We start from the raw sequence: 56,822 nt of genomic DNA on the forward strand, positions 1-56,822 counted from the left end.
ACCCCCCACCACCCCCCACCCCCCCCCCCCCTCCCCCCCCCCCTCTCCCCCCCCCCCCCCCCCCCCCCCCCCCCCCCCCCCCCCCCCCCCCCCCCCGCTCGGGCTCCGGGTCAGTCCATGAGCAGGACCAGCTTGCCGGTGGTCCGTCCGGTCTCGCCGAGGGCGTGCGCCCGCGCGGCGTCGGTCAGCGGGAAGGTCTCGGCGACGGTGGCGCGGAGCTTGCCGGACTCCACCAGTTCCGCGATCGCCCGCATACCGCTGTGCGAGGCGTCGACCAGCATCCTCAGCGCCCGGACGCCGAGCCGCTCTGCCTCCTCGTAGAACTCGTTCGAACCCACCGGCAGGATGGAGACGACCAGTCCGCCCGGACGCAGCACCCGCAGCGAGCGCGTGGAGGTGTCCCCGCCGATCGTGTCCAGGACGACGTCGACGTCCTTCACGGCCTCGGCGAAGTCCGTCGACCGGTAGTCGATCGCCTCGTCCACGCCGATCCCGCGCAGGAACTCGTGCTTGCCCGCGCTCGCCGTGCCGATCACGTACGCGCCCCGCGCCTTGGCGATCTGCGTGGCCACGTGTCCCACCCCGCCGGCCGCCGCGTGGATCAGCACCCGCTGCCCCTGCCTCAGGTCCGCCGTCTCGACCAGGGCCTGCCAGGCGGTCAGGGAGACCAGCGGCAGGGCGCCCGCCTGGACGTGGTCGACGGAGGCCGGCTTGTGCGCGAAGACGCGGGCGGGAGCGGTGACGTACTCGGCGTGCGATCCGTGTCCGAAGGGGTAGGACAGCATGCCGAAGACCTCGTCGCCGGGCCGGAAGCGGGCGACGCCGATGCCGACCGCCTCGACCACGCCGCACACGTCCCAGCCCAGCACGAAGGGCGGCTCGCCGAGGAAGCCGCCGGTCGCGCGGTGCTTCCAGTCGGTCGGGTTGACGCCGGCGGCGCGGACCCGGACCAGCACCTCGTTGGTGCGTGGCTCGGGCCGGGGCAGCCGCACCTCCTTCAGGACCTCGGGACCGCCGAGGACGTCCTGGCTGATGGCTCGCATCGTGTTCTCAGTGCTCACAGTGCTCATGGTGGACCAGCCTGGTGCGGTCCGCCCGTCAGGAAAATGGCACGATGGTCAATGTTCGATAGGATCGTGCCATGCGACGTGTGGAGCGGGTCGTGGTCCTGGCCCTCGACGGTGTCTACCCCTTCGAACTCGGCATCCCCAGCCGCATCTTCGGCGCCGCCGACGGCCGGTACGAGGTGCTGACCTGCTCCGTGGACGGCCGTCCGGTGCGCACCGCCTCCGACTTCGCCATCACCGTCGAGCACGGTCCGGAGGCCCTGGCGACGGCGGACACCGTGGTGATCGCCTCCGTCGTGCCCTCGGGCATCCCGGCCGAACTGCCCGCCGAGGTCGCCGCCGCGCTCGCGCGGATCCGCCCCGACGCCCGGATCGTCTCGATCTGCACGGCCGCCTTCCTGCTCGCCGCGGCAGGGCTCCTCGACGGCCGGAAGGCCACCACGCACTGGAAGTTGGCCGGCCTGTTCCGGCGCCGGTACCCGCACATCGACCTCGACCCGGACGTCCTCTTCGTCCACGACGGCCGCATCCTCACCTCCGCCGGGGCCGCCTCCGGCGTCGACGTGTGCCTGCACGTGGTGCGCGGCGACCACGGCAGCGATCTGGCCAACTCGGTGGCCCGCAACTGCGTGGTGCCGCCGTTCCGGGACGGCGGCCAGGCCCAGTACATCGAGCAGCCGGTCCCCGCCGGCGACGCCACCGGCACGGCCGCCACCCGGGCGTGGGCGCTGGAGAACCTGGACCGGCCGCTCACCCTGACCGAGCTGGCCGGCCACGCCCGGATGAGCCTGCGCACCTTCGCCCGCCGCTTCCACGGCGAGGTCGGCCTCAGCCCCGGCCGCTGGCTCATCCAGCAGCGCGTCGCCCGCGCCCGCCACCTGCTGGAGTCCAGCGACCTGTCCGTCGACCAGATCGCCGGCCGCGTCGGCTTCGCCACCGGCGCATCCCTGCGTCAGCACCTGCACGCCGCGATCGGGGTCTCCCCGCAGGCCTACCGGCGGACCTTCCAGGCGACCCCGCGATAGCCGCCCCGCCCCGCCCCGCCCCGCCCGTGTCCCGCTCCGCTCCGCCGTGGACGTTCCGGCCCGCCGCGAACGTTCCGTCCGGCCGCCGCGTCGTAGGAGCAGGCAGCGGCGAAAGGACACCGGGGTGGAGATACGCGCGGGGCTCGTGACGGTGGTGGTGCTGGTCGCGTCGGCGGCCGTGGCGTGCGGCGACGGCCGGCCGGATCTGGTCGTCGACGGCACACCGCCGCCGACGCCGTACGACGGCCCGCTGCACCTGCCCGCCCAGCGGGCGGACGAGGCGGGCGGCGTGCGCGGCCTGCCCGGCCTGGCGGGCGCCGCCGGCCGGGCGTTGGAGTGCGACGGGGAGATCTACTCGGGCGGCGCCGCGGAGCCGTGGGGACGGGGCGACGGAGGAACGACGCCGGAGGAGGGCCTGCGGGCCTACTTCGACATGGACCAGCCCGGCGTCCCCCGCCACGGTTACCGCGTGGAGCGCCGGGAGAAGGGCCGCGTGCTGTACTCGTTCGACGTGCACGGCAGGACCAAGGTCGCCGTCGTGGTCGCCGAGGACCGGCCCGGCAGGCCGGGCTGGGGACCGGAGACCAGCGCCTCCTGCGATCCGGCCGAACTGCCGGCGAGCTTCACCGACACCCAGGAGTACGAGGTCTGGACCGACGGGCACGGCGAGCGGGTGCCGGTCGCCCGGATCGGCAGCTTCGCCGGCGCCGCCCACTGCGACTGGCGGAAGGCCCACTTCCTGTCGCTGGGACGGGGCGAGGACGCCAGGACGTACGCCCGGGACCCGGACCGGGTGCTGCCGCGGGGGATGCTCACCTCCCCGTACGACGGTGACGCAACCCTGCCCGCCGGCGCCCGCGACACCGGATACCGCCTGGGGCAGCGGCAGTTGTGGCTGACGGACGACCCGTCCCGGGTGTACGTGCGCACCTCCCGGGGCGTCGAGGCCTGGCCCCGCGTCGAGCCGGGCATGGGCTGCAAATGAGCCGTCAGCGACTGGAGTGCAGCGCGACGAGCAACTGCCACACCTGGTCGGCGATCTCTCCGGCGTCGGCCGCCAGCAGCCCGTGCAGCCAGTCGGCCAGCACCCCGGCGAAGGTGGCGGCCACCGCGGAGGCGACCAGCGGGGCGTCCGCCGCGCCCGCCAACTCCCGTTCGCGCAGACTGTAGGCCCGCAGGTCCCGGTGCAGCACGTGGCCGAGCGGGCCGCCGCCGCCCGGGCTGAGCAGCGCCCGGTACAGGCCGGCCAGCGGGGCGAGCGAGGCGAAGAACTCGCCCAGCGCGGGCGGCGCGTGCACCGGGTCGGGCCTGCCCCGCCAGGAGTGCAGCGCCTCCACCGCCTCCCGTACGACATCCGCGCAGGCGTCCACGGCCAGCGCCTCCAGGTCGGCGTAGTGCAGGTAGAACGTGGCCCGTCCGACGCCCGCCCGGCGCACCAGCGCGGCCACGCCCACGTCCGCCAGCGGCCGCTCGGCGCATTCCGCGAGCAGGGCCGCCCGCAGCCGCGCCCGGGTACGCGCCGCGCGCGGGTCCTGGGGCGCGGCGCGGGTCATCGCGCGACGAGCACGGCGGCCAGGGCCAGAGCTCCGGGCAGCGCCTGGACGACCAGGATGCGCCGATTGGCCGTGGCGGCGCCGAAGACGCCGGCGACCACGACACAGCACAGGAAGAAGACCTGGGCGCGGAATCCGGTCGGATCCGCGGCGATCAGCCCCCAGACCAGCCCGGCGGCGAGGAAACCGTTGTAAAGCCCCTGGTTGGCGGCGAGCGGGGCGGTCGCCCGCGCCATCTCGGGGCCGAACCCGTGCAGCGCCCGGCCGGGCTTGCGCTGCCACAGGAACATCTCCATCACCAGGATGTATGCGTGCAGCGCGGCCACCAGACCGACCAGCACGTGCGCGAGCGTCTCCACGGCGGACTCCTTTTCTTGGACAGGTGTCCATTCTAGCTGGGCAGGTGTCCAGGAAAGCGCCGGGGGGCGGATCGATGTCATGAGTGCCCGCCGACCGCGCTGACCGGCGCATATGCCTCCGCCAACCGCCACGCGCGACCGCCCCGGCGGCGGCGGTCAGGACCCGTCAACGACGGTCAGAGGCGGCCGCGCTCATGGTTACTCTCCGGCAAGGACGCAGGTCGCAATGGGTATTTGTCGACCGCCGGAGCCTGTCCGAGAGTGACGGAACCCTCACTTCCGTCGGGCCGTCAGTTTGATCCTTTCGGGTTCTTACCCGATAAGCTCCCCTCCGTCACTACGAGTTGATGCGACCACCTGTCGCCCTTCTCGTGGTGCGTACTCATGAGTGCGGCCCCCCACGCCTTGCACGCCCCCCGTTCGATCGTGTTGCTTTCGAAGGATGCAGATGGAACTCGCCACTCCGCCGCCGGCGGCGCGGGCCCCTGTCGCCTGGTACAGCTGGTGGCTCATGCCACTGGCTTTAGGCGGCGGGACGGTTGCCGCAACGTTCATGAGCTCCGAGCAGATCGGTGCGGCCGTCGCCGGAGCCGCGGCGACCACCGCCAGCGCCGTGTGCGTACGGCTGCTGCTGCGCACCCGGAGCCAACTCGGCCGTGCGGAGAGCTCCTTCCGCGCCGCCCAGGCCGAGCACTCGCAGCAGTGGCAGCAGCACGTGGCGGGCCTGGAGCGGAAGTTCGCCGCCGAACGCGCCGCCCAGGAGGCGCAGATCGCCGACGGCGCCGGCGCCTACCAGGCGCGACTCGACGGACAGGCCGAGGAATTCGAGGCACGTCTCACCGAGCAGGCCCAGTCCTACGAGGCGCAGCTCGCCGAGCAGGCCGAGGCATGGAAGGAGCGGCTGACCGACCAGCGGGCCGCCGTCTCCCGGCTCGCCGCCGAGCAACTGCCCGAGGCACTCCGGCGACTGCGCGCCGGCGATGCCGTCGAGGACCTGCTGCCGGCCCGTGACCCGCACGCCAAGATCGATGTCGAGCTCCAGGCCGACCTGCGCAAGGTGCTGCGCACCGCGCTCATCGGCGTGGAGGAGGAGTTCAACCGCTCCACCGCCGCCGAGCAGGCCGTCATCAGCATCGGCAACCGCATCCACGTGCTGACCAGCAAGCTGCGTGGCCGGCTGCACGAGATGCAGGGCGAGCACGGCCGGCTGCCCTCGGTGGCCCGTGGTCTGATGCAGCTCGACCAGGAGATCGGCCCCGCCGACTGTCTCGCCGCCAGCATCGGCGTGCTGGGCGGATCCGACCGTCCGGGCCGGCAGTGGCAGGAGCCGCAGCGGCTGCTGAGCGTGGTGCGCGGCGGCATCGGCCGGATCAAGGACTTCCACCGGGTCGACGTGCGTCATCTGCCCGAACTCGGCGTCGACGGCGGTCTGGTGGACCACCTCACCCTGATCTTCGCCCACCTCCTGGACAACGCGGCCCGCTACTCGCCGCCCACCGAGCCGGTCGTCGTCTCCGGCAAGGAGGTGCCGAACGGTGTCGGCATCGAGATCCAGGACTCGGGCAAGGGGCTGAGCGAGGAGAAGAAGCGCGAGGCCGAACAGGCCCTCGCCGGCACCGGGGAGGGGCCGGGACTCGGCGGCGTCTCCGAGGACGCCACCATCGGTCTGCGTGTCGTCGGCGCCCTCGCCCGCCGCTACGGCGTCCGCGTCACCTTCGCGGACTCGCCCTGGCTCGGCACGTCGGTAGTGGTCGTGGTCCCGCACAAGTACTTCAGCCCGCTGCCGGCGGCCGTCACGGCCACCCCCGCTCCGGCCGTCCAGGCCACGCAGTCCGCCACGGCCGCGCCGTCCCAGGAGGCGGCCGTCCCCACGATCGTGGCGGCGCCCGCCGAGGCCGTGGACACCACGCCCGGCGGACTGCCCCGTCGCCGCAGCAGGCGGGACGCACAGGCGCAGTCGGTCCAGCGCACCGAACGGACCGACGACACGACTGTCGCCGCCGTTCCGCCGGACGCGTCCTTCGCCGGCCTCGCCGCCTTCGCCACCGCCGGACGCGAGTCCGTCGAGGCCGGAGAAAGGCCGACCGCCGGACGCGAGTCCACCGAGCACCGCACTGAAGAGAGCGACTAGTCCACATGACGCAACAGGGAACCGACGTGAGCTGGGCGCTCCGTGATCTCGTGGAGTCCATCCCGGAGATCCGCTTCGCCCTCGTGGCCTCCAGCGACGGCAAGGCCATCACCTCTTTTGGCGCCGAAGACCCCGACGACGTCGACCGCTTCGCCGCCGTCGTGGCCGGCCTGCAGGCACTGGCCCAGCCGGTCGCCGAGCAGTTCCCCAAGTACGCGGGGCAACTGCGGCTGGCCATGATCGAGGTCGACGGCGGGCACCTCTTCGTCGTACGCGCCGGTGTGGAGACGTATCTGGGCGTCCTTGCCAGGGAGGGCCTCGACCAGGGCCTCCTGGGACACCAGATGCGGGACCTGGCCCGCAGGATGGGTGAGCTCCTCGGCACCACTCCGCGCCTGGAGGAGCACTCTGGATGAGTGCTCCCCGCCGGCCCACGGACCCGTCCGGTCTCGAGCGCTACTACGTCCTCACCCGAGGACGTAGCGGACCGGGCGGTTCGGCGTCGAGCCTCGACGTGGCGACCCTCATCGTCTCCCTCACCGCCCCCGTACCGGGCATGCAGCACGAGCACGAGGAGATACTCCGGCGCTGCCGCGATCCGCTGTCGGTGGCCGAACTCGGCGCCCACCTCGGATTGCCCTTCAACATTCTCGCGGTGCTGCTGGCCGATCTGCTCGAGGCAGGCCGCGTCGAAGCCCGCGACCCCATCCCGGCGCACGCCGTCGGCCGCGGGCCCGACCTCGCGCTCCTTGAGGAGGTACTCAGTGGACTTCAAAGGCTTTGACCACCCCGGCCGGCCGGACGCCGGAGGCACCCGCTCGGTGAAGGTGATGATCGCCGGCGGCTTCGGCACCGGGAAGACCACGATGGTCCGCTCGGTCAGCGACATCAAGCCGCTGACCACCGAGGAGACCCTCACCCAGGCGAGCGCCGACGTCGATCACCTCATCGGTGTCACCGACAAGACGCAGACCACCGTCAGCCTGGACTTCGGCAAGATCAGCCTCAACGACAGCCTGATGCTGTACCTGTTCGGCACCCCCGGGCAGGAGCGCTTCTGGTTCCTGTGGAACGGCCTGTTCAAGGGCGCGCTCGGCGCGGTCGTCCTGGTCGACACCCGGCGTCTGGCCTCCAGCTTCAGGGCGATCGAGGAGATGGAGCGCCAGAACGTCCCCTTCGTGGTGGCCCTGAACGTCTTCCCGGACTCCAAGGACTACCCGGTCGACGAGATACGGGACGCCCTGGACATCCCCCCGCACACCCCGGTCGTGTCCTGCGACGCCCGTGACCGGGCCTCCAGCCGTGACGTGCTCGTCGCGCTGATCCGTCATCTGAAGGACCGCTCCGCCGTCGCCCTGGAGCCGCGATGAACGACCAGACCTTAAACGGCCCCGACACCCCACGCGGCTGCCCCGTCGCACACGGCGGGGCCGAACTCATGCGGCTGTACGGCCCGGAAGCGGCCACCGACCCGCAGGCCATCTACGAGCGGCTGCGCAAGGAGCACGGCCCGGTCGCGCCGGTGCTGCTGGAGGGCGACGTGCCGGCCTGGCTGGTGCTCGGCTACCGCGACAACCGGCGGGTGCTGGACAACCCCCGTCAGTTCAGCCGGGACGCCCGCATCTGGCGGGACTGGCGGGAGGGCCGTGTCCCGGAGACCTCGCCGCTGGTGCCGATGGTGGGCTGGCGGCCCGACTGTGTCTCCCAGGACGGGGAGCCGCACCGCAGGCTGCGCGGGGCGGTCACCGACGGACTCCTGGCCGCCTCCGGCCGCGGTATCCGGCGGCACGCCACGTACTTCGCGAACAAGCAGATCGACGCGTTCGCCGACGCGGGGCGCGCCGACCTGGTGGCGGACTACGCCGACTACCTGCCGATGCTCGTGCTCACCCGGATCCTGGGCCTTCCCGCGGCGGACGGCCGGCTCCTGGTCGAGTCCTGCGCCCAGGTCTTCAAGGGCGGCGAGGACGCCCTGGTGCACAACGACCGCATCATGCAGATCCTGGGCGAACTCGCCCAGCGCAAGCGGTCCGAACCGGGTGCGGACTTCACCACCGCCCTGCTGGAGCACCCGGCGGCCCTGGACGAGGACGAGATCGTCAGCCATCTGCGCCTGGTGCTGATCGCCGCGCACACCACGACCAGCAACCTGCTGGCCCGGGTGCTGGAACTGCTCCTCACCGACACGGCGCGGCTGTCCGGGGTGATCGGCGGTCAGCTGAACGTGTCGGCCGTGGTGGAGGAGGTCATGTGGGACACCCCGCCGCTGGCCGTCCTGCCGGGGCGGTTCGCCGCCAGCGACCTGGAGCTCGGCGGGCACCACATCGAGGAGGGCGACCTGCTCCTCCTCGGCCTCGCCCCCGGCAACGTCGACCCGGAGATCCGGCCCGCCGACGGAGTCGCGCTCCAGGGCAACCAGTCGCACCTGGCCTTCAGTTCCGGTCCGCACGAGTGCCCCGGGCAGAGCATCGGCCAGTCCATCATCGAGATCGCGGTGGAGGTCCTGCTGCACCGGCTGACGGGGCTGCGACTGGCCGTGCCGCCGGAGGAGCTCAACTCGACCGCCTCCACCTGGGAGTCCCGACTGGACAGTCTGCCGGTCGAGTTCGCCGTCTAGGGCCACCTCGGGGGACCGCTGCCCGGCCGGGTGACCGGCTGGGCAGCGCCGTACGCCGGCTCACCCGCGCGGCGTCCGGGCGTCCGGAACGGGATCGGGGCGTCAGCCGTCGAGCCAGTCGCCCGTCACGCCCGTGGGGTGGTATCCCGTGGCGTTCCAGAGGAAATGCGGGTGGGCGCAGGCGAACATGTAGGCCAGCAGCGTGGTGTCCTCCCGCCCGGTCTGCGGGTCGTGCAGGGCGTGGAATCGTTCGGCGCCCACCGCGCCGGCGTCTTCCTGGACCTGACGGGCGCGCTCCTTGGTCGGGGCGGCGATGGATGCCTCCACGCCGGCGATGTAGGTGCGGCGCAGGATCTCCCAGGTGCTGTCGATGTTGCCGTACCAGGGGCCGTGCAGTGCTTCGAAGGCGTGAAGTTCGGCGTCGAACAGGGCCCATGCCTGCGGGTGTCGGTCTCTGCAGCGTGCGGACAGCTCGGCGGTCCGGGGGCTCAGCGCCGCCGCGGTGGGCCGCGGGCCGATGGTGAGGGTGGTGCCGTCGGTGAGGATGCCGGCGCAGGAGTTGGGCTGCAGGTCGCACAGCGGGCAGGCCTCGGCCGCGGGGAGACCCTGGGTGATGCCGTCGAACCACAGGGCGTGGCGGCCGGTGAGCCCCATCCAGACGATGGTGGTGGTCATCAGCCAGGTGTTCCACATCGAGGGATGCGCCTCGGGCGTGCAGCCGTACTTGACGAGGGCTATCGCGCAGGCGGCGTAGAGGGCCTTGGTGTGGGTGGGCATGTCGGCGAGCCAGAAGTTGCTTATCTCGCCGGTGAGGGCGTCGGCTCGTACGTCGGCCATGTCGTCGATGACGCGGCACAGCAGCAGCGAGGCGAGGTGCTCCTCCTGCCAGAGTTCCGTGTCGGGCGAGACGTGCCAGAACAGGCAGTCCAGCATCTGCAGGATCGAGTAGGTGTTCTGGTCGAGCGGGTTGGACTGGGGGAGCGTGACGCTGCCCGTGTGGTGCTGCTGGAGCCAGTACTCGTCGACGGACCGCTTGTGGGCCGCGAAGAGTCCGCAGACCAGGGCCCGTGCGCTGTTGGTGCTGAAACTCTCGGTCAGGCGGCCTTCGACGAGTCGGGTGAGGCTCGCGGTGTCGATGGTGTCTATCACGCGTTTGTACTCGTGGAAGACGAGGATGTCGTCCTCGAAGCGGTGGCGGTGGCCGAGGTCTCGTTCCAGGTCGTTCATCTGCCGGGTCCAGGACCATCCACCGGTCAGGACGCTGTCGAGTTCCCGGCGGTAGGGCCAGGTCTTGACGGTGAGGGGACGACCGGCGCTCTGCCGCCAGTCGTAGTCCTCCAGCGTGCGTGCCGGGGGCGACGGCAGCCGACTGCACAGAGGGCAGGCGCAGGCGGTTTCCCGCTCCTGCTCGCGCGGCGGCACGAGTGCCCGGCTCCGCCAGGCCCCTTCCAGCATCATGCAGGTCAGCCGGCAGAGCTCGACATCGGTGGCGACCTGGGGGAAGGCCGTCTCGATCAGGCGCAGGCCGGCCTCCAGCCGCTCCAGCCTGGCGTAGCCCTCCTCATCGGGCGGGAGGAACGCGCGCGGCGCCAGACGCAGGGCTCCCTCCACCCACAGCGTGGTGCCGGACCCGGGGGCCCCGAGCGCCCCGAGTGCGTCCAGCCGCTGCTGAAGGGCGTTCTGCCAGCTTCGGTACTGCTCCGTGCTCCCGTTGACGCGGTTCACCAAGAGTCGGGCCAGGGCGGTCCCCGCCTCCGCGGGCTGGAGCGGGGCGCTCGGCTGCGCGGGCTGGAGCGGGGCGCTCGGCTGCGCCGGAAGCAGGCTGTCGGCGGGCGCCTTCGGAACTGCGCCTACGACTCGAGGTTTCACACCGGTTTCCCTTCGAACTGTGTTCCTGGCAACGGAGTCGGTCGGCCGATGTCGGTCGGCCGGTCGAGTCCGGGAAGTTCCCCCGGCCGTACGCGCGGACGGTCCCGGGACCGCCCGCACGCTCGAACTGGGCTTCGCAATAGGAAAGTTGAATCGACAAACGGTACGAGGCTGCCCAGCGCGTAAATGATCAACACGTTACCTGGCGGTGATGTTCGTTACTGCCCGAGCCTCCTGAGTTGCGTAAACTCCCGCCCTTCCCGCCGGTCGACGGGCGCGCGTCCGTCCTTCCCGCAGTTCGACGAGCGGGCGTCCGGCCGCGCCGGATCCAGGCCCGGCGTGCGGCCGGCGAACTGGAGGGGGTGAACCGGCGTGTGAGGGACGGCCGTTGGCCGCCGACTGAATCAACCGCGCCGGGATATCCGCAAGGTACCGGCGGCGGGATGGCGAACGCCCGCGCCCCGAACCCTTTCGGAGGAGACATGGCACTGGTGAAAGCGGGCGTCGTGGTGCTCGACTGCGCAGAACCCGAGCGGCTCGCCGTGTTCTACCAGGAGCTTCTGGCGGGCGAGCAGACCGACGCGACCGCCAACCGCGTGGAGATCAGGAGCGCCGACGGCTTCCGGCTCGCGTTCCGTCGCGACGTCAACGCGACACCGCCGAGCTGGCCGCGCCCGGAGAACTCCCTCCAGGCCCATCTGGACTTCGTGGTGGAGGACCTGGACACGGTCGAGCGCAAGGTGGTCGAGCTCGGCGGCCGCCCACTGGAGACGCGGGACGCGTCGGGCCCGTTCGAGGAGCGCGGCTACGCCGATCCGGCCGGCCACACCTTCACCCTGCGGCGCGTCCCGTCGACCGCGCCGAAGCAGGGCTGAGGCCTGTCGCGGAGGCGGCGCCGTCGCGGCGGGCGCCACTTTCGCGGCAGGCCCCGAGCCGCGGGCACGTCCGGCCCGCGGCGCCGGGGAGACTCCGCTCAGTCGCGGCCGTCAGTCCCGGCCGCCCTTGTCGGTGGCCGGCCATACGCCGGTCGAGCGTTCGACGGCCTTGGCGCCCGCGCGGTCGGCGGCGCTGCGCACCACGGCGAAGAGGGCGCCCTGGACCGCGGCGGCGAGCAGCACCTCTCCCCAGCCCCGGTCGCGGTCCAGCGCGTCGGGCGCGTCCTCCTCGTGCCGGACCGCCATCCACACCTTGCGGAAGGCGACCCCCGCGAGGGCGCCGCTCGCCCAGCCCAGGGCGAAGCCGAGCGGCTTGTAGGCGAGGGGCAGTTTGAGCTTCTTCTTCTTCTTCACGTGTCTCTCCTTCAGTGGATCAGGGCCTTGTCGTGGGTCAGGGCCGTCCCCGTGCCGGAACCTCCTCGTCGGCCGGCACGGGGCCCGGCGGGGTGCCGTCGCCGAACGGGCGGCCGCCGAGTTCCTCCCGGTGGTGCGGGGCGAGCCAGCCGGACAGATCCGGCCCCAGGGGCACGATCCTGGTCGGGTTGATGCCGGTGTGCACCTGGTGGTAATGCCGCTTGATGTGGTCGAAGTCGACGGTGTCGCCGAAACCGGGGGTCTGGTAGAGGTCGCGGGCGTACGCCCACAGCACCGGGTTCTCCGACAGCTTCCAGCGGTTGCACTTGAAGTGACCGTGGTAGACGGCGTCGAAACGGACCAGCGTGGTGAACAGCCGGATGTCCGCCTCGGTGATCGTGTCGCCGACGAGGTAGCGCTGCCGGGCCAGCCGGTCCGCCAGCGCCTCCAGCCGCCTGAAGACGCCGGCGCACGCCGCCTCGTACTCCTCCTGGCCGGTCGCGAAGCCCGCCCGGTACACGCCGTTGTTGACGTCCTCGTAGACGTCCGCCATCACCGCGTCGATCTCGTCGCGCCGGCCCCGCGGGTACAGGTCGGGAGCGCCCTCGCGGTGCAGAGCCGTCCACTCGGTGGCGAAGTCCAGGGTGATCCGCTGGTAGTCGTTGGTCACCAGCATCCCGCCGGTCACCTCCACGATCGCGGGCACGCTCACCCCGCCCGGGTAGTCCGTCTCCCGCCGGTCGTAGGCCTCGCTCAGGTAGCGGATGCCGAGGACGGGGTCGCGCCCGTCCGGGTCCAGGGTGAAACGCCAGCTGCGGTCGTCCTGCACGGGATCGGCGACGGCGAGCGAGAGCGCCTCCTCCAGGCCGAGCAGGCGCCGCGAGACCAGCGCCCGGCTCGCCCACGGGCAGGCCCGGCTGACCACCAGCCGGTAGCGTCCCGCCTCCACCGGCCAGCCGTCGCGGCCGTCGGCGGTGATCCGGTCGGCGAAGTGGCTCCTGGACCGTTTGAACGGCTTGCTGCCGTAGGCGCTGTTGCCGCCACCTGCCATGGATGCCTCCTCCTGACGCACCTGCTCCTGACGAACGTGTTTCCCGTCGTTCCCCGTGATTCCCCTCAGTTCCCCGGAGTTCCCCCGAGTACTGGGGGTTCCCGTGGTTTCCCGAATCGTGCCTCCCACACGGTATGCGCGGCGCGGAGCGGGGCAGTCGGCGAAGGTGAGCGGGACATCATCGGAAAACAAGGCAGACCGTCGGACACGCGTCACCGTGCTGGTGGCGCTGATGGCGAACCTGGTGATCGCCGTCGCCAAAGCCGTGGGGGGACTGCTCGCCGGATCACCGGCCCTGCTGTCGGAGGCGGCGCACTCGGTGGCCGACAGCCTGAACGAGGTCTTCCTGCTGGCCGCGCTGCGGCGCAGCCGCCGCCCGGCCGACGAGCGACACCCCTTCGGCTACGGCAAGGAGCGGTTCTTCTGGTCGCTCCTCGCCGCCGTCGGCATCTTCGTGATGGGCGGCTGCTTCTCCGTCTTCCAGGGCTTCGAGGCGCTGCACAACGGCGCCGAGGAGAAGCTGAGCGGATACGTGGCCGGACTGATCGTGCTGGGGGTCGCCTTCCTCGCCGAGGGCGTCTCCCTGCTGCGCGCCCTGCACCAGGTGCGGCGGCAGGGCGGCAGCAGCGGTCTGCGCGACCCGGCGCTGCGCACGGTGGTCGCCGAGGACGGCACCGCGGTGCTCGGCGTGACGCTGGCCGCCGTGGGCATGGCGCTGCACATGGTGACCGGGCAGGTCGTGTGGGAGGCGTCCGCCTCGTTCGCCATCGGGGCGCTGCTCGTCTTCGTCGCCTACCACCTCGGCCGGGAGGCCCGCGACCAGCTGATCGGTGAGGCCGCCGACCCCGAGTCGGCGGACCGCATCCGGTCCCTGCTGGCGGCGGAGCCCGAAATCGACAGCGTGGAGGCGCTGTTCACAATGAAGACGGGCCTCGACACGGCCCTGGTGGCCGCCCGCGTCGACCTGATGCCCGGCCTGGACAGCGAGCGGTTGGAGGAGGTCGCGGTGCGGATCAAGCGCTCCCTCGCGCAGGCCGTGGCGGAGGCGGACCAGATCTTCCTCGACATCACCGACCGGGCGGCGCGGGAGGCACGAGAAAGCCCCGCCGCGACGGGGGAACGCGGCGGGGCCTGACACCCACGTGCCCGGTGGTGCGGGATTCATGCGGTCCCCGCGGAAGAATCTTCCGCGGGGACCGTTCACGTCAGCGGGGACCGTTCACATCACCCGTCGGCCGGTTCCAGCACGAACACCGGGATCTCGCGTTCGGTCTTCTTCTGGTAGTCGGCGTACGGCGGGAACGCCGCCACGGCCCGCTCCCACCACTCGGCCTTCTCCGCGCCGCTGACCTCACGGGCGACCATGTCGCGCTTCACCGGCCCGTCCTGGAGCTCGACGTGCCGGTCCTTCCTGACGTTGTGGTACCAGACCGGGTGCGTGGGCGCTCCGCCCATCGAGGCGACCACCGCGTAGCGCCCCTGGTGCTCGACGCGCATCAGCGGCGTCTTGCGGATCTTGCCGCTCGTGGCGCCGCGGGTGGTGAGCACGACGACGGGCAGCCCGGTGTCGCGCAGCGTCGTCCCCTCGGTGCCGCCGGAGCTCTCGTACAGCTCCACCTGCTCGCGCACCCACTGGGTCGGGCTGGGTTCGTACTCTCCCTCAAGAGGCATGGCATCCGTCCCATCGTCCGGTCGTACGGCTGACTCGCACCGGGCCTCGACACCGGTGCGTGAGGTGTCTATCCTGGTTCATTGCTGTTTATCCACCTTCGTTACCTTTCGTCCGTAATTCATCCTTCCGGTGAACCGCTGACAGGAGTGCGGAAACGGCCGGGCGACCGGCGATCCCCGGCCAGAATTCGCGCGCCGTTGATCTGGCCGAACTTCTCGTGGCCCCTTGGATGCACGGGGCATCTAATGAGGGTCTGCACGACGCGCCCATCGTCTGCGAGGTCTTCCATGACGGAAACCGAACCCGTCGTCTTCCCCCAGGACAGGACCTGTCCCTACCACCCGCCCGCCGCCTACGAGCCCCTGCGCGCCGCGCGCCCGCTGGCCCGGGTCACACTCTACGACGGCCGGCCGGCCTGGCTGGTGACAGGGCACGCGCTCGCCCGCGAACTCCTGTCCGACCAGCGCCTGTCGGCGGAACGCACCCACCCCGACTTCCCGTCCCCCACCGAGCGTTTCGAGGCCGCCAGGAAGCGGAGGATCGCGCTGCTCGGCGTCGACGACCCCGAACACCGCACCCAGCGGCGCAGGATGATCCCGGACTTCACCCTCCGGCGGGCCGCCGCACTGCGCCCACGCATCCAGCGGATCGTCGACGAACGGATCGACGCCCTGATCGCCCAGGGGCCGCCCGCCGAACTGGTGAACGCCTTCGCGCTCCCGGTACCGTCCATGACGATCTGCGCGCTGCTCGGAGTGCCCTACGCCGACCACGAGTTCTTCGAAGGGCAGTCGCGGCGGCTGCTGCGCGGCCCGACGGCCGCCGACATAGCGGACGCGCGTGACCAACTGGACGCGTACTTCGAGGAGTTGATCGACCACAAGCAGCAACAGCCGGAACCTGGAGACGGCGTGCTCGACGAACTCGTCCACCAGCGGCTGCGCGCGGGGGAGATGGACCGCGAGGAGGTCGCCTCCGTGGCGACCGTCCTGCTGGTCGCCGGTCATGAGACGACCGCCAACATGATCTCCCTCGGCATGTTCACGCTGCTGCGGCACCCGCGGCGGCTGGCCGAGCTGCGCGCGGACCCCGGGCTGCTGCCCGCCGCGGTGGAGGAGCTGCTGCGCCTGCTGTCGATCGCCGACACGCTGGCGCGCCTGGCGACGCGGGACATCGAGGTGGCCGGGACGACGATCCGGGCGGGCGACGCGGTGCTCTTCTCGACCACGATCGTCAACCGCGACGAGGACGTCTACGGCGATCCGGACGTCCTCGACTTCCACCGCCCGGCCCGCCATCACGTCGCGTTCGGCTTCGGCATCCACCAGTGCCTCGGCCAGAACCTGGCCCGCGCGGAGATGGAGATCGCCTTCGGCGCCCTGCTGGCCCGGCTGCCCGGCCTGCGCCTCGCCGCCCCGGCGGAGGAGATCCCCTTCAAGCCCGGCGACACCATCCAGGGGATGCTGGAACTCCCCGTTGCCTGGTGAGGGGTTGAAGGCCGTGCGCATCGACATCGACAAGGACGTCTGCATCGGCGCGGGCCAGTGCGCCCTGGTCGCCCCGGAGGTGTTCACCCAGGACGACGACGGCCTCAGCGCCCTGCGGCCGGGGCGCGAGGACGGCGGCGGCGACCCGATGGTGCGGGAGGCGGCGCGGGCCTGCCCGGTGGGCGCCGTCACCGTGTCCGGAGACTGAGTTCAGCGGGCCCGCAGCAGCAGGCGCGCCGTCTCGCGCGCCTCCCGCGCGGGCTGCGCGCTGCCCGTGATGCCGGCCGTCACCATGGCGCCCTCGGCCAGCAGGAACAGCTGCCCGGCGAGCGTGCCGGGCAGCCCGGCGTCCGCCACCAGCCCGGCCAGGTACCCGCGGAACGCCTCCTTGTGCGCGCGGACCTGGGCGGCCACCCGGGGTGACGTGGCGCCCAGTTCGCCGTAGGAGTTGATCCAGGCGCAGCCGCGGAAGCCGTCCTCGCCGAACCACTCCTGGAGCCAGTCGAAGACCGCCAGGATCCGCTCCCCGGGGTCCTCGCGGCGCTCGACGTACGCGGCCAGCCGCCCGCGCCAGCGCTCGTCGCGCCGCTCCAGGTACGCCTCGACCAGTTCCTCCTTCGCCGGGAAGAGCTGATAGAGCCGCTTGAGCGACAGGCCGCAGGCGCCGCGGATCTCGTCCATGCCCACGCACTGGACGCCCCGCCCGTAGAAGAGCCGCTCCGCGGCGTCCAGCGCCTGCTCCCGGGCGGCTGCGCTGTCCATGACGGCCATGTCCGTACGACCTCTCCTTGACGTGAGAACGAGCGTTCTCCTACGGTAGCAGTCAGGCGTGAGAACGAGCGTTCTCCGCTCCGTGTCCGCCGAGGAGGAGACCCATGACCGACCGGCCGCCCCTGCCCCCGTTCACCCGTGAGACCGCCGCGCAGAAGGTCCAGGCCGCCGAGGACGCCTGGAACACCCGTGACCCGCACCGGGTCGCGCTCGCCTACTCGGAGGACTCGGTGTGGCGCAACCGCGACACCTTCCTCACCGGCCGCGCCCGGATCGTCGAGTTCCTGACCCGCAAGTGGGAGCGCGAACGGGACTACGCGCTGCGCAAGGACCTGTGGGCGTTCGACGGCAACCGCATCGCCGTCCGCTTCCAGTACGAGTCCCGGGACGCCGACGGCCGCTGGTGGCGCTCCTACGGCAACGAACTGTGGGAGTTCGACGAGCACGGCTTGATGACCCGGCGCGAGGCGAGCATCGACGACGTGCCCATCTCGGAGGAGCAGCGCCGCATCCGCGGCCCGCGGCCCGAGGCCGAGCGCGGGACGTCCTTCCCGCTTCAGTAGGGTTCCGGGGTGATCGAACAGGACCCGAAGCCCTTCCTCTACGTCGTGGTCTGCGCCGCCGGGATCGCCGCCGGCGTCGGCGGGCTGATCGCCGCCGCGCGGGAACGGGGCTGGGAGGTCGGGGTGATCGCGACGCCGGTCGCGATGAACGGCTTCTTCGACACGGCGGACGTCGAGACCCGGACCGGCCGCCCCATCCGCTCCGCCTGGCGCACCCCCGGCGATCCGCGCCCGTTCCCGCCGCCGGACGCGGTCGTGGTCGCACCCGCCACCTTCAACACCGTCAACAAGTGGGCGGCGGGCCTCGCCGACACCCTCGCCGTCGCCACCCTCTGCGAGGCCTGCGGCCTGGGTGTCCCCGTCGCCGTACTGCCGTGCGTGTCCGACGCGTTGGCCGCCCACCCCGCCTATCAGGACAGCCTGATCCGGCTGCGCGCCATGGGCGTCCGGTTCGGCGAACCGTACTCCGGCGAGCCAGACGGCGTGCGGCCGGAGTTCGGCTGGGAGCGGGCCCTGGACCTGGTCGAGCGGGGGTGACGGCGGCGCCCGGGACCCGGTCTCACCGCACCTTCCGGACGTAGCCGGCGCTGCCCGGCGTGGACACCGCCACGTCCCGGCGCACGATGCTCAGCCGGTCGCCGAAGCCCGCGAGGGCCTTGCGCAGCCCGCCGTCGGTGTACTCGACGACCACCACCCGGTCGTCGAAGGCCCGCGCGTACGCGCCGCATTCGTCCTGGGCGCCGCACTCCTCCGCCACCGCGAAGTCCAGTCCGGCCTTCTTCCGCACCCCGGCCAGCTCCACCGTGTTCTTCTGCGCGACCGCCAGGCCCCTGGCGTGCGCGTGCCGTGACAGCAGGGCGATGAAGGCGGTGGCGTCGTTCGCGGTCAGCAGGCGGCGGGAGCGGGTGTAGCTGTCGTAGTTGTCCGGCTCCACCGCGTCGAAGCCCTTGTCGGCGCAGCCGTCGACGAACCGGTCGATCCGCGCGGCCACCCGCCGGCGTTTGGCCTCCGTGCGGATGTCCAGCAGTGCCTCGTCCCAGTCCTCGTCGACGACCACCCTGCCGCTGCCGTCCCGCAACAGCAGGTCGGCGGGCCAGGACCGGCGCTCGCCGGGCTGGGCCTGGAAGGCGTTGACGTAACAGATGTTGTAGAGGCCGGGCGCGGGGGACGCCGTACGGTCCCGGGTGACGATCCGCACCCCGGACGGCGGGGGATAAACGCCGCCGATCTGGTAGTCGAAACCGGCGTGGCGCGGCGGGAGGCGGATCGCCGCGTCCTCGGCCTCCCCGCCGGAACCGCACGCCGTCAGCCCGGCGAGAAGAAGGAAACAAGCGCCGACGGCCGTCCCGGCCGCTCCGACGCGCACGACACCCACGGTGGGCATGTCCGCTCCCACGATCGCGGGTACGACCCCGCCTCGGACCCGCGCGGGGCGGCGGTCCTGGCGACTCGGGCCGGACTCGGAGCTCGTCCGCTACCGGCTGGGCGCACCTCTGCGTGCCGCACCGCGGCACGCGGAAGATCAAAGCGTGGATTCCGGCGGCGGGTCAAGAAGCGCCGGGCACGGGCGGGCCGGGCCCAGGACGCGGTCGTGGCGGCCGAACTCGAAGTGAGCGGAGCCGAGTCGGCGGGACTTTCCCAGCCGTACACCCCATATCCGATCGCCGGACACCGACGCGGACGCGCTTGTCGACGCTTTGTTGAATGCCGGCCGGGGGTGCCCGGAGCGCAAAAGCATGCGCTGTCTTGTTACACATTGCTGAGCTGTGCAAAGGTGTGATCTGTCGGCGCACGGACGGCAGCCGTTCCCCTGTGCGCGCGAGGCCGCTCCCGCGTTCGCCTTCCGCTTCAAAAGAGCTTTTCCAGGCGTGCGTCGGAAGATGCCGAATCCCGTACGTGCGGAGCAGTCGCGGTGTCGGCGGCTCCCGTGCCGTGTGGTATGTACTCGATGCCGCACGCCCTTGAGAGGAATGCAGCCGTGAAAGACGCCGGCCTGTCGAATTCCCCCGCAGCCGTACGCGAGTTCGAAGCGACGGACGAACAACTGAGCACCGAGCTCAAGAAGTGGACGGGTACCACGCCCGCGCTTCAGCCCGTGGGGGAACTCCTCGACCGGCACTGGGAAGCGGCGTTCGCCTATGCCCGGTTGTGCACCGACGGCGCCCGCGACGCGGGAATGCTCACGTCCGCCGCATTCACCAGGCTCTTCGGCGAATCCCTGCGGCAGAACGGACCGACCTCCGCCTGGCGGCCCGCGGTTCTGGTCACCGTCGGCCGGATCGCCGCCGAGTGGGACGGCGACGGCAGACGCGAGATGCTCCATCCGGACCTGCGCTCCGCGGTGAACGAGGACGAACGCCTGGCGGCCCGTCTGCTGCCGCCGCCCCACCGGCGGCTGCTCGCCGAGGCGTTCCAGCGGCTGCCCCAGCCGGCGCGCTGCCTGGTGTGGCACACGGAGGTCGAGTCGGAGCCGCTCGACATACCCGCCCGGCTGCTGGGCCTGGACATCGAGCGGGCCGGCGTCGACCTGGACCGGGCGCGCGAGCGGCTGCGCGAGGAGTGCCTCCAGGTGCACCGCGAACTCGCCCCGGAGCAGGAGTGCCGGAGCTATCTGCGGATGCTCGACGTGACCTACCGGCGCGGCGGGATCCACATCGACCCCGACCTCGCCGGGCACCTGGGCCGCTGCACGCACTGCCGTGACACCGCCGACCAGTTGAGCCGGTTCGAGGAGGGCCTCGGGCTGGCGCTGGCCGAGGCGGTGCTCGGCTGGGGCGCCCGGGGCTACGTCGAGTTCTGGGCCGACCGCGACGCGCGCGCCGCCGCCGAGGAGTACCGGCCCCCGGTGTTCCCGGGCGAGTCCTTCACCTCGCCGGAGCCTGCCGTGCCCGCACAGCCCGTGGTACCGCCGGTGCCGTCCGCACCGTCCGCACCGTCCGCACCGTCCGCGCCGCCCGGGCGGCCCGGTCCGGGGACCGGCCCACGCGCGGGTACGCGGGCCGTCGCCCGCCGGGCGGCGCGCCGGGCCGCCCGGCGCGCGGCCGCCCGCCGCCGCAACCTCGCCGCCGCCGTCCTGACGGTCAGCGGGCTGGTCGTCCTGCCGCTGGTCCTGTGGTCCGTCCTCGGCTCCTGGGACGGCACGGCCCCGGCCGGCGGCGACCGGCCCTCCGAGAGCCCCGGCACCGGGGGCAAGAGCGCCACCGGAGCGCCGTCCTGGGCGGGCGCGGGCTCCTCCGCCGACGGCACCGTGCACGGCCGCCTGCACAACGTCGGCTCGGGGCTGTGCGTAGCCGTCGTCGGCGCGAAGACCGTCGCGGGCGCCGAGACGGCACTGGCCAAGTGCTCCGCGGCGCCCGGCCAGCAGTGGTCGTACTCGACCGACGGGCTGCTGCGCAGCGGCGCCGACCCCGGCCTGTGCCTCGACTCCCGCCTCGGCTACTCGGTGCAGCTGACACCGTGCACGGGCGAGTCCGCGGAGACCGGCAGGAACATCCGTTACGACTTCACCCTGCGCGGGACGCTGGTGCCGCGCTGGGACGAGGACCTGGCCCTGACCCCCGCCGCCACCGACGGGTCCGGCGCCCTGGTCGTCAAGACCCGGGACGACGGCGACGTGCAGCGCTGGGCGTTCGACACCTCCAAGACCGACCTGCAGATGGAGGCCGTCAACTGGGACGCCGAACACAGGCCCGGGCCGTCGCGCACCCCCACCCTCCGCACCGCCACGGCGCCCGCCGCCACGCCGACGCCGTCCAGCACGCCGTCGTCCACGCCGACGACCGCGCAGCCGTCGTCGTCGGCTTCCGCGCCCGACTGGCAGGGCGGCTCGGGCGGCTGGGGCGGCTGGGGCGGCTGGGGCTCCGGCGGGGGATACGGGGGCGGCGGGGGCCGTCACTGACCGGTCCGGTCAGGCCCCGGCGACCCGCAGTGACAGCCACAGTGCCGCCACCGCCGGGACGAGCGCGGCCGGCACGGTGAGCAGGCCGAGCCGGGTGAACTCGCCGAGCTCCGTCTCATGGCCGTGCCGGTGCGCGACGCGCCGCCACAGCAGTGTCGCGAGCGATCCCGCGTACGTCAGGTTCGGCCCGATGTTCACCCCGAGCAGCACCGCGAGGACCGCGCCCGGCCCGGCCGGGGCGGTCAGCGGCAGCAGGACCAGCACCGCAGGCAGGTTGTTGATCAGGTTCGCCAGTACGGCGGCCAGCGCGGCGATGCCGAGCAGCGCGGGCAGCCCCGAACCGTGCGGCAGCAGACCGCCGAGCGCCCCGGCGAGCCCGTTGTCGACCACCGCGCGCACCACGATCCCGAGCACGAGGACGAACGCCAGGAACGCCGGCGCCGCGGCCCGCACCACCGACAGCGGCGTGGCCCGCCGCCGCACCACCGCGCGGCCGGCCAGCACCAGCGCTCCCGCGAGCGCGACCCACGCCGGTTCGACGCCGACCGCCGAGGCCACCACGAACCCGGCCAGCGTGCACCCGACGGTGACCAGCGCGAACAGCGGCAGCCGGGGCGTGTCACCGGGCTCCGGCGAGTGGTCGGGCGCGATCAGGTCGGCGGCGAAGAAGCGACGCAGCACCAGGTACTCCGCGCCGATCGCGACCAGCCACGGCAGCGCCATCAGCGCCGCGAAGCGGGTGAAGCTCAGCCCGCTCGCCGCGAAGGCCAGCAGGTTGGTCAGGTTCGACACCGGCAGCAGCAGCGAGGCGGTGTTCGACAGGTGCGCGCACGCGTAGAGGTGCGGTTTGGCGCGCACGCCGGCCCGGGCCGCGGTGGCGAACACCACCGGCGTCAGCAGCACCACCGTGGCGTCCAGGCTGAGCACCGCCGTGATCACCGAGGCCAGCGCGAACACCGCGGCCAGCAGCCGCCGGGGCGAGCCGGCGGCATGGCGCGCCGTCCACGCCCCGCACGCCCGGAACAGGCCCTCCACGTCGCAGACGTGGGCCAGCACCAGTACCGCGGCGAGGAAGCCGACGACGGGCCCCAGCCGCTCGGCCTCGGCCCGGGCGTGCCCCAGCGAGATCGCTCCCGTGACGACGGCCACCCCGGCGGCGGGGACGGCCGCAGCCGCCTCGGGCAGTCCCCTGGGACGCAGGACGGCGAAGGCCAGTACGGCGACGAGCAGGGCGACGGACAGTGTCTCGGCGAGCGGGGTGTTCAGAGCGGGGTCCTTCGGGCGGTCGGTGCGGGATGTCCATGAAAACAGGCCGCGGTGACGGACCCGCCGGGACCCCGCCGCTCAGACGCCGCTGCCGGGACGGAGCACCGTCAGGTACACCGTGGAGGAGTTGCCGGACACCGGGACCTGGCCGCCCGTCCACGTCACGGTGCGCGAGTCCAGCTCGTCCGGCGGGGTGACCAGCAGGGACGCCGGGGTGGCCGACTCGGCGCCGCTCACGTCGGGGTTGGAGAAGGACAGCCCCGCCCAGGCGCTCCCGCCCGGCGCGAGCGTCACGGTCGTCGGCGTGCCCGGCGCGCGCTTCGGGTCCGGGCCCAGCTGATGGCCCGACGCGTCGACGAACGCGGCGCCCGGGTAGCCGCGGACGGTGCAGGTGCGGGTGGAGGTGTTGGTCAGGACGACCGGGAAGTTCTCCTGCCCGGCGCCGGGGTCGTTGCGGCCGACGGTCGCCCGCAGCTCGGAGGTGTGGCAGCGGCCCGAGGAGGCGGCCGCGGTCCGCGACGCGGAGGCGCCGGCCGAGACGGCGGTGGCGGTCGCGGTGCTGGCGGTCGGGTCCGGGGCGGTCGCCGTCGAGCCGCTCGTCGAGCCGGTGGCCCGGCCGCCGCCGGCCGGCGGCGCCGTGTCGGCAGGCGTTCGCGTACTGCTCGCCGCGGCGGCGCCGTCGCCGTTGCCGCCGCAGGCGGTCAGCAGGCCCAGCACGGCGACCGCGCTCGCGAGCAGGGCTGCCCGGTGGGTGGAGCGGGACGTATCAGTCATGTTCCTCAGCACTCCAGGAGATTCCTCGCACACGCCCGGCATGTGCGTAAGGGGCGCTTCGCGCGCCGTCACGAGTGTGGATGCAGACACCACCGGAAGAGTTCGCGGTCCGGTCCCGGTTCCGTCTCACTTTCCACCACCTCCGGAGCCCAGGACGCGGCCGCTCGGCGGCCTGTGCCGGAGCGGGTACCCGTCGCGGGCGGTCCGGACGCGCCGGCGGGTCGGGCCGTCGTCTCACTCCTCCTCGAGCAGCCCGATCTCCGCCCAGATCGTCTTGCCGTCCGCCGTGTGCCGGCTGCCCCAGCGCTGGGTGAGCTGGGCGACCAGGAGCAGCCCGCGGCCGCCCTCGTCCCAGGTCTTGGCGCGGCGCAGGTGCGGGGCCGTGTGGCTGGTGTCGGAGACCTCGCAGATCAGCGTGGCCGCGTCGTGGATCAGCCGGAGCCGGATGGGCCGGGCGCCGTACCGGATGGCGTTGGTGACGAGTTCGCTGACCACCAGCTCGGCGGTGAACGCCGCTTCCTGCAGTCCCCAGGTGTCGAGCTGCTCGACCACCTGCTTGCGCACCGGGGCGACCAGCGCGGGGTCGGCGGGGATGTCCCACGTCGAGACCTGGGAGGGGGGCAGCCCCCGGGTGCGGGCCAGCAGCAGGGCCACGTCGTCGGCGGCGCCGCCCGCGGGCAGCAGCGCGTGCAGGATCCGGTCGCAGGTCTCGTCCAGCGAGTCGGTGTACGTCGCCAGGGCCTCGCACAGCAGCCGGTGGCCGGACTCCGCGTCCCGTTCGCGGGACTCGATCAGCCCGTCCGTGTAGAACGACAGCACGCTGCCCTCGCTCAGGTCGAGGTCGGCGGACTCGAACGGCAGCCCGCCCAGGCCCAGCGGCGGCCCGGCCGGCAGGTGGATCTGCCGGGGCTCGCCCCCGGGCGGTACCACCAGCGGCGACGGGTGCCCGGCGCGGGCCATCGTGCAGTGCCGGGAGACCGGGTCGTACACCGCGTACAGGCAGGTCGCGCCGACCTCGCCGGGACGGGCCTCGCCGCCGGTGTCGGCGGACAGCCGTACGACGAGGTCGTCGAGGTGGGTCAGCAGTTCCTCGGGGGCCAGGTCGATGTCGGCGAGGGTGCGCACGGCGGTGCGCAGCCGGCCCATGGTGGCCGAGGCCTGGACGCCGTGGCCGACGACATCGCCGACGACCATGGCGACCCGCATCCCGGACAGCGGGATCACGTCGAACCAGTCGCCGCCGACGCCGACGCCGGCCCGCGCGGCCGGCAGATAGCGGGAGGCGGCGTCCACCGCGGGTGTCCGCGGCAGTGAGCGGGGCAGCAGGCTGCGCTGCAGGGCGAGGGCGGTCTCGCGCTCGCGGGAGAAGCGGCGGGCGTTGTCGATGCAGACGGCGGCCCGGGCCGTGATCTCCTCCGCAAGCAGGACGTCGTCGGCGGTGAAGGGCTCCGGGTTGCGGTGCCGGGTGAGCACCGCCACGCCGAGGGTCAGACCGCGGGCCCGGATCGGCACGGACATCACGGAGTGCATGCCGAGTTCGAGCACGCGCTCGCGCCGTGGCCGGTTCCAGGCCAGCCAGCGGTCCAGTCCGCCGGAGACGAGGGCGCCCACGATGGTGCGGCCAGCGGTCAGCGAGTCGGCCTGCGGGGAGGAGGCCGGGTAGACCTCGACCTGGCCGATCTGGGTCACCACCTCGGGGATGCCCTCGAGCACCGACTGGTGCGCGGCCCGCCGCAGCCTGACCGGCGCGGTGATGCGGGCCGGGGGCTCACCGCCGTAGTCCTGCGGGTCGATCAGGTCGACGGTGGCGAAGTCGGTGAGCGCGGGCACGCACATGTCCGCGAGCTCCTGCGCCGTACGGGCGACGTCGAGGGTGCTGCCGATGCGCACACTGGCCTCGTTGACCAGTTGCAGCCGCTGCCGGGAACGGTAGTTCTCGGAGAAGTCGTGGGCGGCCAGGCAGACGCCCCGCACCCGTCCGTCCGCGTCCTTGACCGGCGCCAGCCGGGCCAGCCACGCGTGCGCGCGCTCCTCGCCGCCGGCGCGCATGTACGTCTGCACGTCCTGCGGCCGCCCGGTGGCGAGCACCTCGATCATGTGGCCCTCGAGCTCCTCGCTCTGCGCCTTGCCGCCGATCTCGGTGAGGCGCAGTCCCCGGATGCGTTCCACGGGCAGCTTTATCACGCGGGCCATGGCGTCGTTGACGCTGTGCAGGCGCAGCCGGTCGTCGTAGACGGCGACGGCGCAGGGCATCTGGGTGAGGACCGCCCGGGACAGCGGGTCGTCGGGGGAGACGGGCCGCGCGCCCTCCAGCGGGGTGCACACGAGCCAGCGGTCCGGGCCGCCGCGCCGGTGCGCGAGCAGCCACACGCGGACCGTGCGCCCGTCGCGGTGACGCAGGGTGACGGCGCCGTGCCAGCGGGGTCCGGCCGGCGGGAGGGCGGTGTCCGTGGTGTCGCGGACCAGCAGCCGCCCGGTGGGACGGCCCACCACCTCGGCGGCGGACCAGCCGAGCAGTCGCTGCGCGCCGGCGTTCCACTCGAGCACGGTGCCGGAGTCGTCGATGACAGCCCGGGCCGTCGCCGCGTCGTCGAACGGGTAGACCGGACTCATCGTCGCCACTCCATTGCGCACACTCACAGTGAACAGGCGCGTCACTTGTGTTCCAGCCTAGTGCGTACCGGCCTCGCGTGGACGGTGACCCCGGGGGGTGGGCCGCCCGGCACGGTCAAGGGGGATTTTTGGCCGTTGTGGCCCCTGAGGCAGGAGAGCGCTTCCACACCCTTGACTGCCATGCGTGGCAGACCGTCAGAATCTGTTTGGTCACGATCAGTTGTGAGTATTTCTGATCCCTGATGAGGGGGAGCCGTCATGACGGTCACACGCAGATCGGTTCTGATCGCCTCCGCGGCCGCGCCCGCGGCCGGGGCCTTACCGGGTGCCGGAGCGGCGCGGGCCGCCGAAGCCCTCGCGCACCCGCCCGGCCGTCAAGCGGTCGCCCTGCGTGACGGCTGGCGCTTCGCGCTGGTCGACCCGGGCGGGATCACCGACCCCACCGGCGCGTACGCGGGGGCGGCCGACCCCGGCTACGACGACTCGGCGTGGCGCGAGGTCGCGGTGCCGCACGACTGGAGCATCGAGCAGACGCCCACCACCGACCACGGCACCAGCAGCGGCACCGGCTTCCTCCCCGGCGGCCTCGGCTGGTACCGCCTCGCCCTCACGCTGCCGCCCGCCTGGGCCGGGAAGCGGATCTCGGTGGAGTTCGACGGCGTCTACATGGACTCCACCGTGTACTGCAACGGCACGGAGGCGGGCCGCCACCCCTACGGCTACACCGGCTTCGCCTTCGACCTCACCGACCTGCTGCACACCGACGGCCGTACCGAGAACGTGATCGCGGTCAGGGTGCGCAACCGGCTCCCCAGCAGTCGCTGGTACTCCGGCAGCGGCATCTACCGCGAAGCCCGCCTCGTCGTCACCGAGCCCGTCCACGTCGAGCGCTGGGGCACCTGCGTCACCACCCCGGACGTCGGCGCGGAGCGCGCCGTGGTGCGGGTGCGGACCTCGGTGGCGAACGCGTCGAGCACCGCGCGCGAGGTCGAGATCAGGTCCGCGGTCGAGGACCCCGACGGCCGCACCGTCGCCCGCGCCACCACCACCGTCGAGGTCACCGACACGACCGCCGGGACGCAGGAACTCGTGGTCGAGAGGCCGAAGTTGTGGGACTTCTCGGCGCCGCACCGCTACACCCTCCAGACCGAACTGCGCGTCGCCGGCGAGACCGTCGACACCTTCCGCACCGTCTTCGGCATCCGCACCTTCCGCTTCGACCCCGACGAGGGCTTCTCCCTCAACGGCGCCTACACCAAGATCAAGGGCGTCGACCTGCACCACGACCTGGGCGCGCTGGGCGCGGCGGTCGGCGTCGACGCCGTGCGCCGGCAGATGACCCTGATGAAGTCGATGGGCGTCAACGCGCTGCGCACCTCGCACAACCCGCCCTCGCCGCAGATGATCGAGGTCTGCGAGGAACTGGGCATCGTGATGATGGTGGAGGCCTTCGACTGCTGGCGGACCGGCAAGACGACGTACGACTACGGGCGGTTCTTCGACGAGTGGTGCGAGAGGGACGTCACCGAGATGGTGCTCGCGGCCCGCAACTCGCCCGCCGTGGTGCTGTGGTCCATCGGCAACGAGATCCCCGACTCCACCTCCGTCGCCGGCCTCGCCATGGCCGACCGCCTCATCGCCGCCGTCAGGGCGGCCGACGACACCCGGCCCCTGGTCATCGGCTCCGACAAGTACCGCTCACTGCCGGCGAAGGGGTCCGCGGCCGACCTGATGCTCGCCAAGCTCGACGGACTCGGCCTGAACTACAACACCGCCAGGTCGGTCGACGCCCTGCACGCGGCCTACCCGCACCTGTTCCTCTTCGAGTCGGAGTCGTCCTCGGAGACCTCCACACGCGGCACGTACCAGGAACCGGAGCACCTGAACACCGGTGAGAACCACACCCCGGGCAGGCGCGCGACCTCCTCGTACGACAACAACCTCGCCTCGTGGACCATGAGCGGCGAGTACGGCCACAAGAAGGACCGCGACCGCAGGTGGTTCGCCGGGCAGTTCCTGTGGTCCGGCATCGACTACCTCGGGGAGCCGACCCCGTACGACGTCTTCCCGGTCAAGGCGTCCTTCTTCGGCGCGGTCGACACGGCCGGTTTCCCCAAGGACATGTACCACCTCTTCCGCAGTCAGTGGACCAGCGAGCCGATGGTGCACCTGCTGCCCATGACCTGGAACCACCAGGAGGGCGACACGGTGGAGGTCTGGGCGTACTCCAACGTCGCCACCGTCGAACTCTTCCTGAACGGCGAGTCCCTGGGCGTCCGAGCCTTCGACACCAAGCGGACCAGCGACGGACGCGCCTATCTGGAGACCACCGAGGCGACGGGAGACGACAAGACCTTCACCGACGGCCCCTGGCCGGGCAGTTACACCAGCCCGAACGGCAGCGCGGGCAAGCTGCACCTGACCTGGAAAGTGCCCTACCGCCCGGGCGAGTTGAAGGCGGTGGCGCGCAGGGACGGCAAGGTCGTGGCCACCGACGTGCTGCGCACGGCCGGCCGGCCGCACGCCGTGCGCCTGACCGCCGACCGTGACTCGTCGCCGGCCGACGGGCGTTCCCTGGTGTTCGTGACCGCCGAGATCGTCGACGCGCGCGGGGTGGTGGTGCCCGACGCCGAGCACCTGATCTCCTTCGACGTCGCGGGCGGGTCCCTCGCCGGGGTCGACAACGGCCGTCAGGAGAGCGCCGAGCGCTACCAGTCGAGCACCCGGACCGCGTTCCACGGCAAGGCGCTCGCCATCGTGCGCTCCGGCACCCGGCCCGGCGCGCTGCGGGTGACCGCGCGCGCCGAGGGGCTCGGGACGAGCACCGCGACCGTGCGCACCACCGCGGCCAGAGCGGTCGCGACCACCCCGCCCGCCGCCTTCCGGGCAGATCTTCCGGCACCCGCCGGCCACCCGTACGCGGACGCGAGTTACTCCGGCCGCCCGGACACCCTGCCCGCCGCGATGCTGGACGGCGACGCGGCCACCGGCTGGTCCAACGGCTTCACCAAGGCGGCCACGGCCCTGCTGCCCGCCTTCCGCGGGGCCCGGCCGCAGGACTGGGTGTCCGTGGACTTCGGGCGGGTGCGCGGCATGGACCGGGTGGAGGTGTCGTTCACCGTGGACGCCACGCACAGCCTGCCCGCGTCGGTCGAGGCCGCGGTGTGGGACGGCCGGCGGTACGTGCCGGTCACCGGGGCGGCCGTCGACTGGGCCACCGGCTCGGACACCCCGACCCTGATCACCTTCGACCCGGTGCGCGGCTCGCGGCTGCGGCTCACCCTGACCAGCGGCCGTCCCGGCGAGCCGGCCGGGGCGGTCCGGATCAGCCGGCTGGAGGTGCCGGCCGGCTGACCGGGAGCGCGGTCCGGACCTGACAACCGGTCCTGTACGGACCGTTGACGGGGCGTCACGTCACCCACAAGCATGGCCTGACCCGCCGATGGGAGCGCTCCCATTCGCGCGGGCGTCACCCGCACCCCCACGAGGAGCCCAGACGTGGCAAGACGCAGAACCGCCCTGCTCACCCTCACGGCCCTGCTGGGAACGGCCCTCACCGGCCTGCCGGCCGGCCAGGCCGCCGCCGACGAGGTCGAGCAGGTCAAGAACGGCACCTTCGACTCCACCACCGACCCGTGGTGGACCACCTCCAACGTCACCGCCGGCCTGTCCGACGGCAAGCTGTGCGCCGACGTGCCGGGCGGCACCGCGAACCGGTGGGACGCCGCGGTCGGACAGAACGACATCACCCTGGTGAAGGGGGAGACGTACCGCTTCAGCTTCACCGCGGACGGCTCGCCGGAGGGGCACGCCGTCCGCGCGCTCGTCGGCCTGGCGGCGGCGCCGTACGACACCTGGTTCGAGGTGAGCCCGCAGCTGAGCGTCTCCGGCGACACCTACTCCTACACGTTCACCTCGCCCGTCGACACCAGCCAGGGCCAGGTCGCCTTCCAGGCCGGCGGCAGCGCGGACGCCTGGCGCCTGTGTATGGACGACGTCTCGCTGCTCGGCGGCGTCCCGCCCGAGGTCTACCAGCCGGACACCGGACCGCGCGTCCGCGTCAACCAGGTCGCCTACCTGCCCGCCGGACCGAAGAACGCGACCCTGGTCACCGACGCGACGTCGAAGCTGCCCTGGCAGCTCAAGGACGGCTCCGGCGCCACCGTCGCGCACGGCTGGACCGTGCCGCGCGGCGTCGACGCCTCCTCCGGCCAGAACGTCCACTCGATCGACTTCGGCGCCTGGCGCAAGGCCGGCCAGGACTACACGCTGGTCGCCGACGGGCAGACCAGCCGCCCGTTCGACATCGGCACCGGCGCCTACGAGCAACTGCGCCTGGACTCGGTGAAGTACTACTACACGCAGCGCAGCGGCATCGCGATCCGCGACGACCTGCGGCCGGGCTACGGCCGGGCCGCGGGCCACGTCGGCGTGGCACCCAACCAGGGCGACACCGACGTGCCGTGCCAGCCGGGCGTGTGCGACTACAGCCTCGACGTCTCCGGCGGCTGGTACGACGCCGGCGACCACGGCAAGTACGTCGTCAACGGCGGCATCGCCACCTGGGAGCTGCTGAGCACCTACGAACGCGAACTGCTCGCCCGCACCGGTGAGCCGCAGAAGCTGCGCGACGGCACCCTCGCAGTCCCGGAGAGCGGCAACAAGGTGCCGGACATCCTCGACGAGGCCCGCTGGGAGCTGGAGTTCCTGCTGAAGATGCAGGTGCCCGACGGGCAGCCGCTGGCCGGCATGGCCCACCACAAGATCCACGACGAGCAGTGGACGGGCCTGCCGCTGCTGCCCGGCGACGACCCGCAGAAGCGTGAGCTGCACCCGCCGTCCACGCAGGCGACCCTGAACCTGGCGGCCACGGCGGCGCAGGCGGCCCGCCTGTACCGGCCCTACGACAAGGCGTTCGCGGCGCGGGCCCTCACGGCCGCCCGCAAGGCGTGGGCGGCGGCCCTCGCCCACCCGGACATGTACGCCTCCGACAGCGACGGCACCGGCGGCGGCACCTACGCCGACTCCGACGCCACCGACGAGTTCTACTGGGCGGCCGCCGAGCTGTACCTCACCACGGGGGAGAAGCAGTTCGCCGACCACGTCCTGGACTCCCCGGTGCACACGGCGGACATCTTCGGCAGCCTCGGCTTCGACTGGGCCAGGACCGCCGCGGCGGGCCGGCTGGACCTGGCCACCGTGCCCAGCGCCCTGCCCGGCCGGGACAAGGTGCGCCGCTCCGTCGTCCAGGGCGCCGACCGCTACCTGGCCACGCTGAAGGCGCAGCCGTACGGGATGCCGTACGCGCCGGACGGCAACCGCTACGACTGGGGCTCCAGCCACCAGGTGCTCAACAACGCGGTCGTCCTCGCCACCGCCTACGACATCACCGGCGCCGCCAAGTACCGCGACGGCGCCGTGCAGAGCATGGACTACATCCTCGGCCGCAACGCGCTGAACATCTCCTACGTCACCGGCTACGGCGAGGTCAGCTCCCACAACCAGCACAGCCGCTGGTACGCCCACGAGCTCGACCCCGCCCTGCCGAACCCGCCGAAGGGGACGCTCGCCGGAGGCGCGAACTCGGGCATCCAGGACCCGTACGCGCAGAGCAAGCTCACCGGCTGCGTCGGCCAGTTCTGCTACATCGACGACATCCAGTCCTGGTCGACGAACGAGACCGCGATCAACTGGAACGCCGCCCTCGCCCGCATGGCGTCCTTCGTGGCCGACCAGGGCTGAGGCCGCCCGGGGTGCGGGCGACGGGGCACCGCCCGCCCGCCGCCCGCACCCCGGCGGTACCGCCCCCGCACCCGGTCGGTACCGTCCCCGCACCTCGGCCGGTACCGGTCGGCATCCCGGCCGGTACCGTGAAGTACCCGCTGTGAGCAGCCAATATTTACGATCCAGTACCCCAGCGGTACCGTGAAGGCATGCCAGCTCTGAATGTGGAGTTCAGCGATCGTGAACTCGAGGACCTGCGGCAGATCGCCAAGGAACGCGGCACGTCCATGAAGGCCCTCGTCCGGGAGGCCGCCGCGGCCGACATCGCCCGGCACCGCGCGCTGCAGGAGGGAGCGGAGGCGTTCCGCCGGTTCTTCGCCTCCCACGCCGACGAGTTCGCCGCCGCCTTCCCGGACGACGAACCACCCGCCGGCGGCGAGGGACGGGCCGCCTGACCGATGGCTTCCGTCATCCACATCGACGTCCCCTGGCTGCTGCAGCGCCACGAAGAGGTCCTGCCGGACCAGCCCACGATCAACGACTTCTCCGCGCTGGTGGCCGCCGTGGCCCGGCACCGTGTCGACCCGCCGCGCCTCGGCGTGGACTCCGACCCGGCCTGGCGGGCCGCCGCGCTGCTGCACACCCTCGCCCTGCTCCGGCCGCTGCCCTCGGCCAACGCCCGCTTCGCCAGCGCGACCGCCGTGGCGTACATGTTCGTCAGCGGCGTCGGCATCGACCCGCCCTACGGCGCCCTCGTCGACCTCACCCGCGACCTGATCGACGGCAAGACCGACGTCTACGGCGCGGCGGACCGGCTGCGCTCCTGGCAGATCTGAGCCCTCCCGGGCGCGCGCCGCGCGCGCGGGCCCCTGGGCCGCCGGCCGAGGGCGGGAGGAACAAGGCCGGCGGCCCCACGAGCGCAGGAGAGCCGCCGTCCTGCGCAGGGCCTCCGAGAAGGGCCGGTGACAGTCCACTACGCGGCGGTGCGCCCCGGGAGCGTGCGCGGTGCTCCAGCGCGTGCGCGTGATTCACACGGGGCGCACAGAATCCGGAAAGGCGGTGCGTGTGAGGGGAGTTGCCGCCGTATCCGGGCTCGTTGCGATGATGTGGATGTTGCCCAAGTGCCTTGTTGGCCGTGAGTGACTGTGCCAGGGTGAAACTCCGTGCGGGGGGAATGCACCGGGTCGCGTTCGCCCTATGTCTTGTTCGGCCTGTGCGGAACCGGGCCGGCTGGACGTACCTGAATTCACGCCTCTCGCGCCCGCCGCCGGAAGGTACGCACCGAACAGGGGGCCAATTTCCGGTGGCGACCACTGCCATTCGTCCCATGCGCGTGGGAAGGAATCCGCTCAGTGCCCACCCCCCACCCCCCTCGTCCCCCTTATCCGCCGCCCGGCGCGGCTCCCGGCGCGTCCGACGAGCACCTCGCCGCCCGGCTCAGAGACCGTGCCGACGGCGAAACGGCCCGCAGCGTCGCGCTGCTCATGGCGCGGCACTGGCGGCCGGCCCGCGAGTACGCCGCCGTCTGCCTCGCCTCCCCCGCCTCCGGCCCGGCGTCCATGGTGACGGCGGCCGCCTTCCACCAGGTCCTCGACCGGCTGGCGCTGGGCGAGTCCGCCGTCGCGCTGCGTCCCCGGCTGCTGCTGGCGGTGCGGGAGACCGCCCGCACGTGGGCCGCCGAGGACGAGGTGTCCGACGTGCTGCCGGAGTTGCGGAAACCCTCCGGCGGACGCGGCATGCGTACCGCGAAGTCCATGACACCCGAGAACCGCAAGCTGGCCGAAAGGGCGTTTCACGCCCTTCCCGGACTTTCCCGCTGCCTGCTCTGGCACACCGAGGTCGAGGGCGAGCCGATATCCGTACCGGCCGGTCTGCTGGGCATGGATACCGCCGACGCGTCGGCCGCACTCGAACAGGCGCGTGAAAAATTCCGCGAGGGATGCGCGCAGGCGCACCGGGAACTCGCGCCGACCAAGGACTGCCGCTTCTACAACCGCCTCCTCGACGTTCCCATTCGCCGGGGCGGTGTGCTGCTGCCGGATGTCCGGCAGCATCTCGCGGAGTGCCGCTACTGCCGTTTCGCCGCCGAACAACTGGGTCATTTCGAGGGCGGGCTGGGGGTGCTCCTCGCGGAGGCGGTGCTCGGCTGGGGCGCCCGCGGCTATCTCGACTCGCGCCCGGGGCGGCCGGGCCAGGCGCCGCCCGCCCGGGTGGCGGGACGGCACGGCGGCGGACGCCACCGGGGCGTGCCCCGCCTTCCCCTGACCGGCCGGCGCCCGCCCGGAGCGCCGCGCCTGGCCAGGCCGCTGCTGACCGGCGTGGGCGTCGCCTCGGCCGGGCTGCTGGTGGCGATGTTCACGGCGGGCCTGTGGTCGTCCGACCGGACGGCCGACCCGGCCGCCTCCACCGGCGCGCCCGGCGGCACGACACCGGGCGTGGGCGGGCAGTCGGCGCCCGGCACCGCTCAACTTCCCACCGCGACAGGCAGGTTCACGCTCCGCAACGCCGCCGCCGGCCTGTGCCTCGCCGTCCGGGGCGAACCGCGGACCGGCGCCGGGACCCGGCTGGCGGCGTGCTCCGCCGGGCTTGCCCAGCAGTGGTCGTACGCGGACGACGGGTCGCTGCGCAGCGCCGCCGCTCCCGGCCTGTGCCTCGACTCGCGCCTGGACGCCGGCGTGGTCGTCCTCGGCGCGTGCGCCGACCGGCGGGACAAACGCGGCGACGACGTGCGCTACGACCTCACCGTGCGGGGCGAGTTGCTGCCCCGCTGGGACGAACGGCTCGCGCTGGCCCCGGTCACCGCCGAGCCGGACGCCGACATCGTCGTCAAGGCGCGCGACCGCTCCACGGCGCAGCGCTGGCTGACCGACCCGAGGGCCTCGGCCGGTCCGGGGTCACTGTCGATCACCGGGACGGGCGGCCCGTCGGCCCGGCCCGCCGGCCTGCCGGGGCGCACGGCGTAGGACGCCCGCGGTCACCCGGCGGCCTCGACGAGGTCGGCCGGGCCGACGGTGGCGGGGGAGGCGTGTCCGGACAGGGCGAGGGTGAGGTCCAACTCGGCGAGCAGGCAGCGCACGACGTGCTCCACGCCAGCCTGCCCGTCGAGGCCGAGCCCGTAGACGTACGGCCGTCCGAGGAGCACCGCCCGCGCGCCCAGCGCGAGCGCCTTGAACACGTCGTCGCCGGTGCGGACGCCGCTGTCGAACAGCACGGTCAGCCGGTCGCCGACCGCCTCGGCGACCCGGGGCAGCGCGTCCGCGGCCGCGACGGAACCGGCCACCTGGCGCCCGCCGTGGTTGGAGACGACCACGCCGTCCATCCCGGCGTCCGCGGCGAGCCGGGCGTCGTCGGGGTGCAGGACGCCCTTGAGCACGATCGGGCCGTCCCAGTTCGCCCGGAGGAACGCCAGGTCCGGCCAGGTCTTCGCGGGGTCCGCGAACATGCCGACGAAGTGCAGGACGGCCGCGTTCGGGTCCTCGTGCACCGGCTTGGCCAGGCCCGCCAGAAAGGCCGGGTCGGAGAAGTAGTTGGCGGTGCCCACACCGTGCAGGAACGGCAGGTACGCCTGGTCGAGGTCGCGCGGGCGCCATGCCAGCAGCGGGGTGTCCAGCGTCACGACCAGCGCGGTGTACCCGGCCGCCTTCGCCCGGTTCAGGAAGCTGCGGGCCACCTCGACGTCCTTCGGCCAGTACAGCTGGAACCAGCGTTCGGCGTCGCCCATGGCCTCGGCCACCTGCTCCATGGGCGTGCTGGACGCCGAGGACAGCACGAAGGGCACGCCCTGGGCCGCGGCGGCCCGCGCGGCGGCGGACTCGGCGTCCGGATGCATGATCGACAGCACGCCGACCGGCGCCAGCGCCAGCGGGGCGGGCAGCGCGCGGCCGAGCACCTCGACGGACAGATCGCGCTCGTGCACGTCCCGCAGCATCCGCGGCACGATCCGCCGCCGCTGGAGGGCGGCCCGGTTGGCCCGCGCCGTGCTGCCGTCGCCCGCGCTGCCCGCCACATATCCCACCGGGCCCGGACCGAGCCGCCGCTCGGTCAGCTCCTCCAGCCGGGTCAGGTCGGTGGGCAGCCGCGGGACGGCCCCCGACATCCCGTTGAGATAGATCTCGTACTGGAAGTCCGCCCAGTGCTTGGCCATGCCGAGGTCCCGCCTCTCGTCGCTGAGAACGCGCTGCACCCCGACGATACTGGCGAGTAGCCGCGGCCGGGAACGTACTCCGCCGGCCGCCTTCCGGTCGGCGGCCGGCGCCCGCGCCGGGCCGCGGGCGCGGGAACGCGGCCGATGGCGGCGGAACGTGGCCGACGGTGTCGATCTCCTCGCCTGCGACGGTTGAGCAGGCGACGATTACCCGCGTGACCAGGGCAAGCGCTTGTTGCGAGGGCTGCATCGGAGTGTTTCAGGCCGATTGGCCAGGCGCGGCAATCAAGCCAAATGGCCGCTTCGGTCGATCAGGAAGCGCTCAGTTGTGGGCCTTTGGCGATCCGTTTCTGTAACTTCGCGCCACTGATTCAATACGCAATGTTACTGAAACCCGTGGGGTCGAGGTGAGTTTCCGCCGCGGACTCGGCAGACTCGCGCTCGCCGGTCCGGCACCACACCGACGCGGACCGGCGTCACCCTCGTTCCAGCGGAAGGATGCACACGATGCGGAACACCGCGCGTTGGGCAGCGACCCTCGCCCTCACGGCCACCGCCGTCTGCGGGCCCCTCACCGGAGCCGCGCTCGCCGCCCCGGCGGCCGCCCCCGCCTCGCTCTACGCCCCCTCGGCCCTGGTGCTCACCGTGGGCCACGGCACCGACGCCGCGCTCGCGACGCCGCAGCGGGCGGTCACCCTCAGCTGCGCTCCGACGCCCTCCGGCACCCACCCGGCCCCTGCCCAGGCCTGCGCCGAACTGCGCGGCGCGGCGGGAGACCCCGACGCCCTCGGGGTCGGTGACGACATGCTGTGCACCCGGCAGTACGACCCGGTCGTCGTCACCGTCGACGGCGTCTGGCAGGGCAAGCGCGTCTCCTACGAGCGCGCCTTCGCGAACGAGTGCGTGAAGAACGCCTACGGGGCGAGCGTCTTCGCGTTCTGAGAGACCGGGATCGCGTGAGGTCCGCGCACACCGAGGGGGCCCGTAGCTGGGGAGTGCGGGCACCTGTCGCGGGGACGCCGTGATCTCGCACCAGGGGCCGGCCAGGCGGAGTGGGGCCGCCGGCCGGCCCCTGGCATCTCGTGTGCCGGTGCCGGTGCCGGTGCCGGTGCCGGTGTCGTGGTTCGCGGTCGTGGTCCGCGGTCGGGGCTCGTCCCGGGTCACGTCCGCTTGCGGTGGCTGGTGTCGCACCAGGGGAAGCGGCGACTGCGCCGGCATGTGCACAGGGCGACCCGGAAGCGGTCGGAGGAGACGACGGTGCCGTCCTCCAGCTCCACCTCGACCGGGCCCTCGACCAGCAGTGGTCCCCGGCGCTGGACCTTGATCCGGCGCGGGGCGTCAGACGGGTTGTTCGGCACGGACGACCACCAGTTCCTCTCCGTCGTCGTCGGCGGACAGCAGCCCCTGCCCGCGCAGCCAGGACTCCCGGCCGCGCAGCACCGGGCCGAAGGCGATCCGGCAGCGCCGTGTCACGCTCGCCTTGAGGCCCGCCGTACGCAGGTGATCCAGCGTCAGCTCCGGTCCGCTGAGGGCGGAGTGCACCAGCAGCAGCACGCCGCCGGGCCGCAGCAGGGCCGGCGCCTCCCGGCAGATGCGGTCCAGGACGAGCCGGCCGTCCCGTCCCGCGTCCCAGGCCCGGGCCACCCCGGACGGCGGCTCGTGGTGGTCCGGCGACGGCACATAGGGCGGGTTGGAGAGGATCACGTCGAAGGACCGGTCCCGCACCGGCGCGAAGAGGTTGCCGCGGCGGACCCGCACCGGCACACCGGCCAGCAGCGCGTTCGCCCGCGCCGTGCACACCGCCCGCCAGGACACGTCCACCGCGGTGACCCGGTTGCCCAGCCGCGCCGCCGCGACTGCGAGAGCCCCGCTCCCGGTGCCCACGTCCAGGACCTCCGCCCCCGGCGCGAGCGGCTCGTCGGCCAGGGCCCCGGCCAGCAGGGCGGTGTCTTCGTCCGGCGCGTAGACGCCGGGCAGGATCAGAGGAGGATTCACTGGACCCGTGTTCCCTGACATTCAGGAAATATGGGAGGTTCCGGAAAGCTCCGAGGCGCGCAGGGACGACCTTCCGGCCCGCCAGTCCCGCAGCAGCCGGTCGGCGAGCAGGTCCTCGACGTAACCGGTGGCGTCGATCCCGAAGACGACGTCGGGCGCCAGCCGCGGCTCCGCCTCCAGCAGACCGCCGATGACCTCGTGGCGGACGACCTGCTCGTGCACGGCGTCGGCCTCGACGTGCTCGTCGTAGAAGTGCTCGGCGGCGGCTCCGGCGCCGGTGCGGCGCATCGCCTCCGCCAGGCGGCGGGATCCGGGGGAGGAGGTGACCTCCACCGCGGCGAAGTGGCCCACGAGCGCGCCCCGCAGTGACCGGTGCAGGCCGAAGAGGGACATCAGGTTGACGGTGACCAGCGTCTGCGCGCAGGCCGCGTCCAGATAGCGGCCGTAGGCGGTGTCCAGGCCGAGGTCCGCCATCAGGTCGGCGAACAGACGCGCGTGCAGGCGGTCGGCCCGGCCGCCGCCGTACTCGTCGAACTCCACCGCCGCCATGGCCGACTTGGCCCGTCCGGTCAGCCGCGGCAGCACCCAGGCGTGCGGGTCCGCCTCCTTCAGGTGGTGGAGGGAGCGCTGCGCGGCGTACTCGCGCAGCTGCCACAACTCGCCCTCGTCACGCAGGTAGTGGGACAGCCCCGTGCCGTCCACGGGTTCCACCAGCAGCTCGGCGAGCGCGTCGTCGACGCTGTCGTGGACCGGGACGTCCGCCCGCAGGGACGTGAGGAACCGCCGCTCCAGTGCCGCGCGGACGCGCAACAGGCCCGGGTCCCACTCGCGGTCCGGGGACACGCCCGCGAAGCCGCGGTAGTGCAGTTCGTAGCAGAGGTAGAGGGCGAGGTGCAGGTCGTCGCCGTACGCCTCGGCGCCGGCTGCGTCCTCGGGGCGCGGCAGCGGTCCGTCACCCCGCAGATACTCCGCGACGGCTGTCGAGAGCGGACCGCGGGGGGACGGCAGCTGGGGCCCTTGGTGGTCGTGCGTCATGCGGGGCGGGTACCCGCCCGCGCCCAGGTCACCCGCCGGTGGCTGGCCCCTTGCCGGTGGCCCGGTCACCCGTCGGCGCCCGGCCGCCTGCCGGTGGCCCGGGTGTCTGCGCGCAGTCCGGTCGCCCTGCCTGTGCGGCGCTCGCCGCGACGGGTGCTGGGTCGAGCGCGTCCGCGTGTGGTCGCGGGGGCCATGGCCGCCCACCTGCCTGGGCGACGCGCGCCCTGACCGGGCGCCTCTCGCGGGCTCGGCCGGGCTTGGCGCCATGCGGCCGTCCGTCCTCGGCCGCCCGCCCTGTCAGGCTGTCCGGTGGGTCGGGAAGCGGCAGCTGGGCCTGCGGCGCCGCCGGCCTGCGGCGCCGCCAGCCTGCGGGGCCGTCGGGTGGGGCGGGCGGTTGCTGGGCCGCCGCGTCGGGCGGGGGCCGGTGTGGGGGGTCAGTCGCCCTCGGAGTCTTCCTGGGCTTGTGCGTTGGGGGTGATCGCGTCGCCGGCCTCGCCGCTGTGGCGCCGGTCGGCCGTGGCCTGGCCGCGGGGGGTGCGGGTCTCGGCGTCCTCGATCTCGCGCAGGACTTCCTCGAGCGCGGTCTCCGGGTGCTTCTCGGCGTCGGACATGGGGTGGTGCCTCCTGCTCCTTCGGTCAGTTCCTGGCGGTCGCGATGCGCAGGGGCACGGGCTCCGGGGGAGCGGGCGCCTCGTTGAGGCGGGTGATCTCCGCCCACCAGGACGCCCCGTCCTCGATGTGCCGCAGCAGCACGCCCTCGCGTATCGCCCACGGGCAGACGGTGACCGTCCTGATCCCGGTCAGCTTCATCGCCGTGTGCCCGACCACCGCGCCGGCCAGGCTCTGGGCCGCGCGCGGCGCGGAGATGCCGGGGAGCCGGGCGCGTTCGGCGGCGGGCAGGGCCGCCAGCCTGCCGACCGCTTCCCGCAGCGCCGCGCGGTCCATGCGCCGCTCCTCGAACGGGCCGTGCCGCCCGGGCGAGGCCCCGCACAGCCGCCCCAGCTGCTGGAACGTGCGCGAGGTGACCACCGCGGTGCGCGGGCCCTCCCAGCGGATCCGCGCCGCCACGTCCCGCAGCTGGTGCCGGACCCTGCGCCGCAGCGCCCGCAGCATCTCGGGTGACGGCGGGTCCTGGTCCTGGAAGAACTCGTGGGTCAGCCGCGCCGCGCCGAGCGGCAGCGAGGCCACGAAGTCGGGCAGCCGGCCGCGCCCGAAGGCCACCTCCAGCGAACCGCCGCCGATGTCCAGCAGCGCGAGCGGCCCCGACCGCCATCCCATCCAGCGCCGCGCGCCCAGGAACGTCAGCTCGGCCTCGACCTCCCCCGGCAGGGTGCACAGCGCGACGCCGGTCCGGCCGCGGACGGTGCGCAGCACCTCCTCGCGGTTGGGCGCGTTGCGCACGACCGCGGTCGCGAACGCCAGCGGGCCCGCCGCCCCCCAGCGGGCAGCGGTCCGGCTCGCGTCGGCGACGGCCTCGGCCAGACGCTCGACGGCCTCCTGCGGAATCGCCGCGCCCGGCTTCACCTGCTCGGCCAGCCGCAGGCGCCATTTGGCGGTGTGGACCGGCAGCGGTACTCCGCCCTCCGCGTCCGCCACGACCAGCCGGACCGTGTTCGACCCCACATCCACCACGCTGATTCGCATGGGCCCGCGTGTACCCAATTCCCGCCGGTCCCACGCGGGACGGTCGCCGCGCCGGGGCACCGGCCGCAGGAAACCGGCCGGGCCCCGCAGGCGGGCGGCGCGGGCCCCGGCACCCGGACGGCGGCCCGCCGTGGACACCGCCCACCCTGGGCGAACGCCCGCCCCGGTACTCCCGCGCGGCTGCCGCCACCGAAGGAGAACGGCCGCGCCCGGGCCGGTGAAAAGAGGCCGAGACGCTTCCCGGCAACGGCGAGGGGTCGCCGTCCTCCCGCGGACGGCGACCCCTCGGACCCGGGCGGGTCGTCTCGCGGACGGTCACATGTGGACGACGGGCGCCGCGTCCGCGTCCTGCCGCGGCACACCGCGGTGGAAGAGCAGGAAGGCGATCACGGCGCCGGCCGCGAACAGACCCGCCGACCACCAGAAGGCGGTGGTGTAGCTCTCGATCGTCGCCTGGGCCCGGACCAGCTTGCTGGTCGCGTCCTTGCCGGCGAGGTAGTCGGTCGCGGCGCTCGCGGCGAGCGTGTTCAGCAGCGCCGTGCCGATCGAGCCGCCCACCTGCTGCATGGCGTTGACCGTCGCGGACGCCACACCCGCGTCCTCGGGCGCCACGCCGCCGGTCGCCAGCTGCATGGCCGGCGGCATCACCAGACCGAGGCCGACGCCGGTGACGACGAGCTGCGGCAGCACGGCGCTCACATAGCTGGAGCCGATGCCGATCCCGGTCAGCCAGGCCATGCCCGCGGCGGCGACGGCGAAGCCCAGCGGGACGACGGCCTTCGGTCCGATCCGCGGCACCAGCACGGTGGTGCCCAGCTGGGCGGTCACCATCAGCGCGCCGACCATCGGCAGGAACGCCAGACCGGTCTCGGTGGGGCTGAAGCCGAGGTTGAGCTGCAGGTAGTAGGTGAGGAAGAGGAACACGCCGAACATGCCGGCGCCGGAGATCAGCACGGCCAGGAACGAGGCGGCGCGGTTGCGGTCGAGCAGGATGCGCAGCGGCAGCAGCGGGTGCGCGGCGCGCGTCTGCCACCAGGTGAAGGCGGCCAGCAGTAGCCCGCCCGCGATCAGGAACCCCCAGGTCAGCGGCGAGCCCCAGTCGTGCGTCTCGGCGTTGGAGAAGCCGTAGACGAGGCTGAACAGACCGCCGGCGACCAGCACCGTGCCCGGCACGTCCAGCTTCGATCCGGCGGCGTCCCGGTGGTTGGACAGCAGCAGCCAGCCGCCCGCGAAGGCGACGACGGCGATGGCGACGTTCACGTACAGCGTCCAGCGCCAGTCGAGCGCGTCGGTGAGCAGGCCGCCGAGCAGCAGGCCCACCGCGCCGCCGGCGCCGGCGATGGCGCCGTACACGCTGAACGCGCGGGCGCGCTCCCGGGCGTCGGTGAACGTGGTGTTCAGCAGGGACAGCGCGGCGGGCGCGAGCAGCGCGCCGAAGGCGCCCTGCAGGGCGCGCGCGGCCACCAGCATCCCGAAGCCGCCCGCCGCACCGCCCAGCGCGGAGGCGGCGGCGAAGCCGACCACACCCGCCAGGAAGGCCGTCTTGCGGCCGAACAGGTCGGCGATGCGGCCGCCGAGCAGCAGCAACGAGGCGAAGGCCAGCGCGTACGCGGTGACGACCCACTGCCGGTTGCCGTCGGAGAAGCCGAGGTCGGCCTGGGCCGAGGGCAGGGCGATGTTCACGATCGTCGCGTCCAGCACCACCATGAGCTGGGCCACGGCGACGACGGCGAGGATCCACCAGCGCCTCGCCGACGCCGCTTGCCGCGCCGGCGCGGCACCCGTACGGGGATCTTCGGCGAGTGTCTTCTGGGACATGGGAGAGCAACTCCAGGGCGAAGGAACGTAAACGAAACCGTTTCGTACACCGAGAGACTAGAGCACGGCCGATGAAACGGCAACGTTTCGCTTAGCGTGCCGCCGCCCACCAGGCGGCGTCGGCGGCCGCTCAGGCCATCTGGCGGCGCACCAGTTCGTGCAGCCGTCCGCCGGTGTCCGCGAGCAGCTCCGCGGGCGGCCCCTGCTGGGCGACCTTGCCGTCCTCCATCACGATGACCCGGTCGGCGTCCAGCACCGTCGACAGGCGGTGCGCGATGACGATCCGGGTGGCGTTGAGAGCCTTGGTGGACTCGATCACCGTGCGCTGCGTCTCGTTGTCCAGGGCGCTGGTCGCCTCGTCGAAGAACAGGATGCGCGGCCGGCGGATCAACGCCTGCGCGATCATGAGGCGTTGACGCTGGCCGCCGGAGACGGCGCCGCTGCCGGAGACGATCGTGTGCAGGCCCATCGGCATCCGCTCGATGTCCTCCGCGAGCCCCGCCAGCGCGGCCGCCGCCATCGCCTCCTCCGGCGTGTACGGCTCGGCGCCGCAGATGACGTCCAGGACGGAACCGGTGAACGGCTGCGCGTGCTGGAGCACCACACCGCACTGCCGGCGCACCGCCGACCGGTCGAGCGCCGCCAGGTCCTGGCCGTCGTACAGCACGCTGCCGGACACCGGTCTGTCGAAGCCGATCAGCAGCCTCAGCAGCGTCGACTTGCCGCAGCCGCTGGGGCCGACGATCGCCACGAACTCACCCGGACGCACCTCGAACGACACGTCGTCGAGGACCAGCGGCCCGTCGTCCGCGTACCGGAACGACAGCCGCCGGGCCTCGATCGCCCCCGACAGCGGGCCCGGGCGGGTGCTTCCCGAGCGCACCTCCGGCGTCGCCTCCAGCACCGGCCGGATCTCCTCGAACAACGGCAGCGCGCCCACCGCCGACACGAACGCGCCGGTCAGCTGTGTGACCGAGGTCAGCAGCATGGTCACCGAGGTGTTGAAGGCGAGGAACGCGGCCGCCGACATCGTCCCGCGGGCCGGTCCCGCCAGCAGCATGAACATCAGCAGGCTGCACAACGGCAGGTACACCGCGCCCAGCACGGTCGTCAGGTTCTTGATGCGGCCCACCCGCTGCTGCAGCTCGCGGCTGCGCGCGAACTGCTCGGCCCAGGCGGCGTAGGCGTAGTTCTCGGCCGCCGCCACCCGCAGCTTCGGCAGACCGCGCAGCGTCTGGAACGCCTGGTTGTTCAGCTTGTTGGTGAGCACCACCAGCCGCCGCTGCCGGCGCACCTGCCACAGCCCGAGGCCCAGGAACACACCGGCGATGACGACGAGCATGCCGATCGCCGCCAGCGCCATCGGGACGCTGTACCACAGCAGCAGCGCCAGGTTCATCGCGCCGACGGTCGCCGACTGGGCGACGACCGGACCGACGCCCGCCAGGAGACTGCGCATCGCGCTGACGCCCATGGCAGCGCTCGCCAGTTCGCCGGTCGAGCGCTCGGTGAAGAACGTCGTCGGAAGCCTCAGCAGCCGGTCCCAGACGGCTGGTTGCAAGGTGGCCTCGATCCGGCCCTCCAGGCGCAGCAGGGTCAGGTTCTCCAGCAGCGTGAAGGCCGCCGCCACCACCCCGGCCACCATCACCGCCAGGCACACCTGCCCGATCAGCTGCGTCTGCGCCTTCGGCACGAACTCGCCGAGCACCTTGCCCGTCGCGATCGGCACCAGCGCGCCGATCGCCACCGTCACCAGCCCGCCGGCCAGCAGGCCGGCCAGGTCACGGCCGGCGCCGCGGATGCCGAACCGCAGCAGCCGCAGCGGGCTCGGCGCCCGGTCGGGCAGCGGCCGGTAGAACATCACCGCGCGCGGTTCAAGATCCGACGCGTTGGCCTTCTCGACCGGCGTCTCCCGGCCGGTCGCCGGATGCACCGCCACATAGCCGCCGCGCCGCCACAGCAGTGCGACCGGCGCCCCGGACAGGGCGCGGTGGCCCACCAGCGGGCCGACGTCCTCCCGCCACCAGCGGCCGTCCAGCCGTACGGCCCGGGTGCGGACGCGGGAGGCCAGCGCGATGCGCTCCACCGGATCGAGCCGTTCGCCGCCCGTGCCGGCCGGCGGCGGGCCGGCGAGCGTGATCCCGGCCGCCCGGGCGACCAGCGCGCACGCCGCGTAGCCGGCGTCCGCGTCGGCGGGCGTGGCACGCGTGGCCGAACGCCTGCCGATGGCGGCGAGCAGGGTCCGGTCGGCCTGCGCGCGCACGGCCTCACCTGCCTCGATACCGGCGGCCGTGCGGGTCTCGTGGGTGCGCTCCAGCTGCTCGATCCACCGGTCCAGCGCGGTCAGCAGCCGGTACTGCTGGTCCACCATGCTCTGCCACACCGCGGGGTCCATCAGCAGGTCGGCGGCGGCCTCGGCGCCGTACAGCGACCCGTACTGCACGCTGCCCGGCGGCACCTGCATCCAGAACACGTCGTCGTCGTTCGCCCGCGCGGTCGGCTCCGTCGCCGTCGGCGCCTGGAACAGGATCGACAGGCTGCGGCCGACACCCAGGGCGAGGGCGTACTCCAGCGGGCTGGACTGCGGCGGCACGTACCGGGGGTTGCCGTACTCGTCGTACGACCACGTCTGCGTCTGCGCGGGCCGGTACAGCTCACGCAGCCCGATGCGGTGCACCACGCAGTCCCGCAACGGCCGTGCCACCAGCGTGTGCCGGGGACCGGCGACCGGTCCCAGCAGCAGCGAGCCCGCCTCCAGCCGGCCGAGGTGGTGCCAGTGGCCCTGCCGGTCCGCGTCCACCGCGAACAGGTCCAGGGCGCCCGCCGCGACCAGCCACAGCACCTGCGGGCCCTCGAGGTCGAGCCGGCCCGCGCCCGGGCAGTCGATCCGCGTGCCCGTGCCGCCGAGCGCGCCGAGCACCAGGTCGTCTTCGCCCACGGTCGTCATCTCACCGCTCCCTCACCAGCGCCGCGTACGCGCCGCCCCGCGCCACCAGCTCCTCGTGCCGGCCGCGCTCCACGACCGTGCCGTGCTGGAGCACCACGATCTCGTCGCTGTCGCGCACGGTGCTCAGCCGGTGCGCGATCACCACGCAGGCACAGCCGCGCCTGCGCAGGTTGTCCATCACCACCAGCTCGGTCTGCGCGTCCAGCGCGCTCGTCACCTCGTCCAGCACCAGGATGCTCGGCCCGCGCACCAGGGCCCGCGCGATCTCCAGGCGCTGGCGCTGCCCGCCGGAGAAGTTGCGGCCGTCCTGCTCGACCCGGCCGTGGATGCCGCCCGGGCGCCGCATGACCACGTCGTACAGCGCCGCGTCCCGCAGCGCCTCCACCACCGCCTCGTCGGGGATCGACGGGTCCCACAGCGCCACGTTGTCGCGGACCGAGCCTTCGAACAGGAACACATCCTGGTCGACGAAGGACACCGAGGCCGCGAGCGCGCCGCGCGGAATGTCCTCCAGCCGCTGCCCGTCGATGCGGATGACGCCCTCCCACGGCGTGTACAGGCCCGCGATCAGCCGGGACACCGTCGACTTGCCGCTGCCCGAGCCGCCGACCAGCGCCACCTGCCGCCCCGGGCCGACCGTCAGGTCGAAACCGGTCAGCAGCGGCTTGTCGAGCGGGCTGTAGCCGAAGGTGACGTTCTCCAGCTCGACGTGGCCGTCCAGGCGGCGGGTCGAACCGCCCGCGCCGGGACGGCCGTAGAGCGGGTCGGCGCGGAAGTTCTCCACGTCCTTCAGGCGGGCCACGTCGGCGGCGAAGTCCTGGATGCGGCCCGCGACGCCGTTCAGCCGGGTGATCGGCGCGGTGAAGCGGGTGACCAGCGCCTGGAAGGCGACCAGCAGACCGATCGAGATGCCGCCCTCGACGGCCCGCAGACCGCCGATCCACAGGATCAGCGCGCTGTTCAGCGTCGCCAGGGTCGGCGCGACCACGCCCAGCCAGGCGCTCGGCACGCCGAGCCGCTGCTGCTCCTCCAGCGTGGTCGCGTGCTGCCCCGCCCACTTGCGGAAGTAGCCGTCCTCACCGCCGGTCGCCTTGATCGTCTCGATCAACTGCAGGCCCGTATAAGCGGTGTTGGTCAGCCGGGCGCTGTCGGCGCGCAGCTTCGCCGTGCGGGTGGCGCGCAGCCGTACCACCACCCGCATGGCGACGACGTTCAGCAGCGCGACACCGACACCGACGTACGTCAGCTGCGGATCGTAGGTGTAGAGCAGCGCCGCGTAGAGCACGACGACCACGGCGTCCACGCCCGCCGCCGCGAGGTCGCGGGCCAGGGTCTCGGCCACCTGGTCGTTGGACTGCAGGCGCTGCACCAGGTCGGCCGGGCTGCGCTGGGCGAAGAACGTCACCGGCAGCCGCAGCAGATGGCGCAGGAAACGGGCGCTGGAGAGGGTGGAGGAGATGATCCGGCCGCGCAGCAGGTTCGCCTGCTGCAGCCAGGTGAGCACGACCGTGAGCAGCACGCACCCGCCCATCGACGCGAACAGCACGCCCAGCAGCGAGGTCTGACGGCCGATCAGGAAGGTGTCGATGTAGGTGCGGCTCAGCGCGGGCACCGCCGCGCCGACCACGACCAGCAGCAGGCTGGCCAGGACCGCGGCCGGCATCGTGCCCGCCGTGCCGCGCAGCCGTGCCGGCATCGCGCCGAGGACGCCGGGCCTGCGGCCGCCCCTGGTGAAGTCCGCGCCCGGCTCCATCACCAGCACGACGCCGGTGAAACTGCCGTCGAAGTCCTCCATCGGCACGAAACGGCGGCCCTTGGCGGGGTCGTTGATGTACGCCCCGCGGCGGCCGAAGCGGCGGCCCAGCCCCTCGAGGACGACGTAGTGGTTGAACTCCCAGAACAGCACGGCCGGCGTCCGCACCTCGGCGAGGGCGGCCGTGTCCATCTGCATGCCCTTGGCCGCCAGACCGTAACCGCGCGCCGCCTTCAGCAGGTTGCTGGCGCGCGAGCCGTCGCGGGAGACGCCGCAGGCGATGCGCAGTTCCTCCAGCGGCACGAACCTGCCGTAGTGGCCGAGCACCATCGCCAGGGAGGCCGCGCCGCATTCGACCGCCTCCATCTGCAGCACGGTCGGCGTGCGGACGGTCCTCGGCCCGCCCTTGGGCGCCGGCGGCCCGGGCGGGGCGGCGCGGCGTCCGCTCAGGCTGCGGTGCGCGGTGCTCACGGCAGCAGCCAGTCGACGGGACGCTGCCGGGCCAGCCGGATCGAACCGGAGGCCAGGGTCATGGAGTCGAGGCGGTACGGCGGCCCGTCCGCGGACGACCAGCGGTAACCGCTCTTCGTGCCGGACGACCTGTCCAGCCGGACCAGTACGGCCACCGGCCTTCCCTTCCTGGTGAACTGCTCGCCCAGCTGGCTGTCGCCGAGGAACGCGGCGATCTGCCGCGCCGACTGCGCGGAACGGCCGACCGATGCCACGTGGCCGCGCAGCACGCCGTACCGCTGGGCCGGCACGGACTGGACGGTGAGGTCGACGGGGGCGTTCGCCGGGACGGAGGCCGCGCTCTCGGCGGGGACGTACACCGTGGCGTACAGCGGGTCGCCGGCGTGGGCGACCTTTTCCACGGCGGCGACGTCCGCCCCGGTCCGGACGATCTGGCCGATGGTGACGGCGAGCGCGGTGATCCGGCCCGCGGCGACCGTGCGGACGACGGTGTCGCCCCGGCCGGTGCGGACCTTCAGCACGGGGGAGCCGGCCGGCAGCCGCTCGCCCTGTTCGGCGAGGACGGCGGTGACCTGGCCGGCGACGGGACTCTGCAGGACGTAACTGCCCTCGCCGTGCGTGAGGACGCCCGGCGCGCCGACCGTGGAGGCGACCGAGCCGGTCACCGCCCACACGGAGGCGGCGGCCATCGCGGCCACCGTCACGGACAGCACGAGCCAGCCCTGCGGGCGGGCGAGGCGCACCGGGAGGTCGAGCTCCTCGGGCGACTGGAGCTTGGCGAGGGCCTGTCGGCGGAACTGCACGGGAGCTTTCCCTCACCTGGTCAGCGGTGAACGGTGAACGGTGCAGGGCGTCCGAGAGCCCCGGAGCCGGGGAGTGGCTCCGGGGCTCAACGGCACGAACGCGCGATCAGAGACCGGCGACCAGGTTCGTCACCGGGGCGGTGTTCAGGCCGGTGACCCCCTCGACGGTGCCGATGGCCGTGCCGGCCAGGCCGGAGACCGGGGCGACGCCGTTGACCGCACCGGTGACGGTGTTCACGGCGTGCAGGGACAGGCCGCCGGAGACGTTGTCGAGCTCGGCGTCGGAGATCTCGACAGTGTCGACCTGGGGGGTGGAGTTCATGGTGGAACTTCCCTTCCTTCGGGGTTTCACAAGGGGGAGCGGCCCCTCTGGGGACAGATGTACGGCCGCGACCGCGGGCGCCTGACGCCCGTTTCCGGGAGCCGTTCGCGGCCCCCGCGGTGCGATGGATCAAAGCACGCGGCGACGCCGGGCTTCCAATCAACCACCGCTCCCACCAGGGAACTTGCCGCACAGGCGGCACATTCCGTGAGGGCGCGCGCACGGCTCGGTGGCGACTTCTTCACATGCGTCACGTCATCGGCGCGCGCGAGGACTTGCGGCCGCCGGGCCGAATTGGGCACTCCCGCGCCAACGGCGTACGGAGGCTGCCGGTGTGTGCAGATCCTCCGCGCGCCGTGCCTCGCTCGGGCATTCGCTGTGCAGATTCGCTGAAGCCACGATTCCGCCGCCGGTGGTGGACGGAGCGTGACCTGTCGGGTGCGGAACGTGTCAGCCGAGGAGGGCGTAGACCGTGCTCGCGCGCGCCGCGAGTGCGCCGGACGTCTCGTCGGTCATCGTGATGTCGGCGAACGCCATGCGCCGTCCCAGCTTGGTGAGGACCGCCTCGATCAGGACATCCGAGCCCGTCACCGCCCGCTGGAACGACGTCGACTGCTGGACCGTCGTCATCGGCACGAAGGCGCCCCGCGCGGCCGACACCGCGATCACCGTCGCCGTGTCCGCCGCCGCCATCAGCGCCTGCCCCGACAGACCGCCGCCCTCCCGCGCCAGCCGTTGTGACCAGGGCAGCCGCAGGATCGCCCGGTCGTCGCCCAACGCCTCCACGGTCAGCCCGAGTTCGAGGACCCATGGGGCGAAGTTGGCAGTGAGGATCTTGTCGGCCTCGGCCGTGCTCATCGTCATATGGGGGATTGTTCCCGACGCGGCTCCGGGGGGCTGCGGCCGGTGGCCGATTCGGCGTGGTGCGGCCCGTGCCGGCGAACGGAATTGAACGCCCCGCTCCACTCGTGCGTACCAACAGCCATCCAGGCGCCCCGAACAGCTGCCGAACGGCGGCACGGACTCCGGTCCCTCAGGAGGTCGAGAAGTTTGAGTCACAAGCGAATTCCGAAGCGCAAGGCCGCGATCGCGGCGGGCAGTGTCGTGGCGCTCGGCGCGGCCGCCATCCTGCTGCCGAACGCCAACGCGTCTCAGGACGGCGCCTCGAACGGCGCCGCCGCCCCCAAGACTCTGAGGGCGGCGGACGCCTCGGATCTCGCCACGCGGCTGCAGAGCATGCTCGGCGACACCTTCGCGGGCTCCTACTACGACGCGACAGGCCGGCAGCTCGTCGTCAACGTCATATCCGGCGGCAACGACAACGCCGTCGCCCAGGCGAAGAAGGCGGGCGCCACGGTCCGCGAGGTCGACAACAGCCTCGCCGAACTGCAGGCCGGCGCACGGACGTTGAAGGCCGACGCGACCATCCCGGGCACCGCCTGGGCGGTCGACCCGAAGACGAACAAGATCGTGGTCACCGCCGACAGCACGGTCACCGGCGCCAAGTGGGACAAGGTCGAGTCGACCGTGCAGAGCCTGGGTTCGGGCATGGCGACGCTGAAGAAGTCCGCCGGCACGTTCAAGACCTTCGTGTCGGGCGGCGACGCCATCTTCGCCCAGGCCGGCGGCGGCACCGTCCGCTGCTCCCTCGGCTTCAACGTCACCGCGAGCGACGGCAGCCCCGCCTTCCTGACCGCCGGTCACTGCGGAGTGGCGGCGGCCCAGTGGTCCGACTCCCAGACGGGTCAGCCCATCGCCACCGTGGACCAGGCCACCTTCCCCGGCGAGGGCGACTTCTCCCTGGTGAAGTACGACGACCCGAACACCCAGGCCGCCAGCGAGGTCAACGTCGGCGGCGGGCAGACGGTCCAGATCGCCAAGGCCGCCGAGGCCACCGTGGGCGCGCAGGTCTTCCGGATGGGCAGCACCACCGGCCTGCACGACGGCACGGTCACCGGCCTCGACGCCACCGTCAACTTCCAGAGCGAGACCGACCCGAACGGCGTGGACACCGTCACCGGCCTGATCCAGACCGACGTCTGCGCCGAGCCCGGCGACAGCGGCGGCTCCCTGTTCACGCAGGACGGCAGCGCGATCGGGCTCACCTCCGGCGGCAGCGGCGACTGCACGACCGGCGGCGAGACCTTCTTCCAGCCCGTCACCACCGCACTCCAGGCGACCGGCGCGACCCTCGGCGAGGCCGGTGCGGGCGCCGGCGACCAGGCGGGCGGCGGCAACCAGGCGGGCGGCGGCGACGCGGTCGGCGGCGGAATGGCCGACCCGTCCGCGACGGCCACCGACCCGTCCGGGACGGCCACCGACCCGTCCGGGATGGCCACCGACCCGTCAGGCACCGGCGACCAGTCCGGCGCCGCCGACCAGTCCGGTGCCGCGGCCGGGGACGGCTCGGAGCTCACCGAGACCCACTGACCGGCCTCACCCGCGGTTCCGGCCGGCAGTGGACGGTCCGGCCCTTCGGCGGGAGGGCCGGACCACGCCGTGTCACGCACCGCCCGGCGGCGCCGGCCGCCCCTCCGCCCGGAGCAGCAGCAGCGCCACGTCGTCCAGCCGTTCCCGCGCCGCCGCGCTGTGCTGGAGCAGATGGTCGGCCAGCTCCTCCGGAGGCCGGTCACCCGCCTGCGCCAGCTCCCGCCCGAGGGTGACGAGAGCGGTGTCGATGTCGACGGCCGGCGACTCGACCAGACCGTCGGTGTACAGCACGAGCACCGAACCGGGGGAGAGGTCCACCTCCGTCGCCGGGTAGTCGGCCGAGCCGTCGACGCCCAGCAGCGGACCGCCGGCCAGGTCGAGGACCCGCACCCGGCCGTCCGGCTCCCGCAGCAGCGGCGGCGGATGGCCCGCGCGGGCCATCACGGCACGCCCGTTCGCCGGATCGAGCCGGAGGTACAGACAGCTGGCGAACAGGTCGGCGCCCAGGTCGATCAGCAGCCGGTTGGTGCTGCGCATGACCTCCCCGGGCGTCTGGCCGACGGTCGTGTACGCGCGCACGGCGGTACGGATCTGCCCCATCAGCCCGGCCGCGGTGACGTTGTGGCCCTGTACGTCCCCGATCACCGCCGCCGCTCCGTCCGGGGTCGGCATCAGGTCGTAGAAGTCGCCGCCGATGTCCATGTCCTTGGTGGCGGGCAGGTAGCGCGAGGCTGCGTCCACGCCGGGCAGCGGCGGCAGCGAGTTCGGCAGCAGGGCCTGCTGCAGCCCGTGCGCCAGCCGGTGCTTGGCGTCGTAGAGCAGGGCGCGCTCCAGGGCGTGCGCGATCAGTCCGCCCAGGTTGGTGAGGACCGCCCGCTCGTCGGCGGGGAAGCGGTGCGGCCCTGCGTAGGAGAGCACGCAGACGCCCACCGGGCGCCCGGAGGCGATCAGCGGCAGGTACGCCCACGCCCCGAAGCCTTCCGGTGCCGCGTACCGCGCCGGATACAGACGCTCCAGGTGCTCCCGGGACTCGAAGAACGCGGGCACGCCGGTGTTCAGCGCCTGCGTGCCGGGCGCCCGCTCGCTCAGCGGCACGCCCTCGAACCGTTCCGCGAGATCCGCCGTCCGGTGACCGTGCTGCCCCAGCACGTGCAGCCGGCCGGCCCGGGAGCCCAGCACGGCCAGGGCCTGGCTGCCCACGGCGGGCGCGATCTCGTCCGCCACGACCCGCACCACGTCCCGCACGGTCGCCGCCTCGGTGAGCGCGCCGGCCAGCGAGAGCACCTGCGAGATGGTGACCAGCCGGGGCGGCGCCTCCCCGGTGCGCGGACCCGTCCGGTTCATCTCCGTTACGGCCCGCGCCCGGCTGACGCGCAGGCTGATCCCCGTCCTGCTGGGGTGGAGCCGGAACGACAGCCAGTCGCCGGGCGGGCGCAGCACCACGAACGACGTGCTGCGCTGGCTCAGCAGCGCGGCCCGGTACCGGTCCTCGTACACCGGGTCGTCGAGCCAGGGCACCGCCGCCCACAACTGCGCGCCGAGCAGGGCGCCGACCGGGACGCCGATCAGCTCGGCCGCCGCCGCGTTGGCGTACCGGACCCGCCCGTGCAGGTCCAGGGAACACAGCCCGTACGGAAGCCGCGCCGCCATCCGCGACGCCTCCACCGTGCCCAGCGTCTCGGCGACCGCGCTCGTCGGGGCGGCCAGCAGGTCGGGCTCCGTGGGCAGCGGGCGGCTCTCCTTCAGGGCCCGCTCCAGTCGCGTCGCCAGCCGGTCGCAGGCCGCGGTCAGGTGGTTGCGGTCCCGCTCGCTCAGCTCCGGCGTGCGCGAGCCGGGCCAGATCAGGAACAGCGCGCCGTACGGCCTGGCCGCGGTGGCCACCGGCACCGCGGCGAGCGCGAAGGGATAGGGCAGCACCACGGAGATGCGGGGATAGCGGCGTGCCATCTCCTCCTCGCTGCCCACCCAGACCAGCCGGCGCTCACGCAACGCTTCGGCCATCGGGATCGGCGCGTTCAGGCCGACCCGCTCCCACGGCGCGGCGAACGCCCGGGGCAGCCCCGCCATCACCGCCATCTCCAGCACCGGCGCGTCGGCCGCCAGCAGATACACCGCGCCGGAGTGCGCGTGCACCTCGTCCATCATCGACGCCAGCGCCAGAGAGAGCAGCGGGCGTCCCACCCGCGTCCTCGTCGACGCCGGCGCGGACGCCTGCCCGTCGGACACACCGACCACCTCCTCGCACACGGCCGGGCGACGGGCTCCAGCCTCACCTCTCCCGCGCGCGACGGCCGCATGCTCACGGTGCGGCGATGCCGGTCGGCAGGTGACGGGCAGGTTACCGGGACACGGTGCCCGCCACGCGGTGAATCCGCCTCCCTACCCCGAAGGCCCCGACCCATGCCCCTTCAGTCGATGCGTGCCGAGATGCGCGCGCGCCGTGTTCGCGCCCCCGCGCACCCCGATGGCCGGTTCTGCGTGCCTGGAAGCTGTCATGAACGCCAACAATGGGGCACGCGCTCAACACCGCTAAACCGGCGACGGCAGGCTGAAGGGACGGCAGTGATCCGGGTACTTCTGGTGCACGACGCGTGTCTGGTGCGATCGATCCTGGCGGAGTGGTTACGGAGGGAACCCGATCTGGCGGTGGAGGAAGCGCCGTGGCACAGCGCCCCGGGGCGGGTGCGGGCACTGCGGCCCGAGGTCTGCGCGGCGGACCTGGAATCCTCGGACTCGGCCGTCCCGCCGCCGCTCGGGGACCTGCGCCCGGGGCAGCCGGGCCAGCCGTCCCCGAAGCTGCTCGTGCTCGCCAGCGCGCACCGGCCCGGACTGCTGAAGCGGGCGGCCGAGGCGGGCGCGCTCGGCTACGTCGACAAGGGCGGCTCGCCCCACCGTCTGGTGCACGGCATACGGCGGGTCGCCAGAGGGGAACGCTTCGTCGACGAATCGCTCGGCTTCGGCTTCCTCAAGGCCGCCGAGATGCCGCTCACCCGGCGGGAGCTGAGCGTGCTGTCACTCGCCGCCGCGGGGGCCACCATCGCGGAGATCGCCGGAAGCCTCCACCTGTCGCACGGGACTGTGCGCAACTACATGGCGGCCATCACGCGCAAGACCGGCGCCCGCAACCGCATCGACGCCATCCGCATATCCCAGGGGGAGGGCTGGCTCTGACCGGCCGTCGGGCGCGGGCGCCCAGCTGCCGACCAGCTCGCGGTACAGGTCCGAGCAGCGCAGCAGCTCGTCATGGGTCCCGTACGCCGTCCCCCGGCCGTCCATCACCAGCACGCGGTCCGCGCGGCGGGCCGAGCTGATGCGGTGGGCCACCACGACCAGCGTGCCGCCCGGCCGGCCGGCGAAGGCGCGCTCGGCGCGTTCCTCGGCCGGCGGATCCAGATGGCAGGTGGCCTCGTCGAGCAGGGCGAGCGGGGCGGGCGACAGGTAGGCGCGGGCCAGCGCGATCAGCTGGCGTTCGCCCGCGGACAGCGCGGCCGGGTCCACCTCGGCGTCGGGGCCGCCGAGCGCTTCGACGAGCGGCGTGAGCCCGACCGCGTCGGCCGCCGCGAGCAGCTCGCCCTCGGGCACGGGCCGCGGGCGCAGGTGCCCGAGGTTGTCGGCCAGGGTGCCGGTGAACACGTACGCCTCCTGCGGGATGAGCACCCGCCGGGCCGCGGCCGCCGCCGAGGGCACCGGATGCCCGAGTACGCGGACCGTGCCGCGGCTCGGCTCCAGCACCCCGGCGACCAGGGCGGTGAGCGTGGACTTGCCGATTCCGCTCGGCCCCACGACGGCCAGGTGGGAGCCGGCGGGCAGTTCGAGGTCGAGGCCGTCGATGACCGGCGCGGCCCGGGGGCCGTAGGCGAAGGCGACGGAGGAGAGGGCGAGGGCGGGGACGGGGACGGTGCTGCCGGGGCGGCCGGAGCCCTTGGAGCCGGCGTCCCCCTCGGTCGAGCCCGCGCCAACGCCGGGGACGGCAGGGCGGTCGGGGGCGCCGCGGCCGTCGGGTGCGTCATGGCGGTCGGGGCTGGAACGGCCGTCAGCCGGGGCGTCGCGGCGGTCGGGTGCCGTCAGCCGGCGCAGGACCACCGTCAGACGGGAGCCGCTGGTGCCCAGACCGTGGACCAGGTTGCGCAGGGCGGGCAGCAGGGACTGGGTGACATAGGCGAGCGCGCCGACCAGGGCGCCCGTGGTCACGCCGTGGGCCAGCAGCCAGGGCGCCGCGGCGAGCAGCAGCACGATCGGCAACTGCCCGCCGACCGCGAGGGACGCCACCCGCAGCACACCGAAGCGGGCGAGGGAGCGTGCGGCCCGCAGCTCGGCCTCCACCAGCGTGCCGGTGTCGGCGGCGATCCGCGCCTGCGCTCCCGTCGCCGTGATGTCCCGCAGCCCGGGGCAGACCTCGCCCAGCCGGCCGGCGAGCGCCTCGTCGGCTGCCAGGAACGCCTCCTGCCGGCGGGCCAGCGGACGCAGCGTCACCGCGAACAGCGCCACGCCGGCGGCCAGCGGAGGCCCGACTACCAGCAGCAGCACCGGCGCGAGCGAGAACAGGCCGACGAGCGCGCCCGCGGCCGTGAACACGAACGCCCGCGACACCATCACCAGCCCGGCGAAGGTGTCCCGCGCGATCTCCACCTGCTGGGTGAGCCCCGACAGCGCCGTGCCGTCCGCTCGGCGCACCCCGCGCTCGACGACCCGCCGCACCAGCCCGTCCCGCAACGGCTCGACCAGCGCCGCCACGGCCGCGTAGACGCGCGCCGTCCCGTACGCGCCGAGGACGACACCGAGCCCGGCCGCACCGAGCCAGGCGAGCCCGACGTCCGCGCGCCCCCGCAGGAACCCCTCGTCGAGGGCGCGCGCCGGGGCGTAGCCGGTGAGGAACGTCTGCGCCGTCTCCAGCGCCGACCACATGCCGAGCCCCGCCACCACCCGCCACCGGGCCCGCAGAAACCGCAGACCAAGCGCCCAGACCCCACCGCTCCCGGTCCCGCCGTCCGTCACCTCACCGCTCGTCGTCCCGCCGCCCGCAGTACCGGTGTTCGTCGCGTCGCCGTTCGTCATCCCGCCATCCCGTCAGCGAAGACCGCGCGGTAGTCCGCCAGTTGCCACAGCCGCGCGTGTGGGCCCACCGCCCGTACCCGGCCCGCGTCCAGCCAGGCCACCGTGTCCGCGCGGGCCGCGGTCACGGCGCGGTGGGCGACCAGGAGCCGGGTGCGGCCCGAACCGCGGTCCAGCAGTGCCCGGGTGATCCGGGCCTCGGTGACGGTGTCCAGGCTGGAGAGGGCGTCGTCGAGGATCAGCAGGCGCCCGTCGTGTGCGAACGCCCGTGCCAGGCCGAGACGTTGGGATTCCCCGCCGGAGCGTGGCGCGTCGGCGACGGCGGTGGCGTAACCGTCCGGCAGCCGGCGCACGAAGTCGTCGGCGCAGGCCGTGCGGGCGGCCTCGCGGATGCGTGCGGGGGAGGGGGCGGCGAGGCCGAGGCCGATCGCGTCCTCGACCGTGGCGCCCAGCAGCGCGGGCCGCTCGAAGGCGTAGCCGACGGCCCGGCGCAGTTCCTCGTGGGTCAGCTCGCGCAGCGGCACCCCGTCCAGCAGGACCTCGCCCGCCTCGGGCTCGGCGAGCCGTCCGGCCAGGGCGGCGAGCAGCGACTTGCCCGCGCCCGAGCGGCCGACGACCGCGAGGGTCGTCCCGCCCGGCACCACCAGGTCGACCCCGTTGAGCACGGTGCGCCCGCCGC

General features: G+C 73.4%; 48 protein-coding genes and 1 pseudogene (1 of these 49 only partly in view). 22 read left to right on the forward strand and 27 right to left on the reverse strand.

All coding sequences use genetic code 11. The features are described 5' to 3' along the window. Window positions 1–110 precede the first annotated feature (110 nt). Window positions 111–1,070, reverse strand: a complete 960-nt coding sequence (locus ACZ5GT_RS06665; RefSeq protein ID WP_469015540.1) for an NADP-dependent oxidoreductase — start codon at window positions 1,068–1,070, stop codon at window positions 111–113. 71 nt (window positions 1,071–1,141) lie between these two features. On the opposite strand from ACZ5GT_RS06665, the gene ACZ5GT_RS06670 reads away from it, so the two are divergent. Both ACZ5GT_RS06670 and ACZ5GT_RS06675 read left to right on the forward strand, forming a co-directional pair. After that, window positions 1,142–2,092 carry a GlxA family transcriptional regulator gene (locus ACZ5GT_RS06670; protein WP_469015543.1) on the forward strand — a complete coding sequence of 317 codons (951 nt, stop codon included), beginning with the start codon at window positions 1,142–1,144 and terminating at the stop codon, window positions 2,090–2,092. Between the two features lie 130 nt (window positions 2,093–2,222). Beyond that, window positions 2,223–3,077 (forward strand): hypothetical protein, encoded by an 855-nt coding sequence (locus ACZ5GT_RS06675; RefSeq protein WP_469016207.1) that lies wholly within the window; start codon window positions 2,223–2,225, stop codon window positions 3,075–3,077. A 4-nt stretch (window positions 3,078–3,081) separates the two neighbouring features. Here the strand turns inward: ACZ5GT_RS06675 and ACZ5GT_RS06680 are convergent, their stop codons facing one another. Both ACZ5GT_RS06680 and ACZ5GT_RS06685 read right to left on the reverse strand, forming a co-directional pair. Next, window positions 3,082–3,645: a TetR/AcrR family transcriptional regulator gene (locus tag ACZ5GT_RS06680; RefSeq protein WP_469015546.1), complete on the reverse strand. Its 564-nt coding sequence runs from the start codon at window positions 3,643–3,645 to the stop codon at window positions 3,082–3,084. Beyond that, window positions 3,642–4,004 carry a DUF1304 domain-containing protein gene (locus ACZ5GT_RS06685; protein WP_469015549.1) on the reverse strand — a complete coding sequence of 121 codons (363 nt, stop codon included), beginning with the start codon at window positions 4,002–4,004 and terminating at the stop codon, window positions 3,642–3,644. Before ACZ5GT_RS06685 ends, ACZ5GT_RS06680 begins: the two co-directional genes overlap by 4 nt. Window positions 4,005–4,452: 448 nt before the next feature. Here ACZ5GT_RS06685 and ACZ5GT_RS06690 point away from each other — a divergent pair, with 448 nt between their 5' ends. The 5 genes from ACZ5GT_RS06690 to ACZ5GT_RS06710 are packed head-to-tail and all read left to right on the forward strand — an operon-like array spanning window position 4,453 to window position 8,752. Then, on the forward strand, window positions 4,453–6,135 hold the full coding sequence (locus ACZ5GT_RS06690; protein ID WP_469015552.1) for an ATP-binding protein: 1,683 nt from the start codon (window positions 4,453–4,455) through the stop codon (window positions 6,133–6,135). A 5-nt stretch (window positions 6,136–6,140) separates the two neighbouring features. Then, on the forward strand, window positions 6,141–6,551 hold the full coding sequence (locus ACZ5GT_RS06695; protein WP_030043913.1) for a roadblock/LC7 domain-containing protein: 411 nt from the start codon (window positions 6,141–6,143) through the stop codon (window positions 6,549–6,551). After that, window positions 6,548–6,919 carry a DUF742 domain-containing protein gene (locus ACZ5GT_RS06700; RefSeq protein WP_469015559.1) on the forward strand — a complete coding sequence of 124 codons (372 nt, stop codon included), beginning with the start codon at window positions 6,548–6,550 and terminating at the stop codon, window positions 6,917–6,919. Before ACZ5GT_RS06695 ends, ACZ5GT_RS06700 begins: the two co-directional genes overlap by 4 nt. Beyond that, window positions 6,900–7,505, forward strand: coding sequence for a GTP-binding protein (locus ACZ5GT_RS06705; RefSeq protein ID WP_469015566.1), 606 nt, complete (start codon window positions 6,900–6,902; stop codon window positions 7,503–7,505). Before ACZ5GT_RS06700 ends, ACZ5GT_RS06705 begins: the two co-directional genes overlap by 20 nt. Beyond that, window positions 7,502–8,752, forward strand: coding sequence for a cytochrome P450 (locus tag ACZ5GT_RS06710; RefSeq protein WP_469015573.1), 1,251 nt, complete (start codon window positions 7,502–7,504; stop codon window positions 8,750–8,752). The genes ACZ5GT_RS06705 and ACZ5GT_RS06710 overlap by 4 nt, the downstream gene beginning before the upstream one ends. A gap of 102 nt (window positions 8,753–8,854) precedes the next feature. On the opposite strand, the gene ACZ5GT_RS06715 is transcribed toward ACZ5GT_RS06710, so the two are convergent. Continuing rightward, complete coding sequence (locus ACZ5GT_RS06715; RefSeq protein ID WP_469015578.1) at window positions 8,855–10,621, reverse strand: hypothetical protein; 1,767 nt, start codon at window positions 10,619–10,621, stop codon at window positions 8,855–8,857. 482 nt (window positions 10,622–11,103) lie between these two features. Between ACZ5GT_RS06715 and ACZ5GT_RS06720 the strand changes: the two genes are divergently transcribed. Continuing rightward, window positions 11,104–11,496, forward strand: coding sequence for a VOC family protein (locus tag ACZ5GT_RS06720; RefSeq protein ID WP_324788165.1), 393 nt, complete (start codon window positions 11,104–11,106; stop codon window positions 11,494–11,496). A gap of 111 nt (window positions 11,497–11,607) precedes the next feature. Here ACZ5GT_RS06720 and ACZ5GT_RS06725 read toward each other — a convergent pair whose 3' ends face one another. Both ACZ5GT_RS06725 and ACZ5GT_RS06730 read right to left on the reverse strand, forming a co-directional pair. After that, window positions 11,608–11,910: a DUF4235 domain-containing protein gene (locus ACZ5GT_RS06725; protein ID WP_469015582.1), complete on the reverse strand. Its 303-nt coding sequence runs from the start codon at window positions 11,908–11,910 to the stop codon at window positions 11,608–11,610. A 37-nt stretch (window positions 11,911–11,947) separates the two neighbouring features. After that, window positions 11,948–12,961, reverse strand: a complete 1,014-nt coding sequence (locus tag ACZ5GT_RS06730; protein WP_469015585.1) for a glutathione S-transferase family protein — start codon at window positions 12,959–12,961, stop codon at window positions 11,948–11,950. 166 nt (window positions 12,962–13,127) lie between these two features. Between ACZ5GT_RS06730 and ACZ5GT_RS06735 the strand changes: the two genes are divergently transcribed. Beyond that, entirely contained in the window at window positions 13,128–14,096 is a 969-nt protein-coding gene (locus tag ACZ5GT_RS06735; RefSeq protein WP_469015588.1) for a cation diffusion facilitator family transporter, read from the forward strand. An 89-nt stretch (window positions 14,097–14,185) separates the two neighbouring features. Here ACZ5GT_RS06735 and ACZ5GT_RS06740 read toward each other — a convergent pair whose 3' ends face one another. After that, a complete protein-coding gene (locus tag ACZ5GT_RS06740) occupies window positions 14,186–14,632 on the reverse strand; it encodes a nitroreductase family deazaflavin-dependent oxidoreductase (protein WP_469015591.1) in 447 nt (148 codons plus the stop codon). A gap of 288 nt (window positions 14,633–14,920) precedes the next feature. On the opposite strand from ACZ5GT_RS06740, the gene ACZ5GT_RS06745 reads away from it, so the two are divergent. After that, entirely contained in the window at window positions 14,921–16,120 is a 1,200-nt protein-coding gene (locus ACZ5GT_RS06745) for a cytochrome P450 (RefSeq protein WP_469015596.1), read from the forward strand. 13 nt (window positions 16,121–16,133) lie between these two features. Continuing rightward, on the forward strand, window positions 16,134–16,328 hold the full coding sequence (locus ACZ5GT_RS06750; RefSeq protein ID WP_469015601.1) for a ferredoxin: 195 nt from the start codon (window positions 16,134–16,136) through the stop codon (window positions 16,326–16,328). Between the two features lie 2 nt (window positions 16,329–16,330). On the opposite strand, the gene ACZ5GT_RS06755 is transcribed toward ACZ5GT_RS06750, so the two are convergent. Further along, on the reverse strand, window positions 16,331–16,882 hold the full coding sequence (locus ACZ5GT_RS06755) for a TetR/AcrR family transcriptional regulator (RefSeq protein WP_469016210.1): 552 nt from the start codon (window positions 16,880–16,882) through the stop codon (window positions 16,331–16,333). A gap of 113 nt (window positions 16,883–16,995) precedes the next feature. On the opposite strand from ACZ5GT_RS06755, the gene ACZ5GT_RS06760 reads away from it, so the two are divergent. Together ACZ5GT_RS06760 and ACZ5GT_RS06765 are read left to right on the forward strand one after the other, a co-directional pair. After that, on the forward strand, window positions 16,996–17,454 hold the full coding sequence (locus tag ACZ5GT_RS06760; protein ID WP_469015604.1) for a nuclear transport factor 2 family protein: 459 nt from the start codon (window positions 16,996–16,998) through the stop codon (window positions 17,452–17,454). Window positions 17,455–17,463: 9 nt separating this feature from the next. Next, complete coding sequence (locus ACZ5GT_RS06765) at window positions 17,464–17,991, forward strand: flavoprotein (RefSeq protein WP_469015607.1); 528 nt, start codon at window positions 17,464–17,466, stop codon at window positions 17,989–17,991. Between the two features lie 22 nt (window positions 17,992–18,013). On the opposite strand, the gene ACZ5GT_RS06770 is transcribed toward ACZ5GT_RS06765, so the two are convergent. Beyond that, the gene (locus ACZ5GT_RS06770; RefSeq protein ID WP_469015610.1) at window positions 18,014–18,838 is read right to left on the reverse strand and encodes an endo alpha-1,4 polygalactosaminidase; all 825 of its coding nucleotides are present in this window, start codon (window positions 18,836–18,838) and stop codon (window positions 18,014–18,016) included. A gap of 594 nt (window positions 18,839–19,432) precedes the next feature. On the opposite strand from ACZ5GT_RS06770, the gene ACZ5GT_RS06775 reads away from it, so the two are divergent. Continuing rightward, window positions 19,433–21,352: a ricin-type beta-trefoil lectin domain protein gene (locus tag ACZ5GT_RS06775; RefSeq protein WP_469015617.1), complete on the forward strand. Its 1,920-nt coding sequence runs from the start codon at window positions 19,433–19,435 to the stop codon at window positions 21,350–21,352. Window positions 21,353–21,361: 9 nt separating this feature from the next. Here ACZ5GT_RS06775 and ACZ5GT_RS06780 read toward each other — a convergent pair whose 3' ends face one another. The 3 genes from ACZ5GT_RS06780 to ACZ5GT_RS06790 all read right to left on the reverse strand — a co-directional run bounded on the left by ACZ5GT_RS06780 (window position 21,362) and on the right by ACZ5GT_RS06790 (window position 26,005). Continuing rightward, a complete protein-coding gene (locus ACZ5GT_RS06780; RefSeq protein WP_469016213.1) occupies window positions 21,362–22,618 on the reverse strand; it encodes an SLC13 family permease in 1,257 nt (418 codons plus the stop codon). Between the two features lie 78 nt (window positions 22,619–22,696). Next, window positions 22,697–23,392, reverse strand: coding sequence for a DUF4232 domain-containing protein (locus ACZ5GT_RS06785; protein WP_469015620.1), 696 nt, complete (start codon window positions 23,390–23,392; stop codon window positions 22,697–22,699). Window positions 23,393–23,626: 234 nt separating this feature from the next. Further along, window positions 23,627–26,005, reverse strand: a complete 2,379-nt coding sequence (locus ACZ5GT_RS06790; RefSeq protein WP_469015625.1) for a SpoIIE family protein phosphatase — start codon at window positions 26,003–26,005, stop codon at window positions 23,627–23,629. Window positions 26,006–26,263: 258 nt separating this feature from the next. On the opposite strand from ACZ5GT_RS06790, the gene ACZ5GT_RS06795 reads away from it, so the two are divergent. The 5 genes from ACZ5GT_RS06795 (at window position 26,264) to ACZ5GT_RS06815 (ending at window position 34,692) form a co-directional block, all read left to right on the forward strand. After that, complete coding sequence (locus ACZ5GT_RS06795) at window positions 26,264–29,359, forward strand: glycoside hydrolase family 2 TIM barrel-domain containing protein (RefSeq protein WP_469015629.1); 3,096 nt, start codon at window positions 26,264–26,266, stop codon at window positions 29,357–29,359. 144 nt (window positions 29,360–29,503) lie between these two features. Beyond that, window positions 29,504–31,747 (forward strand): glycoside hydrolase family 9 protein, encoded by a 2,244-nt coding sequence (locus tag ACZ5GT_RS06800; RefSeq protein WP_469015634.1) that lies wholly within the window; start codon window positions 29,504–29,506, stop codon window positions 31,745–31,747. 191 nt (window positions 31,748–31,938) lie between these two features. After that, window positions 31,939–32,184, forward strand: coding sequence for a hypothetical protein (locus ACZ5GT_RS06805; RefSeq protein ID WP_324788179.1), 246 nt, complete (start codon window positions 31,939–31,941; stop codon window positions 32,182–32,184). 3 nt (window positions 32,185–32,187) lie between these two features. Further along, the gene (locus tag ACZ5GT_RS06810) at window positions 32,188–32,565 is read left to right on the forward strand and encodes a toxin Doc (RefSeq protein ID WP_324788180.1); all 378 of its coding nucleotides are present in this window, start codon (window positions 32,188–32,190) and stop codon (window positions 32,563–32,565) included. A gap of 516 nt (window positions 32,566–33,081) precedes the next feature. Next, the gene (locus tag ACZ5GT_RS06815) at window positions 33,082–34,692 is read left to right on the forward strand and encodes an RICIN domain-containing protein (protein ID WP_469015641.1); all 1,611 of its coding nucleotides are present in this window, start codon (window positions 33,082–33,084) and stop codon (window positions 34,690–34,692) included. A gap of 11 nt (window positions 34,693–34,703) precedes the next feature. Here the strand turns inward: ACZ5GT_RS06815 and ACZ5GT_RS06820 are convergent, their stop codons facing one another. Then, entirely contained in the window at window positions 34,704–35,873 is a 1,170-nt protein-coding gene (locus ACZ5GT_RS06820) for a lactate 2-monooxygenase (RefSeq protein ID WP_469016218.1), read from the reverse strand. A 507-nt stretch (window positions 35,874–36,380) separates the two neighbouring features. Between ACZ5GT_RS06820 and ACZ5GT_RS06825 the strand changes: the two genes are divergently transcribed. Continuing rightward, window positions 36,381–36,815, forward strand: coding sequence for a protease inhibitor (locus ACZ5GT_RS06825; protein ID WP_469015647.1), 435 nt, complete (start codon window positions 36,381–36,383; stop codon window positions 36,813–36,815). 218 nt (window positions 36,816–37,033) lie between these two features. Here ACZ5GT_RS06825 and ACZ5GT_RS06830 read toward each other — a convergent pair whose 3' ends face one another. The 11 genes from ACZ5GT_RS06830 to ACZ5GT_RS06880 form a co-directional block, all read right to left on the reverse strand. Continuing rightward, window positions 37,034–37,231: a CDGSH iron-sulfur domain-containing protein gene (locus tag ACZ5GT_RS06830; protein ID WP_469015652.1), complete on the reverse strand. Its 198-nt coding sequence runs from the start codon at window positions 37,229–37,231 to the stop codon at window positions 37,034–37,036. Next, on the reverse strand, window positions 37,212–37,889 hold the full coding sequence (locus tag ACZ5GT_RS06835; protein ID WP_469015657.1) for a HemK2/MTQ2 family protein methyltransferase: 678 nt from the start codon (window positions 37,887–37,889) through the stop codon (window positions 37,212–37,214). Before ACZ5GT_RS06835 ends, ACZ5GT_RS06830 begins: the two co-directional genes overlap by 20 nt. Then, window positions 37,890–38,903, reverse strand: coding sequence for an iron-containing redox enzyme family protein (locus tag ACZ5GT_RS06840; protein ID WP_469015663.1), 1,014 nt, complete (start codon window positions 38,901–38,903; stop codon window positions 37,890–37,892). A 434-nt stretch (window positions 38,904–39,337) separates the two neighbouring features. Further along, complete coding sequence (locus ACZ5GT_RS06845; protein WP_469015668.1) at window positions 39,338–39,514, reverse strand: hypothetical protein; 177 nt, start codon at window positions 39,512–39,514, stop codon at window positions 39,338–39,340. Window positions 39,515–39,539: 25 nt separating this feature from the next. Beyond that, window positions 39,540–40,547, reverse strand: coding sequence for a Ppx/GppA family phosphatase (locus ACZ5GT_RS06850; RefSeq protein WP_469015674.1), 1,008 nt, complete (start codon window positions 40,545–40,547; stop codon window positions 39,540–39,542). Window positions 40,548–40,862: 315 nt separating this feature from the next. Continuing rightward, window positions 40,863–42,365, reverse strand: a complete 1,503-nt coding sequence (locus ACZ5GT_RS06855; RefSeq protein ID WP_469015680.1) for an MFS transporter — start codon at window positions 42,363–42,365, stop codon at window positions 40,863–40,865. A 130-nt stretch (window positions 42,366–42,495) separates the two neighbouring features. After that, window positions 42,496–45,312, reverse strand: coding sequence for an NHLP bacteriocin export ABC transporter permease/ATPase subunit (locus tag ACZ5GT_RS06860; RefSeq protein WP_469015682.1), 2,817 nt, complete (start codon window positions 45,310–45,312; stop codon window positions 42,496–42,498). 1 nt (window position 45,313) lies between these two features. Then, window positions 45,314–47,536, reverse strand: coding sequence for an NHLP family bacteriocin export ABC transporter peptidase/permease/ATPase subunit (locus ACZ5GT_RS06865; RefSeq protein ID WP_469015685.1), 2,223 nt, complete (start codon window positions 47,534–47,536; stop codon window positions 45,314–45,316). After that, window positions 47,533–48,339 (reverse strand): hypothetical protein, encoded by an 807-nt coding sequence (locus tag ACZ5GT_RS06870; protein WP_469015691.1) that lies wholly within the window; start codon window positions 48,337–48,339, stop codon window positions 47,533–47,535. The genes ACZ5GT_RS06865 and ACZ5GT_RS06870 overlap by 4 nt, the downstream gene beginning before the upstream one ends. 106 nt (window positions 48,340–48,445) lie before the next feature. Next, window positions 48,446–48,661 (reverse strand): type A2 lantipeptide, encoded by a 216-nt coding sequence (locus ACZ5GT_RS06875; RefSeq protein WP_469015695.1) that lies wholly within the window; start codon window positions 48,659–48,661, stop codon window positions 48,446–48,448. A 450-nt stretch (window positions 48,662–49,111) separates the two neighbouring features. Further along, window positions 49,112–49,525 (reverse strand): PaaI family thioesterase, encoded by a 414-nt coding sequence (locus ACZ5GT_RS06880; protein WP_469015701.1) that lies wholly within the window; start codon window positions 49,523–49,525, stop codon window positions 49,112–49,114. Between the two features lie 186 nt (window positions 49,526–49,711). Here ACZ5GT_RS06880 and ACZ5GT_RS06885 point away from each other — a divergent pair, with 186 nt between their 5' ends. Beyond that, a complete protein-coding gene (locus tag ACZ5GT_RS06885; protein WP_469015705.1) occupies window positions 49,712–51,091 on the forward strand; it encodes a S1 family peptidase in 1,380 nt (459 codons plus the stop codon). A gap of 72 nt (window positions 51,092–51,163) precedes the next feature. On the opposite strand, the gene ACZ5GT_RS06890 is transcribed toward ACZ5GT_RS06885, so the two are convergent. Continuing rightward, window positions 51,164–53,326, reverse strand: coding sequence for a SpoIIE family protein phosphatase (locus ACZ5GT_RS06890; protein ID WP_469015711.1), 2,163 nt, complete (start codon window positions 53,324–53,326; stop codon window positions 51,164–51,166). Between the two features lie 192 nt (window positions 53,327–53,518). Between ACZ5GT_RS06890 and ACZ5GT_RS06895 the strand changes: the two are divergent. After that, window positions 53,519–54,178: pseudogene (locus tag ACZ5GT_RS06895) on the forward strand (LuxR C-terminal-related transcriptional regulator); the annotation flags it as partial. Here ACZ5GT_RS06895 and ACZ5GT_RS06900 read toward each other — a convergent pair. Both ACZ5GT_RS06900 and ACZ5GT_RS06905 read right to left on the reverse strand, forming a co-directional pair. After that, the gene (locus ACZ5GT_RS06900; protein ID WP_469016221.1) at window positions 54,104–55,996 is read right to left on the reverse strand and encodes an ATP-binding cassette domain-containing protein; all 1,893 of its coding nucleotides are present in this window, start codon (window positions 55,994–55,996) and stop codon (window positions 54,104–54,106) included. The pseudogene ACZ5GT_RS06895 and the gene ACZ5GT_RS06900 overlap by 75 nt on opposite strands. A 146-nt stretch (window positions 55,997–56,142) precedes the next feature. After that, window positions 56,143–56,822 carry the end of an ABC transporter ATP-binding protein gene (locus ACZ5GT_RS06905; protein WP_469015716.1) on the reverse strand. The gene runs 1,027 nt beyond the window's last position, so the window shows 680 of its 1,707 coding nt (coding positions 1,028–1,707); its start codon lies off the right edge, out of view; the stop codon is at window positions 56,143–56,145.

The sequence above is a fragment of the Streptomyces sp. NPDC031340 genome (genome assembly GCF_055569945.1).

What these genes read in the sequence shown, in the direction of transcription:
- ACZ5GT_RS06665 (WP_469015540.1), bottom strand. Translation starts at nt 1,070, where the DNA reads ATGAGCACTGTGAGCACTGAGAACACGATGCGAGCCATCAGCCAGGAC.
- ACZ5GT_RS06670 (WP_469015543.1), top strand. Translation starts at nt 1,142, where the DNA reads ATGCGACGTGTGGAGCGGGTCGTGGTCCTGGCCCTCGACGGTGTCTAC.
- ACZ5GT_RS06680 (WP_469015546.1), bottom strand. Translation starts at nt 3,645, where the DNA reads ATGACCCGCGCCGCGCCCCAGGACCCGCGCGCGGCGCGTACCCGGGCG.
- ACZ5GT_RS06690 (WP_469015552.1), top strand. Translation starts at nt 4,453, where the DNA reads ATGGAACTCGCCACTCCGCCGCCGGCGGCGCGGGCCCCTGTCGCCTGG.
- ACZ5GT_RS06695 (WP_030043913.1), top strand. Translation starts at nt 6,141, where the DNA reads ATGACGCAACAGGGAACCGACGTGAGCTGGGCGCTCCGTGATCTCGTG.
- ACZ5GT_RS06700 (WP_469015559.1), top strand. Translation starts at nt 6,548, where the DNA reads ATGAGTGCTCCCCGCCGGCCCACGGACCCGTCCGGTCTCGAGCGCTAC.
- ACZ5GT_RS06710 (WP_469015573.1), top strand. Translation starts at nt 7,502, where the DNA reads ATGAACGACCAGACCTTAAACGGCCCCGACACCCCACGCGGCTGCCCC.
- ACZ5GT_RS06720 (WP_324788165.1), top strand. Translation starts at nt 11,104, where the DNA reads ATGGCACTGGTGAAAGCGGGCGTCGTGGTGCTCGACTGCGCAGAACCC.
- ACZ5GT_RS06730 (WP_469015585.1), bottom strand. Translation starts at nt 12,961, where the DNA reads ATGGCAGGTGGCGGCAACAGCGCCTACGGCAGCAAGCCGTTCAAACGG.
- ACZ5GT_RS06740 (WP_469015591.1), bottom strand. Translation starts at nt 14,632, where the DNA reads ATGCCTCTTGAGGGAGAGTACGAACCCAGCCCGACCCAGTGGGTGCGC.
- ACZ5GT_RS06745 (WP_469015596.1), top strand. Translation starts at nt 14,921, where the DNA reads ATGACGGAAACCGAACCCGTCGTCTTCCCCCAGGACAGGACCTGTCCC.
- ACZ5GT_RS06755 (WP_469016210.1), bottom strand. Translation starts at nt 16,882, where the DNA reads ATGGACAGCGCAGCCGCCCGGGAGCAGGCGCTGGACGCCGCGGAGCGG.
- ACZ5GT_RS06760 (WP_469015604.1), top strand. Translation starts at nt 16,996, where the DNA reads ATGACCGACCGGCCGCCCCTGCCCCCGTTCACCCGTGAGACCGCCGCG.
- ACZ5GT_RS06770 (WP_469015610.1), bottom strand. Translation starts at nt 18,838, where the DNA reads ATGCCCACCGTGGGTGTCGTGCGCGTCGGAGCGGCCGGGACGGCCGTC.
- ACZ5GT_RS06785 (WP_469015620.1), bottom strand. Translation starts at nt 23,392, where the DNA reads ATGACTGATACGTCCCGCTCCACCCACCGGGCAGCCCTGCTCGCGAGC.
- ACZ5GT_RS06790 (WP_469015625.1), bottom strand. Translation starts at nt 26,005, where the DNA reads ATGAGTCCGGTCTACCCGTTCGACGACGCGGCGACGGCCCGGGCTGTC.
- ACZ5GT_RS06795 (WP_469015629.1), top strand. Translation starts at nt 26,264, where the DNA reads ATGACGGTCACACGCAGATCGGTTCTGATCGCCTCCGCGGCCGCGCCC.
- ACZ5GT_RS06805 (WP_324788179.1), top strand. Translation starts at nt 31,939, where the DNA reads ATGCCAGCTCTGAATGTGGAGTTCAGCGATCGTGAACTCGAGGACCTG.
- ACZ5GT_RS06810 (WP_324788180.1), top strand. Translation starts at nt 32,188, where the DNA reads ATGGCTTCCGTCATCCACATCGACGTCCCCTGGCTGCTGCAGCGCCAC.
- ACZ5GT_RS06820 (WP_469016218.1), bottom strand. Translation starts at nt 35,873, where the DNA reads ATGGCCAAGCACTGGGCGGACTTCCAGTACGAGATCTATCTCAACGGG.
- ACZ5GT_RS06825 (WP_469015647.1), top strand. Translation starts at nt 36,381, where the DNA reads ATGCGGAACACCGCGCGTTGGGCAGCGACCCTCGCCCTCACGGCCACC.
- ACZ5GT_RS06835 (WP_469015657.1), bottom strand. Translation starts at nt 37,889, where the DNA reads ATGTCAGGGAACACGGGTCCAGTGAATCCTCCTCTGATCCTGCCCGGC.
- ACZ5GT_RS06840 (WP_469015663.1), bottom strand. Translation starts at nt 38,903, where the DNA reads ATGACGCACGACCACCAAGGGCCCCAGCTGCCGTCCCCCCGCGGTCCG.
- ACZ5GT_RS06845 (WP_469015668.1), bottom strand. Translation starts at nt 39,514, where the DNA reads ATGTCCGACGCCGAGAAGCACCCGGAGACCGCGCTCGAGGAAGTCCTG.
- ACZ5GT_RS06850 (WP_469015674.1), bottom strand. Translation starts at nt 40,547, where the DNA reads ATGCGAATCAGCGTGGTGGATGTGGGGTCGAACACGGTCCGGCTGGTC.
- ACZ5GT_RS06855 (WP_469015680.1), bottom strand. Translation starts at nt 42,365, where the DNA reads ATGTCCCAGAAGACACTCGCCGAAGATCCCCGTACGGGTGCCGCGCCG.
- ACZ5GT_RS06860 (WP_469015682.1), bottom strand. Translation starts at nt 45,312, where the DNA reads ATGACGACCGTGGGCGAAGACGACCTGGTGCTCGGCGCGCTCGGCGGC.
- ACZ5GT_RS06875 (WP_469015695.1), bottom strand. Translation starts at nt 48,661, where the DNA reads ATGAACTCCACCCCCCAGGTCGACACTGTCGAGATCTCCGACGCCGAG.
- ACZ5GT_RS06880 (WP_469015701.1), bottom strand. Translation starts at nt 49,525, where the DNA reads ATGACGATGAGCACGGCCGAGGCCGACAAGATCCTCACTGCCAACTTC.
- ACZ5GT_RS06900 (WP_469016221.1), bottom strand. Translation starts at nt 55,996, where the DNA reads ATGTGGTCGGCGCTGGAGACGGCGCAGACGTTCCTCACCGGCTACGCC.